The organism is Hymenobacter sp. (genome assembly GCF_031398885.1).
Lineage (GTDB): Bacteria > Bacteroidota > Bacteroidia > Cytophagales > Hymenobacteraceae > Hymenobacter.
Genome location: NZ_JANNOD010000057.1, coordinates 1 through 55,986 on the forward strand (window position 1 = coordinate 1; position 55,986 = coordinate 55,986).

Genomic DNA, 55,986 nt, shown 5'->3' on the forward strand with positions numbered 1-55,986 from the left:
ACAAAGTCGAGCGGTTTTTCAGCCGCCTCAAGCAATTTCGACGCTTGGCTACGCGCTACGACAAGACGGCCAGCAGCTTTTTGGGAATGCTTCATTTTGTCTCGGCCTTGCTTTGGCTTCGCTAATTGTCCGTACAACCTAGCGTAAGCTTTTGCGAATAAGACGCCGCCAGCGTTTTCCACACTTTGCACAAAAAATTAATGGTTCAGCTTATCATTCAATGATTTAAGTCGCGACAGACTGTAACATCTACCCCCAATACGTCCGTACTGCAAGGGGGCTGCGGGCCAGCAATGGTGGCCGTTGCCCCGTGCTCACCGATTCCTTTCCACCCCCCTCTTTCCATTTTATGAAACGTTCCTTCCTTCCTCTCTTGGCTACCGGCCTGCTCGCCCTGGCTTCCTGCGGCGACGCTAACAAGTCTACTTCGGCCGCGGGCGGCAACGCCAGCGACAACAGCATGACCGACTCGGCCACCGGCGGCGACACCGCGTCGGCCACCATGCCGGCCGGGTCTGAAGACCCCGACAACCAAGCCCAGAACGCGGGCTCGGCCAAGGGCGCGAGCGGCAACGGCGCCATGGGCGGCAGCGAGGCCCCCATGGGCGACCCCAACGGCCCCACCGCCCCGCACAAGGACGACAACGAGTTCCTGAAAACGGCCGCCCACAGCGACCAGAACGAAATTCAGCAGAGCAAAATGGCGCTGGCCAGGGGCGTGACCGGCATGGCCAAAGAAATGGCCGACAAGATGATTGCCGACCACACCAAATCAACGGCCGACCTGAAGGTAATCGCGGGCAAAAAAGGCGTGACCCTGCCCACCGACATGGACGCCGAGCACAAGGCCATGGTCCCGGCCATGGAAAAGCTCTCGGGCAAAGACTTCGAAGCCAAGTACATCACCCAGATGGAGGTCGACCACCAGAAAACCGCCAACACCATGCGCGCCCACGAGAAAATGACGCAGGACGCTGACGTGAAAGCCTTCATCGGCAAAACGGTGCCCGTAGTGGAGCAGCACTTGAGCATGGCCAGGATGGACGGCAATATGAAGCTGTAGCTAAGCGGCGTACGCTTTGGCTGATTTATTTGCAAAAGGCCCCGGCTACGTTGGTAGCCGGGGCTTTTTCTTATGGCCTTGGTAGTAAAACTCGCTCAAGAAACCGCCGCGTACTTGCTCACTTTCAGCTCCTCGGCCAGGAAGCGGGCGGTGTGGCCTTTGCCGGACTTGGCCACCTGCTCGGGCGTGCCCTGGGCCACGATGGTGCCGCCGCCGCCGCCGCCCTCGGGGCCGATGTCGATGACGTGGTCGGCTACTTTTATCAGGTCGAGGTTGTGCTCGATGATGAGGACGGTATTGCCCTTGTCAGCCAGTTTCTGGAGCACGTCGGCGAGGTGGCTGATGTCCTCGAAATGCAGGCCGGTGGTGGGCTCGTCGAGGATGTAGAAGGTTTTGCCGGTGTCCTTTTTGCTCAGCTCGGTGGCCAGCTTCACGCGCTGGGCCTCGCCGCCGCTGAGGGTGGTGGCCTGCTGGCCCAGCGTGAGGTAGCCCAGGCCCACCTCATTGAGGGTCTTGATTTTGCGCAGGATGCGGGGCTGAAACTCGAAGAACTCCACGGCTTTTTCCACGGTCATGTCCAGGATGTCGGTGATGGACTTGCCTTTGAACCGGACTTCCAGCGTTTCGCGGTTGTAGCGGCGGCCCTTGCAGGTTTCGCAGGGCACGTGCACATCGGGCAGGAAATTCATCTCGATGGTGCGGATGCCGGCGCCCTCGCAGGTTTCGCAGCGCCCGCCCTTCACGTTGAACGAGAACCGGCCGGGGCCGTAGCCGCGGATTTTGGCCTCCGCCATCTCCCCAAACAGTTGCCTGATTTCGGTGAACACGCCGGTGTATGTGGCCGGGTTCGAGCGCGGCGTGCGGCCAATCGGCGACTGGTCCACCTCAATCACCTTGTCCACCAAGTCCAGCCCGTCCAGGCTGGCGTAGGCCAGCGGCTCCTTCTTGGCGTTGAAAAAGTGCTGGTTCAAAATCGGGTACAGCGTGTCGTGGATGAGCGTGGACTTGCCCGACCCGCTCACCCCGGTCACGGCCACCAGCTTGCCCAGCGGCACGCGCAGGGTCACGTTTTTGAGGTTGTTGCCGGTGGCCCCTTTCAGCACCAGCTCGGCGCCCTCGCCCTTGCGCTTCTTCTTGCGCATCTCGATGTGCTTCTGCCCGCTCAAGTACTGCGAGGTGAGCGAGCCGGAGCTGAGAATCTCCTGCGGCGTACCCGAGGCCACGATGTGGCCGCCGTGAATGCCCGCGCCCGGCCCAATGTCGAGCACGTGGTCGGCGTGCAGAATCATGTCCTTGTCGTGCTCCACCACAATGACGGAGTTGCCGATGTCGCGCAGGTGCTGCAGGGCCTTGATGAGCCGCTCGTTGTCGCGCTGGTGCAGGCCAATGCTGGGCTCGTCCATGATATAGAGCACGCCCACGAGCTGGGTACCAATCTGGGTGGCGAGGCGGATGCGCTGGCTTTCGCCGCCGCTCAGCGTGCGCACCGGGCGGTGCAGGTTCAGGTAGTCGAGCCCCACTTCGAGCAGGAAGCCAATGCGCTTGCGGATTTCCTTAAGCAGCTCGCGGGCAATGACGTTCTGGCGCTCCGTCAGGCGGCTTTCCAGCCCTTCAAACCAACCGGCCAGCTCGTTCAAATCCATCACCGACAGCTCACCGATGTTCTTGCCGTCCATCTTAAAGTGCAGGCTCTCCTTCTTGAGGCGGTAGCCCTGGCACTCGGGACAGGGCTGGGCCTGGGCGTACTGCGCAATCCACTCGCGGATGTTGTCCGACTCGGAATCCATCTGCCGGCGCAGGAAGGGAATGATGCCCTCGAACGGCTCAGAATAGGCGCTTTTGTTGTCGTCAGCCTCATCCTCCGTGATGCCGTGGAGCAGGCGCTTGAGCAGCTCGGCGGGCAGCTTGTCGAGCGGCGTGTTGAGCGTGGCCTTGTGCTTTTTGAGGATGAGCTGCAGCTGCTGAAAAATCCAGATGTCGCGGTAGTCGCCCAGCGGCGCGATGCCGCCGCGCGCGATGCTCAGCTTGCGGTCGGGCAGCACGCTGTCTTCCGTGATTTCCTGGACCTCGCCCAAGCCGTTGCACGTCGGGCAGGCACCGTAGGGTGAGTTGAAGCTGAACGTGTTGGGCGCCGGGTCGTCGTAGGCAATGCCGGTGGCCGGGTCCATCAGAAAGCGCGAGAAAAACTGCGGCTTGGCCTTTTCGCCCTTTCCATCTGGGTCCAGCACCAGCATGGTGCCCTTGCCGTGGACCAGCGCGTTCTGCACCGAGCCCGAGAGGCGGAACCGGTCCTCCTCCTTCACCACGAGCCGGTCAATCACGATTTCGATGTCGTGAATTTTGTAGCGGTCCACCTGCATCTTGGGCACGAGGTCGAGCAGCTCGCCATCCACGCGCACCTTGGCGAAGCCCAGCTTGGCAATCTTCTGGAAATCTTCGCGGTAGTGGCCCTTGCGGCCCTTCACCACCGGCGCCAGCACCACCAGCTTGCGGCCGTCGAAGTGCCGCAGGATGTAGTTGATAATCTGGTCGTCGCTCTGCCGAATCATCTTCTTGCCCGTAGCGTAGCTGAAGGCCTCGGCCGTGCGGGCGTAGAGCAAGCGGAGGAAGTCGTAAATTTCCGTGATGGTGCCCACCGTGGAGCGCGGGTTGCGCGAGGTCGTCTTCTGCTCGATGCTGATGACCGGCGAGAGGCCCTCAATCTTGTCCACGTCGGGCCGCTCCAGCCCGCCCATGAAGCTGCGGGCGTAGGCCGAAAACGTCTCCATGTAGCGCCGCTGCCCCTCGGCGTAAATCGTGTCGAAGGCCAGGCTCGACTTGCCCGAGCCCGAAATGCCCGTGAACACCACCAGCCGGTTACGCGGAATTTTCACCGTGACGTTCTTCAGGTTGTGCTCACGGGCGCCGTACACCTCAATGAACGGGGCTTCGAGGTGCGGCGGGGCGGGGCTGTAGCCGTTGAGCTGGCCGTGGGTGTGCGCCGTGGTGGGGCCGGCGGCCGGCAATTCGGTCATCGTGCGCACGGTGGCCGCGGTTTCGGCGGTGGCCACGGCAGCGGCGCGGTTTTCGGCGGGGTCTTTCGCCGCGGCGGCCTTGGCTTTAGCGGGCGCAGACCTTTGGTTGGGGGCTTTGGCAACCGGGGTGTCGGTGGATTTTTTGGCCATTCAGGAAGGCGGCGAATAAGGGCGCAAAGGTACGAAACGGGGAGCCCGAAGGCTAATGCAAACCGCATGTTTGCCAGCTGCACGGGCAACTGCCCGGTCCGGGGCGTTGGGGCACAACAGCCAGCCGGCCGCGTTTGTGCCCGCCCAAGCAAATGACTGCGCAAACCACCGCCCCGCTCATCTGCTACTGCCCCGCGCTTACTGGCACTGTCCTTGCCAAAGAACGAGCTTCCCCCCTTATTTTTAGTCCGTGCTTATGAAATCCCTCCTCAACTCGTTGTGCTTTGCGCTGCTGAGCGTGTTTGCGCTGGCTACCGCGCCGGCCGCGCAGGCCCAGGTCACTATCAACATCGGCCCGCCCAGCTGGGGCCCCGCCGTGCCGGCCGGCGCGCAGTACTACTACATCCCCGAAACCAACGGTTTCTACGACGTGCCCGCCCGCCAGTACGTGGTGTCGCGCAACGGCCGCTGGGTTCGCACCGCCACGCTCAGCGGCTACAACCCCGCCACCTTCCGCCCCGTGGTGATTGACTACGTGGGCGCCCAGCCCTGGATACGGTACAACGAGTACAAGGTGAAGTATCCGAAGAAAGGCCACCCCCACGGCCTGCCGCCCGGCCAGGCCAAAAAACTGTACAAGAACGGCTACCGGGACGGTCGCCACGACGACGACGACCGCGACGATGACCACGGTCATAAGCACAAGAACAAGGGCAAGGATAAAGATTAATCCCGGCGGCCCTTAAACTTTCCGGCTAATCAGTTGCTCTAAAATTTGGCTTTTCGGCCGGGCAGTGCCAACGCGTGGTTAGCCGCTTTGCTTACGCTCTATTCTCTTCCCCAAAAACAATGAATTTCCTCCTCAAAATAGTGTGCACGGGCTTGTTGGGCGCCTTCGTGCTGCTGGCGGTGGCGGCGCCGGCCCGGGCGCAGGTCAACGTGAACATCAACACGGCTCCGCCCGCCTGGGGCCCGTCCGTGCCGGCCGGCACGCAATTCTACTACATCCCCGAAATCGACGGCTACTACGACCTCTACGCCCGCCGGTACATCGTATTTCGCAAGGGCCGGTGGGTGCCCGTAGTGGCACTCAGCGGCTACGACCCCTACGCCTTCCACCCCGTGGTACTCACCACCTACCGGGGCCGCCAGCCGTGGGCCTACGTGCGCGAGCACCGCGTGCGCTACCCGCGCCCCGTGGTGGTGGTGCGGCCTCGGCCCGTGGTGGTGGTCCGGCCCCGCCCCGTGGTGGTGCGGCCCGTGGTGGTACACCGCCACTCGCCCCCCGGCCAAGTCAAGAAAGCTTACCGCGCCGGCTACCGCGAGGGTCGGCACGACGACCATGGCCACGGCCACAAGCGCGATTAGTCGCCCAACGCCCACCCCTAGTTACCAAAAAAGGCAGCCCCGTGCGGGGCTGCCTTTTTTCACACCAAGCCTTCCTGATTCTCGCCTTAAAACGCCGCGTTCTTCGGGTAGCGCGGGAAGGGAATCACGTCGCGGATGTTGGCCATGCCGGTCACGAACAGCACGAGGCGCTCGAAGCCCAGGCCGAAGCCGGCGTGGGGCGCGGTGCCGAAGCGGCGGGTGTCGAGGTACCAGTCTAGCTCGTCGGCGGGCACGTGCATCTCGGCCATGCGGGTGGTGAGCTTGGCGTAGTCCTCCTCGCGCTGCGAGCCGCCGATGATTTCGCCGATGCCGGGGAATAGCACGTCCATGGCGCGCACGGTGCGGCCGTCGTCGTCCAGCTTCATATAGAAGGCCTTGATTTCCCTCGGGTAGTTGGTCAGGATGACGGGCTTCTTAAAGTGCTTCTCCACCAAGTACCGCTCGTGCTCGCTCTGCAGGTCGGTGCCCCAGTCCACGGGAAACTCAAACTTTTGCTTGGCCAATTTCAGGATTTCCACGGCCTCGGTGTAGGTCAGGCGCTGGAAAGCATTATCGACCACCGATTGCAAGCGGGCCAGCAGCTCCTTGTCGTACTGGTCGTTGAGGAACTGCAAGTCGTCGGCGCAATGGGCCAGGGCGTACTTGACGAGGCTTTGCAGGAAATCCTCGGCCAGGTCCATGTTGTCTTCCAGCTCGTTGAAAGCCACTTCGGGCTCTATCATCCAGAACTCGGCCAGGTGGCGGGCGGTGTTAGAATTTTCGGCCCGGAAGGTGGGGCCGAACGTGTAGATGCTGCCCAGCGCCATGGCCGCCAACTCGCCTTCGAGCTGGCCCGAAACCGTCAGGTTGGTTTGCTTGCCGAAAAAGTCCTCCGCGAAGTCCACCGAGCCGTCGGCGGTGCGGGGCGGGTGCTCGGGCGGCAGCGTGGTCACGCGAAACATCTGGCCCGCGCCCTCGGCGTCGGAGCCGGTGATGATGGGCGTGTGGACATAGAAAAAGCCGTGGTCGTTGAAGTACTGATGCACGGCGAAGGCCAGCGCGTGGCGCACGCGCAGCACCGCCCCGAAGGTGTTGGTGCGGGGCCGCAGATGGGCAATTTCGCGCAGGGCCTCCAGCGAGATGCCTTTTTGATCGCTGCCTCGACGTTGTATCGGGTAAGTTTCGGGGTTGGCGGTGCCCAGCACGGTGATTTCGGTGGCCTGCACTTCCACGGCCTGGCCCTTGCCCTGCGAGGCCACCAGTTGGCCGCGCACGGCCACGCAGGCCCCGGTCGTGATTTCCTTCAGGCTTTCCTCCGGGAACTGCTCGGCCGCCGCCACCACTTGCAGGGTGTGGATGGTGGAGCCGTCGTTGAGGGCAATGAACTGCACGTACTTGTTGCCGCGGCGGGTGCGCACCCAGGCTTTGACGAGGACTTCGCGGTCGAGCTCCTGGCTCGAAAGCAGTTCTTTGACAGTGGTGCGACGCAGGGTGGTTGTGGCCATATAAAGCAGGATTTAAGCGGGCAAAGGTAGCTTTTTTACGCAAGGCCCCACCCCTATTTGCGCCACAGCCGCTGCCACAGGCTGCGGGGCGGGGCCGCGGCGGGCGCGGGCGGCGCAACCGGGGGGTGCATTTCGACGAGCAGGCCGCGCACTTCGGCCGCGGGCAATCGCCGCCGCAGCCGCACGGCCGGCCGGTGGGCGTCGTGCAGGCTGGCCAGGAAGCCGGCGTCCCAGCTGCGCTGCAGGTACTTTTCGCGCTCGGTGGCCAGCAGCAGCACGTTGCCCCGCACCCGGGGCTGCGACGACACCGACGCGTCGCCCGCGGCGAACTGCGCCGGGTTGAGGGGGCCGCCCTCGTAGGCCAGCGCATTAAGCCACTCCCACAGGTTGCGGTCGGTACCCTCGGGCGAGGCCGTGTGGTCGCCCTGTGCGAAGCGCAACAGCTCGGCCGAAGCCAGCGCGGGGCGCTTTTTCAGCTTGAGGGCGGCGGCCTGCGCCAGCACCAGGGGCTGCAGCAGCGTCAGCAGGTGAAACGTGTTGTTGACTTGCGACACCGAAACTTCCAACCCGGTTTCCTGGTCCGGGAACAGCACCCAGAGCACCTCTTCGTCGCTGGTTTCCGCGAGTCGCAGCAGGTAGTCGAAATGGCCCGATAGGTCTTCGTTCGCCCCCAGCCAAGCCAGGGTTTCGGCCTGCTGCTTGAATAAGGCCCGGCCCGGGGCCGAGCGGCACAGCAGGGCCATGAGCCCGATGACGGTGAAGCGCCAGACGGCTTCCGCCGGGGGCGGGCCGGCGTCCTGCAGTTGCCGCAGGCGCGTGAGATGCTCCAGCCCGCTTGCCAGCAAAATAACGGGGCTCGCGCCGTCCTCCACCAGGCTCCCGCCGAATACCAGCAGGGCCGAGGCTTTGGCGGCATCAAGGCTTGGCAAGCGGGCGCTGAGCGAGGTCAGCACGTCGTTTTTTTCGGGCAGGGGCAATGTTTTGGCCCACGCCAACGCGTCGTTTACTTCGGGCTCGTCGAAGAGTTCATCGGCGTTATTGGAAGGAAGCACCGCCCAATCCAATAAAGTGGTCAACTCGATTTGCGTGAACATGGCGGCAGTGGAAAAAACGGCTGAATGGCGCGCAGTCAAAAGTAAAGCCGCCCCACAAGATGCCCCGCCAATCACCCCCTGAGCCGCCCGGTTTTGCTCATCGTTGCGAAAGCCTGACGGCGCGCCCTCAACTTTTCGTGCCAAATTTTAGCAAAAACGGCCGCGGCCCCGCGCTTTCCGTAATTTCGCTATTATGCAACGCCTCGACCTCAAACAGCTCCTCTCCCAAAAGCTTAGCCCGCAGCAGATTCAGTTTATTAAGCTGCTGCAAATTCCGACGGCGGAGCTGGAGACGCGCATCAAGGAGGAGATGGAGGTGAACCCGGCCCTGGAAGAGGACGAGGCCGACGACGAGCCCGAGGAGCCGGACCGCGACGATGAGAGCGACGACTCGGACGACCCCGACGCCAGCCTCGACAACGACGAAAACACCCTGGACGAGGACTTCGACGACCGCGGCGCCCAGGACCAGGCCGACGAAATGCCCGAGCCCGAAATTCAACCCAAGGACGACGGCCCCGCCGACACCGAGGCCAACGCCGACAACACCGACCTCGACCTGAGCGACTACCTCAACGACGACGAAATAGCCGGCTACAAGATGCAGGGCGACGGCCCCGGCGAGGAAGAGGAGCGCGACACGCCCCTGGCCGACACCAGCGGCTCGCTCCTGGATTCGCTGCTGGACCAGCTCCACTTTGCCGACCTCGACGAGCGCCAGGAGGCCATCGGCCAGCAGCTCATCGGCTCGATTGACGGCGACGGCTACATCCGGCGCGACCTCTCGGCCATAGCCAACGACCTGGCGTTTTCGCAGAATCTGGAAGTGAGCGTGCCCGAAATTGAGGCCGTGCTGCGCGTGGTGCAGCAGTTCGACCCGCCCGGCATCGCGGCGCGCGACCTGCCCGAGTGCCTGCTGCTGCAGCTGGAGCGCCGGCCCCAGGACGAGGCCACCACCAACGCCAAGCGGATATTGACCGACACGTTCGAGGAGTTCAGCAAGAAGCACTACCCGCGCATTCAGCAGAAGCTGGGCCTGGAGGACGACGAGCTGAAGGAGGCCATCAACGTCATCCTCAAGCTGAACCCCAAGCCCGGCGGCAGCGGCCCCAGCGGCCTGGGTAAGACCCAGTACCTGATGCCGGACTTCATCCTGACCAACGACAACGGCGTCTTCAACCTGACCCTGAACGCCCGCAACGCCCCCGAGCTGCGCGTGAGCCCGGCCTACACCGAGATGTTTCGGACCTACGACAAGGCGGCCAAGAAGGACCAGAAGATGAAGGAGGCCGTGACCTTCGTGAAGCAGAAGCTGGACTCGGCCAAGTGGTTCATCGACGCCATCCGGCAGCGGCAGAATACGCTGCTGCGCACCATGAACGCCATTGTGGAGCTGCAGCGCGATTTTTTTGCCGAGGGCGACGAGGGCAAGCTCCGGCCCATGATTCTCAAGGACATTGCCCAGCGCATCAGCATGGACATCTCGACGGTGAGCCGGGTGGCCAACTCGAAGTCCATCCAAACGGAATTCGGCATTTATCCGCTCAAGTATTTTTTCTCCGAAGGCATTGCCACCGACTCGGGCGAGGACGCCAGCAGCCGCGAGGTGAAAAGCATTCTGCGCGAGCTGATTGGCAAGGAGAGCAAAGAGCGGCCGCTGAGCGACGACAAGCTGGAAAAGATGCTCAACGCCCGCGGCTACAACATTGCCCGCCGCACGGTGGCCAAGTACCGCGAGCAGCTCAACATTCCGGTGGCCCGGCTGCGCAAGGAGCTTTGAGGTCAGTCAACAGTGAGCAATGAACAGTGAGCAGTTGCACGGATGCCCAGTATGGGAGAATTTATTATTTTACCTAACCGCCGCAGCCGCTAACTTGCTGTTAATTACCCACTGCTAACTGTTCATTGCTAACCGCTCACTGCTCATTGAAAACTGCCCTTCCTACCGACCCCGCCGAGCTACGGGACCTCTACCTGAGCGAGCGCGCCCGCCGCAAGCACGCCGAAGCCGAGCTGACGCAACTGCACATAGCCAGTCGCATTCCCCACCTCAACCCCAACCCCGTGCTGCGCCTGAACGCGGCCGGCGAACTGCTGTTTGCCAACCCGGCGGCCGAAATGCTGGCGCAGGAGCTGCAGGCCACGGGCCCCTCGCGGGTGCGGCCGCAACTGATGCAGGCCGCCACCCAGGCCCTGCGCACGGGCGAAGTGGCCCAGCGCGAGCTGCTGGCCAACGGCCAGCACTTCCTGCTCTTTACGGTGCCCGTGGTGGAGGAAGGGTACGCCATGATGTACCTCACCGACGTGACGGCGCGGCGCCAAGCCGAACAGGAAACCCGCGAGCAGCGCGAGTTTTACGAAGCCATTCTGGCCCACTTGCCGGCCGTGGTGGCGGTGCTCGACGCCGACCAGCGCTACCGCTACCTCAACCCCTACGCCCAGCCCGACCCGGCCAAGCGCATATCCCACCTGGGCAACACCTTCGCCGACCGCTGCGCCAACCTGGGCCTGCCCCAGTCGCTGGCCGCGCGCCGCCGCCGCCTGTTCGACCGCGCCGTGAAGGCCCGGCAGATGGTGAGCTGGGAGGAGCGCTGGCCCGGCTCCGACGGCGAGCCGGCCGTGTACTGGCTGTGCTACTACCAGCCGGTGTTTGGGCCCGATGACGAGCTGCGCATGATGATGGGCTACTGCCTCGACATCACCATCCGGCGCCAGGCCGAGGCCCGCACCCGCGAGAGCGAAGCCCAGGTGCTGGCCCAGCAGTCGTTCACCACCCTGGTGCTCGACCTCAACCCCAACCTCATTTGGGTGCGCGACGCCGCGGGCAACACCATGTTCGAGAACGCCGGCATGGCGGCCCTGCGCCAGCGCATCAGCGAGCTGGCCAGCACCAGCACCATCGAAGAAGCTCTCGAACCGGAGGAGGTGAAGCGCTCCTTCCGCGCCGACTTGGAGGTGCTGCGCACCGGTCAGGAGCTGACCACCGAAACCTCGGCGCAACTGGCCACCGGCGAGGTGCGCTGGTACCAGACGGTGCGCTGCCCGCTGGTGCTGGCCGACGGCACGGCCCAGGTGCTGGGCGTGCGCACCGACATCACCGTGCTCAAGGCCGCCCAGCACGCGGCCGAAGCCGCCGCCACCGCCCGCGAGCACTTCCTGGCCAACATGAGCCACGAAATTCGCACGCCCCTCAACGGCGTGCTGGGCATGACCAGCCTGCTGGCCAAAACCGGCCTCAACGAGCAGCAGAGCAACTACACGGCCATCATTCAGCACTCGGGCCGCCACTTGCTGAACGTGGTGAACGACGTGCTCGACATGGCCAAAATCACCTCCGGCAAGCTGGAGCTGGACCAGGCGGCGTTTAACCTGTGCGACTCGATGGCCAACGCGGCCGAGCCGCTGGTGCTGCAGGCCCAGGAAAAGGGCATCCGGGTGGTGGGCACGCGGCTGCGCGAGTCCTGCCCGCTGCCGTGGGTGCTCGGCGACTCGTACCGGCTGAGCCAGATTTTGATTAACCTGCTCTCGAACGCCATCAAGTTTACCCCGGCGGGCGGCACCGTGACGGTGGCCGGCCACTACGTGAGCGAAACCGAGGACACCCTCACCACCGAGTTCCGGGTGACGGACACCGGCATCGGCATCGCGGCCGACAAGCTGGAGAGCATCTTCCAGGAATTCACCCAGGCCTACGCCGACACCACCCGGCAGTTCGGCGGCACCGGCCTGGGCCTGAGCATCAGCCGGGCGCTGGTGACGCAGATGGGCGGGCGCCTCACGGTGCAGAGCGAATCCGGCCGGGGCAGCTCGTTCTCGTTCATCACCACCCTGCCCAAGGCCAGCCCCGAGGAACGACGGGCCGCCCTGGCGCCCGTGGTGCCGGTGCAGGAAGCCGCCGTGCGCGGCCGGCGGGTGCTGCTGGTGGAAGACAACCCCGTGAACCGCGAAGTGGCCCAGCTGCTGCTCGAAGGCCACGGCGTGGTGGTGGACGAAGCCGCCAGCGGCCTCGAAGCCCTCGACCTGTTCGAGCGGCACCGCTACGACGCCGTGCTCATGGACATCCAGATGCCCGGCATGAACGGCCTGGAAGCCACCGCCCGCATCCGCGCGCACGCCGACGCCGGGCGGGCCAGCACGCCCATCCTGGCCCTCACCGCCAACGCCTTCCGGGCCGATGCCGAGAAGTACCACGCCGCGGGCATGAACGACACCCTGCCCAAGCCCTTCGACGAAGCCGAGCTGATGAGCAAGCTGGCCTCACTCATCGCGGGGGTACAAGGCCCCCTGGTGGAGCTGAAAGCACCGGTAGCGGCCGCCGCGGCCCTGGCTCCCGCGGCCCCCGTATCCGTTGGCGCTGCCAAACCGGTGGTTGCACCGCTTGCTTCGGAGGCGCCGCCGTGCTTCGACCTGACCTTGCTGCGCCAGACGGCCCGCGGCAGCACCATTTTCATGAACCGCATTCTGGCCTCTTTCCACGCCAACACCCCCGGCAGCGTGGCCGACCTGCGCGCCGCCCACGCCGCCGCCGACTGGCCCGCCGCCGCCGCCGTGGCCCACAAGCTGCGCCCCTCCCTGCGCCTGCTCGGCGCGGCGGGCGCGGCGCCCTGGCTGGAAACCCTGGAAGCGGAAGCCACTACCGAACCCGAGCGGCAAGCCGCCGCGCAGGCGCTGGCAGCCGGCTTGGATGAGTTACTGGTGCTGCTGCCGGCCAACCTCGCCCCCTGACTCCCTCTCCCGAAAAGAGAAAGCACCGGCCGTGCCCATCCTGGCCTTGCCCAGTAACTACTGGTGAAGGCCGCAGAAAGGGGGGCAGTCTTCACGCAACACGTTGGTGCCTGGTGCGGCAGTGAACACCTCCGGCGCAACGGCGGCAGCCAACAAGTTGTCGGTTGCTCGTTGTTCGTCAGGTATTTATCAAGAGGGCTAACAGCTGACAACTGCTGCCTGGCAACTTAGTTGTTGCCGTGAGCTGGCCCCGGCCCCCGCAAAGGGGCGGCCCCCTTCCGTTTGAACATAACGGCGGCAGCCTAGCCTACCAGACAGTGAAGAAATCGAGCCGCAGGCGCTATGGTCCGTAGCGGGTGGCACGCGCACCCGCGGCGAGCGTCCGGCGCGGGCAGTGGCGCCCACAAAAAAACAGCCGACCCACGGCCGGCTGCTTCCCTTGTTTTCAACCGACAAAGCGGCTTACTTGAACAAGGCCAGCGCCTTGATGAAGGTTTGCGACACGCCCCAGGCCAGGGGAATGCCCACGAACAGCCAGGCCAGGACCAGCGACCCGCCCGAGTTGGGTCCGGTGGCGGCGGAAGAATTAGGTTGTGGGTTCATATCAACGTCAGGTTAGAAGGGGAAAGACAGCGGCTTAGCGGGCGCCGACGGGCACCGGCGCGGGCGCGGGCGTGGTGGCCACGTGGTAGCGGGAGTTCACGGCCGACACCAGCAGGTTGGCTACGAAGCCGACCACCAGCACCCCGGCCATGGTGTAGAACACCGTCTGGTAAGCGGCCGCGCCGGTCAGGCCCTTGGCCTTCTGCTGGTCGTGCAGGTAGTTCACCAGCAACGGCCCCAGCACGCCGGCCGTGGACCACGCCGTGAGCAGGCGGCCGTGAATGGCGCCCACCTGCATGGTACCGAACATGTCGCGCAGGTAGGCCGGAATGGTGGCGAAGCCGCCGCCGTACATGCTCATAATCACGCAGCACACGATGACGAACAAGGTGAGCGAGGCGCTGGCCGCCAGCGAGGGCACCAGGGCGTAGAGCGCCACGCCCAGGCCCAGGTAAATCATGTACGTGGGCTTGCGGCCAATCTTGTCCGAAGCCGACGACCAGAAGAAGCGGCCCAGCAGGTTGAACAAGCTGAGCAGGCCCACAAAGCCGGCGGCCGCCGCGGCGGTTACGCCCCGGCCCGCGCCCATGCTCGCGTCCGAAAACGACTCCTGAATGAGCGGCGAGGCCGATTCCAGCACGCCGATGCCGGCGGTCACGTTCATGCAAAGCACCACCCACAGCATCCAGAACTGCGGCGTCTTGATGGCGTTGTCGGCGTCCACGTTGGCCGTGGTGATGAGGGCGCTGGACTGCGTGGGGGCCACGTAGCCTTCCGGCTTCCAGCCCTCGGCCGGTACCCGGATGTTGAACACGCCGTACATCATGAAGGCCAGGTAAATCAGGCCCATGGCGATGAACGTGGGCGCGACGCCCATCGGGGCAAAGTCCTTGAACTGCGCCATGAGGGCCACGGCCAGCGGCGAGCCAATCATGGCGCCGCCGCCGAAACCCATGATGGCCATGCCCGTGGCCACGCCTGGGCGGTCGGGGAACCACTTAATCAGCGTGCTCACCGGCGAGATGTAGCCGATGCCCAGCCCGCAGCCGCCCACGAAGCCGTAGCCGAAGTACACCAGCCAGAGCTGGTGCAAATGCACGCCCAGCGAGGCAATGAGGAAGCCGCCGCCAAAGCAGAGCGCCGAGGCCAGCATGGCCTTGCGCGGCCCCACGCGCTCCAGCCACTTGCCAAACACCGCCGCCGAAAGGCCCAGCAGCACGAAGGCAATGGTGAAGATGACGGCGAGCTGGCCCGCCGTCCAGTCCAGGGCGTCGGGCTTGTCCACGTTGCCGCTGATGAGGGCGCCCATGGGCTTCTTGAACACGCTGAACGCGTAGGCCTGCCCGATGGCGAGGTGAATGGCCAGGGCCGCCGGCGGCACCAGCCAGCGGTTGTAGCCGGGGCCCGCCACGGTGCGGCTCCGGTCGAGCCACGAAGAGGAAGTGTCTGCCATGAAAGAGTGGGAATTGAGGTGAGAGAAGTCGAACCCGGCGAAAATCAAAGCACGCTCGCCACCGCGCCCACGTGCCTCGAATTGTTGGGAACGAAAGGTAGCCGGCTTTTTAACAGATTGATTACTTGCGATTCAAAAATTTTGCTAAACAGTTATAGCTGGGGAAATCAATGGGGAATGAAGAATGAGGAATGAGGAATTGGCCATTGGCTCCTAAATTCTTCATTCTTCATTCTTCATTAAGCCGCAGGCGTCACTCGTCGCTGCTGAGCTTGCCGCCGGTCACGTGCACGAGCGAGCCGGTCATGAATGAGCCGTCCTGGCTGGCTAGCAGCACGTAGGCGGGGGCGAGTTCTTCGGGCTGGCCGGGGCGCTTGAGGGCGACTTCGTGGCCGAACTTCTCGATTTCGGCCAGCGGCATGGTGGCGGGGATGTTGGGCGTCCAGACCGGGCCGGGCACCACGCAGTTCACCCGAATGCCCTTCTCGCCCAAATACAGGGCCAACGACTTGGTCAGGGCGTGGATGCTGGCCTTGCTGGCCGCGTAGTCCACCAGAATTGGGATGCCCGTGATGCCCACGATGCTGCCCGTGTTGATGATGCAGTCGTCTTTTTGCAAGTGCGGAATGGCGGCCTGCGCCATCCAGATGTAGCCCAGAATGTTGGTGTCGAAGGTGCGCCGGATTTGCGCTTCCGGGATGTCCTCGAACTTCTCCTGGCTTTGCTGGTAGGCGGCGTTGTTCACCAGAATATTGAGCCCACCCAGCTCGGCCAGGGTGCGGCGCACGGCCTGCTTGCACTGCTCGGGGTCGCGCACGTCGAGCTGAAGCAGCAGGCACTTGCGCTTCTCCTTTTCGACCAGCCGTTGGGTTTCTTCGGCATCCTGCAGGTTCTCGTTGAACACCACGGCCACGTGGGCGCCTTCCTTGGCAAAAGCCAGGGCCACGGCCCGCCCGATGCCCGAGTCGGCGCCGGTGATGAGGGCGACTTTGTCGCGGAGTTTGCCCGCGGCCCGGTAGTTGGCCAGGTCCGAGTCGGGCTGCAGGCGCATGTCGGCTTGCTTGGCCGGGTAGGGCAGCTTTTGGGCCGCGGCCTTCATGTCCTTGGCGGTGGGCCGGCGCTCGGCTCTGGTTTTGGGCGCAGCGGGCGCGGCCTTTTTGGCGGGCGCCGAGGGGGTGGGTTTCTTGGTAGCCATCGACAGCGAATGAGGTGGGCCTTGCTCTACGCAAAAGCCCCGGTACAGGGTACGGCCGGGGCTCGCAAGCAGTTTGGCCGCCGTGCAAAGGCGGCTAGCCGCGGGCCACGCCGGCCGCGCCGACGGTGCCGTAGCCGCCATCGACCAATAGCTCTTCGCCCACCACGTAGCTCGAATCGTCGGAAGCAAGGAAAAGCACGGCCTTGGCAATTTCCTCGGGCCGGCCGGCGCGGCGCAGCGGCACCTCGCCCGACGCGTGGCCGTAGAAGCCTTCGACTTGCTCGTCGTCGTAGCCCGCGCGGCCGATGATGGGCGTGCGGGTGTAGCCGGGGCTGACCACGTTCACGCGGATGTTGCGGCCGGCCAGCTCGTTGCTCAGGTTGCGGGCCAGCTGGCGCACGGCGGCCTTGGACGCGGCGTAGAGCGAAGCCCCGGGCATGCCCGCGTGGATGACCGTGCTGGCGTTGATGACCACCGCGGCGCCGTCGCGCAGCAGCGGCTCGGCCTTTTGAATGGTGAAAAAGACGCCCTTCACGTTGATGTCGAAGGTTTCGGCGTAGAGGGCCTCGGTGCTGTCTTGCAGCGCGCCGCCCTTGAAAATGCCGGCGTTGGCAAACACCACGTCGAGGCCACCGAACTGGGTGTTGATTTGGGCGAAGAGCTGGTCCAGCTCGGCCAACTGGCTCACGTCGCTGCGCACGGCCAGCGTGCCGGGACCGACGAGCCGCGCGGCCTCGTCCAGCGTGGCCTGGTCGCGGCCGGTGATGATGACCTGGGCGCCCTCCTGGGCAAAAAGTTGGGCGGTGGCCAGGCCAATGCCCGAGTTGCCGCCCGTGACGAGGGCGACTTTTCCTTGCAGCTTGTTCATGAGAATCACCTAAAAATGAAGGATAGCGCCGGCAATATGCCGGCGGCCCCGTACTGACATTTTCAGGATGTATTTGTTGGGCAGCCACCAAAAAGTAACGTTAGTACCTTTAGGAAACTGTTGTTGATAATCAGGCTGAAAATTTTTATGAAAAAAGAACGGACGGCGCCCGTGTGCGCCATCACGGCGGCCCTCGACGTGCTGGGGGGCAAGTGGAAAGTGTTTGCGCTATCGCAGTTGGCTCAGCACGGCACCCTGCGGTTTGGCAAGCTGCAAAAGCTCATCCCCAACGTGACCCAGAAAATGCTGACCCAGCAGCTGCGCGAGCTGGAAGAAGCCGGCCTGGTAGCCCGCGAAATTTTCGCCGAGGTGCCGCCCCGCGTCGAGTACCGCCTCACTGCCCACGGCCTCACCCTGCACCCGGTGCTGGGCGCGCTGCGCAACTGGGGCGAGCTGCACCGCGAGGTGCTGGGCCAGGCCGCGCCGCCCACCGCCTGCGAGCTGGCCGAAAAACTGGCCCGGTCGGAGGCGGGTGCCGAAACCCGGCGGGCGGTGGCGCCCTAGCCTACCCTGTTGCGAAGCGGCGCCGGGCATTGGGCTACAGCCGCCGCAGCACCACGCGGCGGTTGCGGGGGCGCTGGGCGGGGTCGGCGTTGTCGGCCACGGGCTGGGCGCCGCCGTAGCCCACGGGGCGCAGCTGTCCGGCCGCCACCCCGTGGGCCGTGAGGTAGAGGCATACGGTTTCGGCCCGCTGCTGCGAGAGCTGGCGGTTCAGTTCAGCGCTGCCCACGTTGTCGGTGTGGCCCTGCACCTCCAGCCGCAGGTCGGGGCGGGCCGTTAGGGCGCGGGCCAGGCTGTCGAGGCCGGCGCGGGCGGCGGGCAGCAGCCGGGCCTGGCCCTGGTCGAAGTACACTTCGGGTAAGGTCACCTCCTGGCCTTCTGCCAGGGCCGCGACCCGCTCCGTGGCCGTGGGAGCGGGCCCCGAAACCGACGCCGGTGCTGCTGGTGCTGCTGGCGGAGGCGCCGGCAGAGAAGCGGCCGCCCGCCCGCGGGGCCCCGAAACCAGTGCCGCGCGGGCGGGCGGGATGACTGCGGGCCGAGGCTTCGCCACCGCAGCCGGTTTTGCCGGGGCCGCCACCGGGCGAGCTTCGGCGGGCAGCTTGGGTTTTTCGGTGAATAGGTAACGGGTGGCAACGGGAACCGGGCCAGCCGCGCCGCCGGGCAGCGCCCACCTCAGTCGGGCGCGGGTGTCCAGAATGTCCTGGTAATAGTCAACCCGCAGCCGGTAGGCCACGCCGGCCGTGAGCGGGACGCTGACGGTGTACTCGCGCCGGGACTGGTCGCGCCACTCGTTCAGCAGCACCCGGTCGTTGAGCCACACGCGCATCCCGTCGTCCACGCTCATTTGAAAGCGGTAGAGGCCCGTGGTGGGCACCACCAGCCAGCCGAGCCAGCGCACCGAAAAATGCTCGGTGGGCAGGCCCGGCGCGGGCTCGCCGTGGCCCCAATCGAAGTCCACGGTCGGGTCGCGCCGCACCAGCATTAGGCGCTCAAACTGCTCGCCGTCGTAGTACTGCCCGCGCAAGCCGTCGCCCACCGGCCCCGGCGCCTGGGCCCCGGCAGACGCAGCCAGCAACCACAGCATCAACAGTAGCAGTAGCCGCCCCCGCAGGTTAGAATAAACGAACCGAGTCATGCGGCCAAAACGCACCCGAAGCACCCGGCAGTATAGACTCCCTCAACTCCAGCTATTTCTGCTTACTTGAACTCGTTGCCGCAATGAAAACAATGGTGCCGCTTGCCCCGCACCGGGAAGCGCAGCAGCACCGAGAGCAGGCCCGACCACAGCCCGTAAGTATTGCGCGTGGCCGGCCCGTAGGCCACGTCCGACGACCCGCAGCGGGGGCAGCGCGGGGCCACAGGGTCGGGCGCGTCGGCAGCAAACGAGGCTTCGTCGGGTCCGGTGGCCAGGGGCACGGGCTCGGCGCGCAGAATTTCCAGGGCCGCTGCCGCGTCGCGCTGGCGCACGTGCAGCCGCACCCCGCCGGTAATGGGGCTGTAGAGCGGCATGAGGGCCACCAAGTTCTCGTTGCTCAAGAAGCACGGAATGCCCGCCGCCTCCAGCCGGGTACGGGCCAGGTTGGCCGCCATCGGCTCGTAGTATGATTCCAGGAAAACGACGGAGTCGGAAGTGGACATGCCGCGTAAGATAGGGCGGAGCGCGTAAAATTACCGCACGGGCTGCGTGGTAATCTGCTCGATTTCCTTGGCCGTGTGGCTGGCTTGCAGGGAAACGAATTCGGCCTGCCGCGCACGAATGCGCACTTCGTCGCGGGCCGGCAGGTCAAGGTGAATCTGCTTCACCTGGTCGTTTAGCCGCCGGTACACGGCCCGCGTGTAGTCCCACTGCCGGTCGGTCCAGGTGGCGCGCTGGGCGCGCACCGACCGCACGAACTGGGCGTAGGCGGCGGGCAGGTCGGCGGGGGTGAGGTTGTCCAACTGGCCGGAATAGGGCCCCATCAGCTCCTTTTCCATGGCAATTTCCTGGCGCGGGTCGAGGGGCCGGGCGCGGCGGGCGCGGTTGGCGGCGTCGTAGCGGGCCGTGGCCTTGCCCACGCGGGCCACCTTGCGGGCCGCGGCCCGGGCCAGGGTGTCCAGTTCGCGGACGCTTTCGCGGGCCACTTCCTGCCGCTCGCGGGGCGTCGAGTCGCAGCCGCCGAGCAGCAGGGCGGCGAGCAGCCACGGGCCGCAAGGGCTTTTCAATTTTGCTCCGAAAAGGTTAAGTCGTTGGCTCATGGCGTAAAGGCTGTTTGGTAATTCAGAAACCCCTGGGTAAACGTCCTGCCGAACGCCGCCGGGGCATCGGGCCAGTGTCGCCCCAGCCGTTCAACGAGGCGGGCGGGAGGCCCCGGCGGCGCTCGGCGCGACCGGCCGCTGAATTCCTGAACAGCTTCGGCAGAGAGGAGCCCCTAAAACCCGCCCCGGAGCGCCTTCTACGGCTGCGCCAGCCGAAAGGTCAGCGTCAGCTCGTATTCGACGGGCACGGCCTTGGCACCCAACTGGGCCGGTATCCACTCGTTGGGAACGGTCTTGGCCACGCGCAGCGCTTCCTGGTCGCAGCCGCCCCCAATGCCGCGCAGCACCCGGTGGGCCGCCGTGTGCCCCAGGGTGTCAACGACGAACCCCACGGTGACCTGGCCTTGAATCCGGCGTTCCTGCGCCTGTTCCGGGTACTGCAACTGCGTGGTGTAGGCCGCCAGCGCCGCATCGCCGCCGATGAACAGCGGCGGGCGGTCCACGGCGCGGCGCGTCCATTGGCCGGGGCTCACTTCAATGCTGTAGATGCTGTTGCTGACGGGCCGGTAGTACAGCAGCTCCTTCACCGAGTGGTCGTAGCGCTGCACCACTACTTTTTCCTGCGAAGGCGTAACGCCGTAGTATTCCCACACGCCCACCTTGGTGCGGCGGTCAAGCATGCCGCTTTCCCACTTGGTGGTGTGCATTTTTTGGGCGTTGGCGGTAAAAGCTAGCACCAGCAGCAAAAGCTGCCAACAGGTGTAGATGGTACTTTTCATGGGCGGGTGGGGTGTAGAAGACGGAAGGACAAGGGTTCGTTCGCTTTCGGACGGCTAATGTCGGGAAAGGTAATAAAATGTTCCTTTTCCTTCCTCTCATCACTCCAGCAGGCCGCCGTCTTCCAGCTGCTCGCGCAGGCTGAACTGCCGCTCCTGCAGGCCGGGCAGGTGCGGGCAAATTGCTGACAGCCGGCCCACTACCCGGAGCGCCCGCCGGTACTCGCCCAGTTGTTGGAAGATGCCCGCCTGGCCCCAAAGCGCCCCAAAATGGCGGGGTTCCCGGCGCAGAGTTTCTGCAATGTCGGCCAGGGAGGCCCGGTACTCGCCCCGCAGGTACCGGGCCGTGGCCCGCTTGTTCCACGCCTCGGTGACGTCGGGGTTAAGTAGAATTATTTGAGTAAAATGGGCGATGGCCAGCGTGTGGTCGCCGGCCTGCATGGCGCGCATGCCGGCTTCCAGCTCCTTGTCGAGGGCCGCGTCGCCGGTGCTGAGCCACAGCTGCCAGATGCCGTTTTGCAGGGCCTCAATTTCGGCCGGCGCGGTGGCCGTGCGCAACTGGGCAAACAGGTCGTCGAGCATTTTCAGTGAACAGTTAGCAGTGAACAGTGAGCAGTTGTGCGCGGAGCAAACACCAGCAGGGCGGGGCTGCTCATTGCTAACTGTTCACTGTACACTGATTTTAAAATAGCTCCTTGGCCACTTTGCGGATGCTCTCGGCCTTGCCCATGGAGTAGTAGTGCAGGCAGGGCACGCCGTGGGCCATGAGCTCGCGGCTCTGGTTCAAGCACCATTCGATGCCGATGGTGCGCACGGCGTCATTGTCGCGGCACTGGCTCACGGCTTCCACCAGCGTTTCGGGCAGGTTGAGGTAGAACGTGCGGGGCAGCATGGTGAGCTGGGCCTTGGTAGTGAGCGGCTTGAGGCCCGGAATGATGGGCACCGTGATGCCGGCGTCGCGGCACTGCTGCTCGAAGCGGAAGAATTCCTCGTTGTCGAAGAACATCTGGGTCACGATGTAATCGGCGCCGCGGTCCACCTTGTGGCGCAGGTAGCGGATGTCGGCGTTGTAGTTGGGCGCCTCGAAGTGCTTTTCGGGGTAGCCGGCCGTGCCGATGCAGAAGCTGGTGGCCCAGCTGTCGTCCTGCTCCTGGTCGAGGTACTCGCCCTTGTTGAGGTCGGCCACCTGCCCGATGAGGTCGCAGGCGTAGGCGTGGCCGTCGGGCTCGGCCTTGAACACGCCCTCCGATTTGATGGGGTCACCGCGCAGGGCCAGCACCGAGTCGATGCCCAGGAAGTGCAGGTCAATGAGGGCGTTTTCGGTTTCCTCCTTCGTGAAGCCGCCGCAGATGAGGTGGGGCACGGTGTCCACGTCGAAGCGGTTTTTGATGGCCGCGCAGATGCCCACCGTGCCGGGCCGGCGGCGCACGGTTTTCTTCTCCAGCAGCCCGTTGGGGTGGTGGCGGTACACGTACTCCTCGCGGTGGTAGGTCACGTCGATAAACGGCGGCTTGAATTCCATCAGCGGCTCAATGTTCGAAAAGAGCGTGTGGATGTTCTCGCCCTTTTTCGGCGGCAGCACTTCGAAGGAAAACAGGGTTTTGCCGGCGGCGCGGTCCAGGTGGTCGGTAACTTTCATGTAGTGAGCTGTGAGCTGATAGCTGCTGGCTATTTAGCTTTTGACAGTGTTTGGCTGGTGGTGGTGATAGATGGAACAGGCGCTGACAGCCAACAGCTATAGGCTAACAGCCGAAGCCACCGGTTCGTAGTTCAAATTTGGCATCAGCCAGCGCTCCAGCTCGGCGGTTTCCACGCCCTTGCGCCGGGCCATGTCGGCCACCTGGTCGAGGCCGATGCGGCCCAGGCCGAAGTAGCGCGAGTCGGGGTGGGCGTAGTACATGCCGCTCACCGACGAGGCCGGGTACATGGCCAGGTTTTCGGTGAGGACGATGCCGACTTTATTTTCCGCGTCGAGCAGCTGAAACAAGGTGATTTTCTCGGTGTGGTCGGGGCAGCCGGGGTAGCCAGGCGCCGGGCGCACGCCGCGGTACTTCTCCTGGATGAGGTCGTCGCCGGTGAGGTGCTCGTCGGGCGCGTAGCCCCAGAACTCGCGGCGCACCCGCTCGTGCAGGCGCTCGGCAAAGGCCTCGGCCAGGCGGTCGGCCAGGGCCTTCACCAGGATGCTGGAGTAGTCGTCGTGGTCGGCGTCGAACTGCTCCAGCAGTTTCTCAATGCCGATGCCGGCCGTCACGGCAAACCCGCCCAGGTAGTCGGCACGGCCGGTTTCTTTCGGGGCCAGGTAGTCCGAGAAGGCCACGTTGCGGATGCCCGGCCCTTTTTCGCCCTGCTGCCGCAGCGTGAAAAACTCGGTGGCCACCGTCTCGCGCGAGTCGTCCTCGTAGATTTCGATGGTGTCGTAATCCACGGTGTTCGCCGGCCAGAAGCCCAGCACGGCGCGGGCCGTAAGCAGCTTTTCGTCGATAATCTTTCGGAGCATGGCCTGAGCGTCCTCGAACAGCTTGGTGGCCGCCTCGCCCAGGGTTTCGTCGGTGAGGATGCGCGGGTAGCGGCCCTTCAGCTCCCAGGTGTGGAAGAACGGCGTCCAGTCGATGTATTCGGCCAGCTCGGCGAGGTCGTAGTTGTCCAGCACTTTGGTGCCGAGGAAGGTGGGCTTGGTGATGCTCGTCGTTTCCCAATCAGCTTGGAAGCCGTTGGCGCGGGCGGCCTCGATGGGCAGGTAGCTTTTGTCGCGCTGGCGGCTGGCATAATCGGCGCGCAGGGCAGCGTAGTCGGCGGCCACGGTTTCTGCGTAGGCGGCCTCGCCCGAGCCGAGCAGGCCGGCGGCCACGCCCACCGAGCGGGAGGCGTCGTTGACGTGGACCACGGCCCCGCCGGGGTAGGCGGGCGCAATTTTCACGGCCGTGTGCAGGCGCGAGGTGGTGGCCCCGCCGATGAGCAGCGGCACCTTCATGCCGCGCTTCTGCATGGCCTGGGCCACGTACACCATCTCGTCCAGGCTCGGCGTGATGAGCCCGGAGAGTCCGATAACGTCCACCTGCTGGCGCTGGGCTTCGTCCAGAATCCGCTCCAGCGGCACCATCACGCCCAGGTCCACGATGTCGAAGTTGTTGCAGGCCAGCACCACGCCCACGATGTTCTTGCCGATGTCGTGCACGTCGCCCTTCACGGTGGCCATCAGGATTTTGCCGGCCGTCTGGCGGTCGGCGCCGCGCTTGTCGGCCAGCAGGTACGGTTCGAGGTAGGCCACGGCCTTCTTCATCACGCGGGCCGATTTCACCACCTGCGGCAGGAACATTTTGCCGGCCCCGAACAGGTCGCCCACCACGTTCATGCCGGCCATCAGCGGGCCCTCAATCACGTCGAGCGGGCGGGCCAGCTCCTGGCGGGCGGCTTCGGTGTCCTCGTCGATGAATTCGGTGATGCCCTTCACCAGCGCGTGGGCCAGGCGCTCCTGCACCGGCAGGCTGCGCCAGGCGTCGGCCACCACGGCCACCTTGCCTTTTTGCTGCACGGTGTCGGCAAATTCGAGCAGGCGCTCGGTGGCGTCGGCGCGGCGGTTGAGCAGCACGTCTTCCACCAGGCCGAGCAGGTCCTTGGGCACTTCGTCGTACACCGCGAGCTGGTTGGGGTTCACGATGCCCATGTCCAGCCCCGCCCGAATGGCGTGGTAGAGGAAGGCCGCGTGCATGGTCTCGCGCACCGCCTCGTTGCCCCGGAACGAGAAGCTGATGTTCGAGACGCCGCCGCTGGTGAGCGCGCCCGGCAGCGTGGCCTTAATCCAGCGCACCGCCTCGATGAAGTCGACGGCGTAGTTGCGGTGCTCCTCCATGCCGGTGCCGACGATGAGGATGTTGGGGTCGAAGATGATGTCCGTCGGCGGGAAGTCGATGCTCATGAGCAGGTCGTAGCTGCGCTGGCAGATTTCCTGGCGGCGCGCCAGCGTGTCGGCCTGGCCGTCCTCGTCAAACGCCATCACCACCACGGCGGCGCCGTACTGGCGCACGGTGCGGGCCCGCTGCAAAAACAGCTCCGGCCCTTCCTTCAGCGAAATCGAGTTGACGATGCTCTTGCCCTGCACGCACTTCAGGCCGGCTTCCAGCACGCTCCACTTCGAGGAGTCTATCATCACCGGCACCCGCGCGATGTCGGGCTCCGAGGCGATGAGGTGCAGAAACGTCGTCATGGCCTGCTCCGAGTCGAGCATCCCCTCGTCCATGTTGATGTCGAGGACCTGGGCGCCCTCTTCCACCTGGGTGCGGGCCACGGCCAGGGCTTCCTCGTAGGCGCCCGTGCGGATGAGTCGGGCGAAGGCGCGCGAGCCGGTCACGTTGCAGCGCTCCCCCACGTTCACAAAGAGCGTGTCGGGGCCTATGTTGAATGGTTCGAGGCCGGACAGGCGCGTGGTGTGGGCCGGGGGGATGAGGCCAACTTCCTAGGCTTGTAACGCCGCGCCAGCTTACTCAATTCCGCAATGTGCTGGGGCGTGGTGCCGCAGCAGCCGCCCACCACCGTCACGATGCCCTCCTGCAGGTATTCTTCCACCAGCGCCGCGAACTCCTCGGCCGACTCGTCGTAGCCGCCGAAGGCGTTGGGCAGGCCGGCGTTGGGGTAGGCCGAGATGTGCACGTTGGAAATGCGGCTCAGCTCCTCCACGTACGGCTTGAGCTGGTTGGCCCCGAGGGCGCAGTTCAGGCCCACGCTCAGCAGCGGCAGGTGGCTGATGGAGTTCCAGAACGCCCCCACCGTCTGGCCCGAGAGCGTGCGGCCCGAGGCGTCGGTGATGGTGCCCGAAATCATGAGCGGCACCTGCCGGCCGCCTTCGTCGAAGAACTTCTGCACCGCGTAAATCGCGGCCTTGGCGTTCAGCGTGTCGAAGATGGTTTCGATGAGCAGGGTATCCACGCCGCCGTCCACCAGGCCGCGGACCTGCTCCAGGTAGGCGGTGGCCAACTCGTCGAAGGTCACGGCGCGGTAGCCGGGCCGGTTCACGTCGGGCGAGAGCGAGGCGGTGCGGTTGGTGGGCCCCACGGCGCCGGCCACGAAGCGCGGCTGCTCGGGCGTGGAGTACTCGTCGGCCGCCTCGCGGGCCAGGCGCGCCGACTCGTAGTTCAGCTCGTACGCCACGTGCTCCAGGCCGTAGTCGGCCTGCGCGATGGTGGTGCCCGAAAAAGTATTGGTTTCCACCATGTCGGCCCCGGCCGCGAAGTACTCGGCGTGGATGCCCTTGATGAGGTCGGGCCGCGTGAGGCTCAGCAGGTCGTTGTTGCCGCGCAGGGGCTTGGGGTGGTCGGCGAAGCGGGCACCGCGGAAGTCTTCCTCGGTCAGCGGGTGGCGCTGAATCATGGTGCCCATCGCGCCGTCGAGTATCAGCAGGCGCTGGCGCAGGATTTCGGGAAGGGGAGACGGGGCGGCGAGGGTGGCTGTGGACATTTCTTTCGGGGGGGTTAACGGGCCAATAAGCGCGTATCCAGAAAGAAACCCGTACGGCGAGGTACGGTTCCGGCTGACATCTTCTTTCACCAATAAATGCGGTGAAACGGGAGGTGGCACCTACTCGCGGTAGGTTGCCAAGACGTCTTCGGGCCCGGTCCCTCGGTCTTTCTGGATAGCAGCGCAGGGCGAAGATACGACGCAACGGCAAAAAGTGTTTCCGCGGTTCAACCGGGCCGCAAAAACGAAGCCCTGGCCCGCGTTCCATTTGGTGCGGGCCGGGGCCGGTTCATTTTTAACTGAAGCAATGGCTAGTCCTTCTTTTTGGTGCCTGCCTGCTCGTAGCCTTTCCAGCAGGGGTCTTTCTTGGCGGAGCTGCTTGCTTTTTTCGTCGGCATGATTTCAAGAAACAACGTAAGAAAGTAACCGGCGGCCCACGCGCCGGGACTATCTTCGGCCTCCAGCCACTGGCACCGCGGCCCGATAACCTGTACGCCGCCCAAAAGGAGGGGTTTTAGCAACCCCACGAAATCACGCGTAACTACGGCTTCTCCGCCGGGCGCAGAAGTGCCGCGCCGCCACCTGGCGCAACCCGCGGGCCAGCTCACTCGGCATCGAAGAGCAGGACGGGCGACTTGACCAGCTCGACTTGCTGGCGGTCGTTCTTGAGGAAGAGGCGGGCCTTTTCCACGCGCTCGTCCGTCTCGACGTAAAGCGTAAGCGGCAGGGCCGGGTTCGCCGCGTGCAGGCTTTGGAAGGCGGCCAGCGTCTCGGCCTCGTCGAAGGCCCGCACCTGGATTTGGCGCCGGCGCCCGTAGCCAGCATCGACCAGTAGGAGCAGGTTGCTTGGCGCGGGCCGGAGGGCCGGGTGGAGCAGGGCCTGGGCGCGGGCCGGGGCCGCCTCCGGGGCGAGCGGGTGGTTGTCGACCTGGGCGTCGACGCCGCGCAGGCCGTAGTCGTAGAGCTTCAGGGGCCGGCTGAAAGCCACTTGCCAGGGGTAGGTTTTCAGGTAGGCGTCCCACTGGCGGGTATTGAGCGCGCCGGTGCGGATTTGTTCCTGCACGGCGGGCGGCAGCTTGGCTCGTTCTTGCTGAATCATGCGCGGGCGGTTGGCCGCGGAGTTGAAGCGCTTGAAGTCAAAGTCGATTTCGCGCCCTTCGTAGCGGCCAATCAGGACTTGGTTGCGGCCCGAGAGCCAGACGACGACCACGCCCTTGGGCAGCAGGCACACGGTGAGTTCGTTGTAAGTGTCGTGTTTTTTTTCAAAGGTGTTCCAGAAGCCTTGTTTGAGCAGGTCGTAAATGCGCCGCTGGGGCAGCAGGAAGTGGCCCTCGTAGAACTTGTCCTCGGGGTAGGAGAACCAGCGCACCTCCAAGCTGTCCGGGGCCGGGGACATGCCGTCGCCGCTCACGTAGGTGGTGGAAGAACTGCCCCAGTCGCCCTCCAGGAAGCTGGGCGAGACAACAAAGCTCTTGCCGTCGGAGGTGAGGAAGCGGCCCTCGACCACTTCCATGGGATAGCCCTCGGCGGCGGCGGGGCCGGCCGTGAGGGCAAATTGCTCGGTTTGGTAAGGCTCCACGGGGCGGCAAGTGGAAAAGGTGAGCAGGCAGAGTCCGGTCGCAAGTGAACCAATGAGGGAAGGCCGGAACAAGCGGCGGAAAGGCAGGGGCATGGGCGGGGAGGAAAAAGAAACGTTAGCCGGGCAGCACCAGCCGGTGGGGCAGGCCGTCCTGGAGGCGGTACTCCATGCCGAGCCGGTCGCTCCACGACAGGTGCAGATAGCGCTGGCGCAGCCACTGGTAGGCGGCCGCGGGCAGGGCCGGCAGCACCGGCTCGGCGGGCCGCTGGGCAAACTGGGCCAGGGCGTGGGCTTCGAGCTGGGCCTTGGCGGCGAAGAGCGGGTGGGCGGCGTCGATGATGTAGCGGATGCCGCGCTCGTCGTCCTGGTTGGGGCTGCCGAACTGCAGCCCGCTCTGGGCCGCCGCGGCCAGCTTGAGCATGATGGACAAGGCCACGTACTGGTACGTGTTGGGCACCCGGCGGGTGCCGATGGGGTAGGCCGGGGCGTCGCCCTGGCGCCAGTGGCGCAGGTGCTCGGGGGCGTACCAGCCGCGGGCGTGGAAGAAGGCAAACACGCGGGGCCGCTTCGCGTAGCTGTGCTCCTCGGGCACCGTCTGGGCGTAGCCGCCGCCGACGTCGGAGTGGGCGCCGGGCAGGCGCAGCTCGAAACCTTTCTTGCGCTGCAGGGCGCTGGCGATGGTGGTGCCGGAGAAGTTCATCCGGTACTCGTCGGCGGCGGCCAGGTGCACGACTTGGCCCAGGGTGGGGTCGTCCAGGGTCAAGTGCAGTTCGGGCACGTCGTTGCGGAACTCCTTATCGCCGTTCTGATAATGGTGTATGGCCTTGACCTTGTAAGTGTCATCGACGGGGTCGCTCGGAACGTATTCGCCCGTCTCGTCAAAGGAAGATACGGAGTCGAAGAGTCCCACGAACTTGATGTTGACAACGTCGGGCTTAACGCCTAACGCCTGGCACAGACTGTTGAGCCGCCCCCGTGAGTCCGCCCGTCGGGCGCAGAAATGCCGCGCCGCTGCTGCGCCCCGACTAAAGCCAAACGCGTAAACCGTCAGTTCTTCTAAATATTCGAATCTATTTTCTTGGCCGTATTTTCCTTTTATTTTTTCGGTGAGTCTACTAATACCTTCATTTACCCGTTTCACTACCCCAGTGGTTCCTGCCCCAAAGGCCCCTCCCGCCGTGTTGTCAGGGCCATCATCGCTGGTGCCAATGCCCTCCATATATAGAGATACTATACGTTCGCCGGGCACCTTCTTCTTGTGCATGAAGTAGAGGATGGCCACGTTGGAGTAGTACTGCTCATAGCTGGCCCAGTCGTCGGCGTTGAAGCGGTGCCGTTGGTACGAGGAGTCCTTGAGCCGCTTGGTGATGTTGTTCTGGTTGTTACCCGTGCCGTCGAAAAAGATGGCGGCTTTAACTTTGACGCCCACTTTGCCGGGGCCGGGTTCGGGCTCCTTGCCCACCACAGCCTTGCCGATGCCCGGCGGCGAGCTTTGCGCCATGCGGTGGAAGGGAGTGTTCATGGCTAGTCGTTGGGGGTGGTCGTATCGGTGGCGGTTTCGTCGTCCTCGTCCTCGTCGGGCAGGCCCAGCAGGGGGGCTGTGCCCAGCAGGGTGGTGCGGCTTTGCTCCAGCCCAGCGGGCGGCGGCGGGCCGGGCGCGGCAATTTGCAGCGTACTCAAGAGGCTCACCACCCCGCCCACGGCGCAGCGGATGGTGCTTTTTTCGAGCAGCGGGTGGCAGCCGTCGGCCATCACCGTCACCAGCTCGAACGGCTTTTCCCAGACCAGCAGGGCCGGCACGCAGGGCTGGTTGTTTTTGAGGGCGCAGGTGCCGAAGGGCGCGAACGTTTTGTCGAGGGTGGTGGCGACGAGCTTGCTTTGCAGCCACACGCTCTGGTTGCTGGTCACTTGCAGCGGCACCGGCAGCGTGCCCTTGTCGCAGCGGCAGGGCGCGCCGCCGCACACGAATTCCTGGCCTTCCTGGCTCATAGCGGTAGAATGGGCGTAACAGTGAGGTGATATTCTTTGCAATATAGGTCCCGGTAGGCGCAGCGCACCGTCAATTCCACGGCGGTTGGCAGGCCGGTGCTCAGGGCAAAATCGTGGGTGGCCGCGTAGGTGCGGCGCACCTCGGCGGGGGCCACGGCGATGCCCAGCGCGGCGGCCACGCGGGCGGCCGCGGCCGCCCCGTCGGCGTCGGGGCCGGCCGGGTCGGGCGCGCCGGTCAGGTGCAGCCGGGCGCGGTCGGGGGCCGCCGGGTCGGGGGGCGCCAGGCGCAGGGTTTCGAGAAAGCACAGCCCCAGCCCGTCGAAGAACTGCGGAAACGCCCGGGGGGCCGTGTACGGCTGCCCGGCGTCGAACGCCTGCGCGTAGAAGTTGCCCGGCAGAGCGGCGTAGAGGTAGTCGAGGGCCAGCGAGGGCCACAGGCCGGCGGGCCGGGCCAGCCGCCGGGCCACGGCGGTTTCCAGCCCGTCGAGCAGCGCGCTCGGGGTTGGGTAGCGCTGCCGCAGCGCCTGCCGCAGGCGCGGCCACCCCGCCCGGATGTCGGCGTGGTTCACCAAGGCCAGCAGCGCGCCGGTCGGGGCCAGGTCGAACACCAAATCAGCGTAAAGCCCCCCCACCAACAGACCGATTTCGTCGAATGCCGTGGGGTCGGGCGTGTCCAGGCCCAAGGCTTCGGTGCGCAGGGCCAGCCGCCAGCCGCCCGGGTGGGCGGCCACCCGCAGGCCCACGGTACGAGCCAGCCGGCTGCGCTGCCGGTCGCCGGCCACGAATTCGGTCCATTCCGTGCAAACGGCGTAGCGCGCTTCGGCGGGGATGGGCCGCAGCGCCAGCGTCAGGCGGTGGGAAAGGCCGGCGGCCGGTCGGGGGTGGGGCGCGGCGGCCCACAAGGGGGCGCCGGCACGGGGTGTGTGGAGCACAGAGGCAAGCGGGTAGATGCGCGGAAGAGAAGAAGGGCGGCCCCGGGGGCTAGGCCTGCGGCAGCCGGTCACGTCGCGCGCACACTGGCGGGCCTGCTTGGCCTCGAAGCGCTGGAACAGGATTTCGGTTGGTGGGCGGGAGCGCACGCTTGCCCAGGTCGGCAGCCAAGGGCAGAGCTTCTTGGAGCAGGGCCGTGACAATGCTGGCGTCGCCGGCTTTGTTAAAGCTGGTGCGGTTGAAGCCGACGCGGCCGGCCAGGTTCGGGTCGGGGTTGGTGGCGCTGGCGGCGTGGGCCTGCCGGGCGGCCAGGCGGGCGCCCAAGGCCTTGAGCTGCGTTTTGGCGCCGGCTTTCTGCCGGGTGGCGTCGTCCTGGGTTTCGGCCAGCACGGCGTCGTCCCGGTTGGCGGCGTGCTCGGTGCGTGGGGGCGCGGTTTCGGCCTCCAGGGGCTGGTAATTGTTCTGGTCGGTCAGCAGGCTGGCCGCGGTGGCGGTGCCGCGCGCGCGCAGCGCGTTGCAACGATTGTTGTCCATATTGCAGTGGGTAGATAGTAGCCTTCAAACATAAACATTTTTCCACGCCCGGCCGGGCTGACCACCGGCCGGCTTTAGGCAAAGGCCGGCTTCACGCCGGCCACGTTGTCGAGGTGGGCCGCCGCAAGCGCGTGCGTGGTTCCGAACAAGTAGGATTTCCGGGGCAGGCCCTGGCCCGATACCTCCCAGAGCAAGGCGTTGTTGGCGGAGGTCAGGACGGGGCAACGAGGCGGCGGTTGAGAAGCATGCGCCTGGGCCGGTGCGGGAAGGCCAGCACCGGACCGCCCCAGCAGGGCGAGCAGAAACCAAAGAATTTTCACGGGAATGGGGGGCAAGGGTGAAAGACAAAAGGCAAAGCGGTGCCCGGCACCAGCAACGAGCCGGCGGTGGAGGCAGGAAACACGATTTTGAGGAAGGAATTCGGAGGGGCAGTATCCATGCGGGCGTGGACCTTGGGCTCAGGCGAGCGGCCATTCAGGGCTCACCAGTCAGGTCGCGCTGGCTGGCTTCGAGCCGGGCCATGAGGGCCCCGCACTGGCGGCTCACCACGAACCGCCGCAGGCGCCGGCCCAGCAGCAGCACCCCGAGCGTGCAGGCCCCGATGATGCCCAGCACCTGCGGGTCGCCCAGCAGCCGGGCGGCGCTCCAGCCATAGTAGGAGAGCGTGGCGAGCAGGCTGCCCAGGAACACCACCGGCGCAGCATACGCCACCAGCGCCACCTGAAACGCGTTGATGGCCCGCACCAGCCCCAGCGTAGCGCCAATGGCCTCGGCGGTTTGCCGCGACAGGTCGGGCGGACGGAAGCGGCGAAACTGCACGGTCAAGTACCCCAGCTGCACCGCGCAGTAGAGCAGAATCAACCCCACCGAAAACAGGTACTGCGGGTTGCCCGGCTGCAGGAACAGGAAGGCCACTGTCGCCGCCGTCAGGCCCACCACGAAGCCGTACTGGCGGCGGTAGGCCCGCAGCAGCCGGGCCACGTCGTGCTGCGAGCGGCGGCGCAGCTCGGCGCGCAGGTCGGGCGCGGCGTACGAAAACTCGGACGCATCCCAGTTTTTGGCGTTCCAGGCGTCGGTCAGTGCCATAGTTGTTCTACGCGGTGGCGGAGGCGGTGGAGGCGGGTGCGCAGGGCGCCGGGGCGCAGGCCCAGCGCCGCGCCGATTTCTTCGGGGCTGTAGCCGTCCATGGTCATCACCAGCAGGGTGCGGTCCACGGCGCTGAAGCGCCGCAGCACGTATTGCAGCCGGTCGTCGGCTTCGAACGGGGCGGTGGGGGCGGGCGGGCCGTCGGCGTCGGGGGGCAGGTCGGCAGCGGCGTGCTTTTTGGTGCGCTGCAGCGAGGTCAGGGCCACGTTCAGGCCGATGCGGTAGAGCCAGGTGGAGAAGCGGGCCGCGCCCTGGAAGCGCGGGTACGCCCGCCAGGCCTGCAGCAGGATTTCCTGGCGCAGGTCCTGGCGGTCCTCGGCCACGTCGGCGTACAGGTACACCAGCTTGTTTAGCAGGCCCTGGTGCGCCTGGACCCGCCGGATAAATTCCCGTTCCTGCTCCTGTGCCTGCATCGGCCCGAATATCGGCTACGCCAGCCCGCGGCGGGCCAGCTCCTGGCCGGTGGCGCGGGTCTTTTTTAGGTAGTCGTCGAGGGTGGTGATGATGCCGGCGGTGGTCAGGGCAATGGGGTAGAGCCCCGAGACGCCGGCCATTACGATGACGAGCAGCATCAGGCCGGCCACCACGGCCACCATTTCGCGGGCCTTGCGCCGCCGCCGCCGCAGCTGCTCGTCAGAAAGGGCATCAAGGGAAAGGGCGGCCTCGGCGCGGCACGCGGCGGAAGGAGTGAGCCAGGTTTTCATGGGCTTGCTGATTTTTGCCTCGTTAGTCAGCTGCGCCGCCGATTTGTTACAGCACCCGGCGCTTTTTTAAGTTGTCAGGCAGTAGTTGTCAGTTGTTAGTTCCTTGGTAAATACCTGACGAAAACGAAAGACTAACAACTGACAACTCGTTTACTTTTGGACGACTACTTAGAACCTATCCGAAAAATACTTGTGCTGCTGAAAGCCCGTCATGCTGAGCGCAGCCGAAGCATCTCGCCCGCTTCGTCCGAATTGCCGCAACAAAGCGGGCGAGATGCTTCAGCTGCGCTCAGCATGACGTTCAATTCATTTTTCGGAGAAGTTCTTAACCCCCGTTGCAGCCTACCAAACGGTAGCCCCCGCGGGGCGACATGCCGGTAGTACTGGCCGGAAAAACGGGTTTCTGAGCCCCCGTGGGGCGACACTTATTGGCGCAAGTGTCGTCCCACGGGGGCGTAACAAACCCGCACATATTGGTTTTATTGCCCACATGCCGCCCCGCGGGGGCTACCGTTCGGTAGGCCGCAACGGGGGTTGCTTGGCAAGTGCCCCAATCTGCCGCCCTCGATTCCGTCGCCTTTGCCAGCGCCCCCGGCTCGGGCCCTTTAAGCACCCGGTCGTTAGTGCCAGATTCCGCACCTGGCGCCCGTCCGATTTCCGTAATTTTGCGCCGGCAGCCCTCACAGCCCCCACGCCGGCCACACGCCGCCCGCCGCGAACACCGGCGGCTCCGGCGGCAGCTCCAGAAACGCGTCAGCCCCCAGCAGCGCGGCCAAATCGCCGGAGCCGCCCACGCGCAGCGGCGTGGCCAGGCGGCGCCCTTCCGCGTCCACCGTCAGGCGCACGGGCACGAAATGGGTCAGTTGCGGCTTGAAATGGATGTCGACGGTGAGCATGGCCGGCAGCGGGGTTTCTGGCGTGGCGGCAGAAGCTTCGGCTGCGGCGGGCTGCTGCACGGCGCGCAGCCAGGGCCGCACGTAGCGGCAAGCCGTGAGGAACGTCGACACCGGGTTGCCGGGCAGCCCAAACACCACCGGCCCTTCCGCCCGCGCGCCGAACCACAGGGGCTTGCCGGGGCGCTGGTTTACCTCGTGGAAAATTTCCTGCACGTGCAGCTCGCGCAGCAGGCCGGGCAGGTGGTCGGCGCGGCCCTTGCTCACGGCCCCGCTCAGCACCACCGCATCGAAGCCCGCGCCGAGGATGTTCGTCAGGCCCCGGCGCAGGGCGTCCACGTCGTCGGTGAGGTGAAACAGCGACCCGTCGGCCCCGGCCTGGGCAAATAAGGCTTGGAGCGCGTACGCATTGGAGCGCCGAATCTGGTGCGGCAGGGGCGTTTCGTTGATGCCCACCAACTCGTCGCCGGTGCTGACCACGGCCACCCGGGCGGCGCGGACCACTGCGATTTCGGCGGCGCCCACGGTGGCGGCCACGGCCAGCTCGGCGGGGCCCAGGCGGGTGCCGGGGCGCAGCAGCACGTCGCCCCGGCGGCGGTCGGCGGCCTGGCGGTGGACGTTGGCGCCGGGCGCGGCGGGCGGCGGAATCTGCATGGTGGCGCAGTTGTCGGCCAGCACAATATCCTCGTAGCGCACCACCACGTCGGCGCCGGGGGGCAGCACGGCGCCGGTCATCACCTCCACGGCGGCCAGGGGGTTTCGCAGCGGCCGGGGCGGGGCGCCGGCGTACTGCGTGTGCTCAACGACGAATGCCGTTTGGCCGGCGGCCCAGGCGGCGTGGGCCACCGCGATGCCGTCCATGGCCACCCGGTCGAAGGGCGGAAAGTCGCGGTCGGCGGTGAGGGTTTCGGCCAAAATACGGCCGGCAGCTTGGGGCAGCGGCACGGTTTCGGGCGGGAGCGGGCGGGCGGTGGCCAGCACGCGGGCGAAAGCTTCGGCGACGGAGAGCATGGGGGTAGTTGTCAGTTGCTAGTTGTCAGTTGACAGGCGGAAATTGCGCACGAATGCGGTTGCAACCGCCCGGAAGGTAACGCACGTCCACCGCGGACGCCGTAATTTCAACCAAACATGGCCTGTTGCCACCTGTTCACCGACAACTAACAACTAACAACTGACAACTGACAACTGACAACTAAAATGGCTTTCACCCACGTCAACGCCGCCAACGAGCCCACCATGGTGGACGTGGGCGCCAAAGCCCCCACCCGCCGCCTGGCCCGCGCCCGGTGCCGCGTGGTGCTGGGCCCCGAGCTGCTGGGCCGCGTGCAGGCCGGCGAGATGCCCTCGCACAAGGGCCCGGTCATTCACACGGCCATTTTGGCGGGCATCATGGGGGCCAAGCGCACGGCGGAGCTCATTCCGCTCTGCCACCCGCTGGGGCTCGATGATTGCCGGGTCTCCATCGTCCCCGACGGCCCCGACGCCCTGCGCGTGGAGTGCACCGCCGTGGTCACGGGCCGCACCGGCGTGGAAATGGAGGCCCTGACCGGCGCCACCGTGGCCGCCCTCACCATCTACGACATGTGCAAGGCCTTCTCGCACGACATCACCATCGAAGGCGTGCAACTGGTAGAGAAAACCGGCGGCAAGCGCGACTTTCTGCGCGCGTAAGGGTTTACACAATGCCAACAGGTGCTTGCGGCTCGTGTCGGCGGCATTGGCCATATTTCACAACTGCATTTTGAAAGCAACTACTTTCCTTGTGTGGGGCGCCGGCCTGCTGGCGGGTGCCTGCACCGGCAGCGAGGGACCGGCCCGCCAACAGGTGAGCGCCGCGCCGCTGAGCACGGCAGTCCGGGTCGACAGTATGCGCTACGTCGACGCCGCCCGCTCCCGCCCCATTCCCGTGGTGACCTACGCCCCGGCGGCGAGGGGCGCCGCGAAGCCGACTCCCGGCGCTAGCCTGAAAGTGGCGCTGCTCAACCACGGCTACGGGGAGCGCAACACGGCGTATTCGTTTTTGGCGCGCAACCTGGTGGCGCACGGCTATTTCGTGGTCAGCTTGCAGCACGAACTGCCCGGCGACGCGCCCATCGCCACGACGGGCAACCTGGCCGAGGCCCGCCGCCCGAGCTGGGAGCAAGGGGTGAAGAGCATGGTGTTCGTGCTGCAACAGCTGCGCCAGGCCCACCCGGAGTTTGACTACCGCCGAACGCTGCTCGTGGGCCACTCCCACGGGGGCGACATGGTGATGCTCTGCGCCCGCGAGCACCCCGACCTGGCCTGGCGGGTTATCTCCCTGGACAACCGCCGGATGCCGCTGCCGCGGGTGCGCCGCCCGCGGCTGCTCTCGCTGCGGTCGAGCGACCAGCGGGCCGACGACGGGGTCCTGCCCACGCTGGTCGAGCAAACGAAGTACCGAATACGAATTGTCCAGCTCACGACCACCCGGCACAACGACATGTGGGACGGAGCCACCGCGGAGCAAAAGCGGGAAATGAACACCGTCATTTCCCGATTCATCGCCGAGTAACCGGCCGGCCGGCCGCCGCGGTGCCGCGCGGCCCGTTGGTGCGTTCCGGGCTTGGCGCATTCCGAGCCGGCCGCGCAATCATTCATGCTGCCTTCAGCCCCAAACGTATGCCCGCTACTAATTCCGAGCCGCTGAAAACCAAGCACGCCGCCCTGGCCCGTCCCGACATCGGCGAGTTCGGCCGGCACGAGCTGGCCATCCTCGGCGCGCCCTGCGCCGACATTCAGGCGCTGGTGGCCCGGCTGCTGCCCCACCTGGCGCCCGCCCTGCGCGTGGCCTACGTCGACGCCGACCACGGGGCGGGCGACGCGGCGGAAACCGCCGAAACGCCAGGGTCGGCGGTGCCTCAAGTGGCCGAAAACGGCCTTGCGGCGGAGCTGGTTGACAAAATCACCCACCGCCAGCTCAGCCTGACGCGGGCGCTGGACAAGTTCTCGCAGCCCGAGCTGCTGGCCCACGAGAGCGTGGTGCTGGTGAACGGCAACCACTTCCGCGCCCGCCAGCAAGTCGTCATCGTGGACCCGCGCAAGCCGCTGGACCGCAAGCTCGACCGCCTCACCGACGTGCGCTTGATTCTGCTGGCCGACGGCCAGACCGACCTGCCCGCCGTGCTCATTGAGCACCTCGGCGCCGCCCCGCGGCCACCCGTGCTGCGGCTGGCCGACACGGCCGGCACGGCCGCCTTCATCCGGCAATGGTACCTGCTGGCCGCCCCGGTGCTGCGCGGCCTGGTGCTGGCCGGGGGCCGCAGCGAGCGAATGCAGACCGACAAGGGCGCCCTGCACTACCACGCCCTCGACCAGCGCCAGCACACGGCCGCGCTGCTCGGCGAATTCTGTCCCGACGTGCGGGTGTCCGTCCGCCCCGACCAGGCCGCCGACCTGCCCGCCGGCCTCACCGCCCTGCCCGACACCTTCCTGAACCTGGGCCCGCTGGGCGGCGTGCTCTCCGCGTTCCAGGCCGACCCCAACACCGCGTGGCTGGTGCTGGCCTGCGACCTGCCCTTCCTCACCCGCACCACGCTGGCGTTTCTGGTAGCGCACCGGCAAGCCGGCCGCCTGGCCACGGCCCTGCGCAGCCCCTGGAACGGGTTTCCCGAGCCGCTGGTCACCATCTGGGAGCCGCGCAGCTACGGGCAGCTGCTGCGCTTTTTGGGGCTGGGGTATTCCTGCCCCCGCAAGGCGTTGATTAATTCCGACATCGAGCTGCTGAACCCGCCCGTGCCCGCGGAGCTGCGCAACGTAAACACGCCCGAGGAGCGGGCCGCCGCTGAGCGGGAGCTGACCCGGTAAGGCCCGTTTGTTCGGGGCACCATCATGCTACAAGCGCCGGCGGCCAGCCGTTGCACCGGAGCAAAGTTTCGAATTCTTAACTGTTTGAGAGCCTGGCTTCCTTGCGGATAGTCGGGCTTTTTATTGGGTTGGGGGCACACTTTTCAGCAACGAGAGGGCGTTTGTGGCGCAGGTTGGCACACTTTTCGAAAGCGGCCGGCCCGAGTGTTTTATGTTTTATTCAAACCCTATTACTGACATGAAAAAATCTGCATTGCTAATCGGCGCTTTGCTCGCTACTGCGGCCATCTCTTCGGCCCAGGCCCAGGATATTCGCCTGGGTTTGCGCGCCGGCGCCAACTACTCCAACCTGGCCGGCAACGTCAAAAACCAGGATACCTACAACAACAAAGCCGGTTTCCTGGGCGGCGTGCTGCTCAACGTGCCGGTGACCAGCGACGGCTTCTTCTCGGTGCAGCCCGAGGTGCTTTATTCGCAGAAAGGCTTCGAGAACAAACCCACCGAATTTACCGGCCTGCTGGGCGCCAAGCAGAAGCGCGAGGGCAACGTGAACTACAACTACCTCGACGTGCCGGTGCTGCTGAAAGTCAATGCCGGCGGCTTCGTCGCCGAAGCCGGCCCGCAGTACTCCTACTTGCTGGGCGCCAACGACGAAACCCGCACCACCACCACGCCGGCTCTGGGCGGCGCCCCCACCACCACCGAGGCCCAGAACAAACGCGACCTGAGCGGCCTCAACCGCAGCGAGCTGGGCTATCTGGCCGGCATTGGCTACGAGGCCAGCAACGGCCTGAGCCTGAGCCTGCGCTACACCGGCGCCCTCAGCGACTTTGTGAAGAGCGACGACAACACCTACTTCAACGGCGACCTGAAAAACGCCCGTCACTCGGCGTTTCAGCTCTCGCTGGGCTACCTGCTTGCGGGCAAGTAGCCCAGCGTCTGGCTCTCATGCTGAGCGCCGGTTAATTTAAGTTTCAAAAAACCCGGTTCCTGCGCAGGAACCGGGTTTTTTGGTGAAACGATGCAAGCTTACGGGTGCGCCGCCACCCACGCGGTGCCGTCCTCGTATTCCTCGCGCTTCCAGATGGTGACCACCTGCTTGAGCGTGTCGATGATGAACTGACAGGCGGCGAAGCTCTCGGCCCGGTGCGGCGTGGCCACGGCCACCACCACGGCCACGTCGCCCAGCGCCAGCGTGCCTTTGCGGTGCACCACGGCTACGGCCTGTAGCATGGGCCACCGCTCCGCGGCTTGCGCCACCACGTGGCCGAGCTGGGTCAGGGCCATGCTGTCGTAGGATTCGTAGTGCAGCCGGCGCACGGCCCGCCCGCCCGACTGGTTGCGCACCGTGCCCACGAAGGCGTTGACGGCGCCGGCCGCCTCGGTTTGCACGGCGGCCAGGGCGGCGGCCACGTCAATGGGCTGGTCAGTAATGGCGAGGTGGGGCGTCATTTTTCAGTGAGCAGTGAGCAGTGAGCAGTGAGCAGGGCGTGCTTTTTATTGCTCACTGCCCACTGATAACTGCTCACTGACTTTCTATCCGCCGGCCACGGGTGGGATGAGGGCAATTTCGTCTACCGGCTGCAGGGGCTGGTCGGGGGCGGCGTACTCGTTGTTCACGGCCACGGCGCAGCTGCGCAGCTCCCCCAGCGCGGGGTACTGCCGGCGCAGCTCGTCCAGCAGCGCGCCCACGGTGGCGGGCGCGGGCGCCGGCAGCTCGATGACGGACGCACCCACAATGTCGCGGGTTATGCCGTACAGGGCGATTTTTAAAGACATATCTTCGGCGTAAATTTTGGATGGGAAACCAGCGCCGGGCCGCTTCCGGGGCCGGCGCCGCGGCTGGGCACTGAACACCTTTTGTTCGGCGGGGGTTTAGCGCAAGCCGGCCGTTCTACGTACAGCCCGACAAATTTGGTGATAAACGTGCTTCCCGCTGCTCCTGCTTTGGCTACTCCGGTGGTTTCGCCCCTCTTCGACCAGCACGGCCGGCCGCTGGAGTACCTGCGCCTGGCCGTGACGGACCGCTGCAACCTGCGCTGCTTCTACTGCATGCCCGCAGAAGGCATCCAGTACCTGCCCAAGCACGAGCTGCTGAGCTACGAGGAAATGCTGCGCCTGACCGGCCTGCTGGCCACGCTGGGCGTGCGCAAAGTGCGCCTCACCGGCGGCGAGCCCTTCGTGCGGCGCGACCTGGTGCCGTTTATGGAGCGCCTGGCGGATTTGCCGGGCATCGAGGACCTCAGCCTGACCACCAACGGCGTGCTCACCGCGCCCCACGTGCCGGCCCTGGTCCGCCTGGGCGTGCGGGCCGTGAACCTCAGCCTCGACACCCTGGACCGCGCCCGCTTCGCCGGCATCACGCGGCGCGACGAGCTGCCGCGCGTGCTGGACACGTTTTACGCCCTGCTCGACGCCGGCATCCGGGTTAAAATCAACGCCGTGGTGATGGACGGGCAGAACATCGACGACCTGGTGCCGCTGGCCGACCTGAGCCGCACGCTGCCCGTGGACGTGCGCTTCATCGAGGAAATGCCCTTCAACGGCGGCAGCCACGCCGCTGGTCCCGCCTCGCTGCCGTGGCACCACGTGCGCATCCGCCAGCATTTGGAGCAGCACTTTGGCGAACTCACGCCAGTGGCCACGCCCGCCGGGGCCACGGCTTCGGACTACGCCATTGCCGGCCACGCGGGCCGCGTGGGCATCATCGCCGCGTATTCGCGCACTTTCTGCGGCACCTGCAACCGCCTGCGCCTCACGGCCGAAGGCGGCCTCAAAACCTGCCTCTACGACCAAGGCGGGCTCGACACCCGCGCCCTGCTGCGCGGCGGCAACACCGACGCCGAAATCACGGCCGCGCTGGCCGCGGCCTTCCGCTTCCGGGCGGCCAATGGCTTTGAGGCGGAGCGGCAGCGGCCCCTGCACCAGCTCAGCTTCGAGAGCATGGCCACCATCGGCGGGTAGCGGCGGCGGGCGGGCGCAGTGAGGGCACGCTTGCTCAGGCACGAATATTTAGAAGCTGTTTGAGTTATTTTTTGGTGGCATGAGGACGATGTAGAGACGCATCCTGGCGTCTCGTCGTGCGTGCAGGTCGGCCAATTGCGTACAACGACGAGACGCCAGGATGCGTCTCTACATCGACCAACGGCTAGTCCAAACAGCCTCTTGAGAGTTAAAAGTTGACTGCTCAATGCTATGACTTTTAACTTTTAACTCTCAACTTTTAACTTTTCTAGCGGTGGCGGTACACGGCGGCTTCAAAGTCGACGAAGCCGGGGTAGGAGGCGGTGTCCATAAAAGGCAGGATTTGCGTGCCCTAGAAGCCGCCAATGCCGTTTTTGCGGTCAATCCAGTAGAAGAGGTTGGCCAGGCCGGCCCAGCTCAGCGAGCCGGCGGGGCGGCCGGTGGCGGCGGGCTCCTCGTTGCGCTGGAAGGTGTAGGCCCAGGTTTTGGTGATGCCGGGGTCGAACTCGCCGTCGTTGGCCAGCGAGGGAATGGACGTTTTCCAGCCGCCGCTGGTCAGGTTATTTGGCAGGCCGTTCTGGGCCATCTGCTCCACGGTTTCGGCTTTCAGCACGCGGCCGTGGGGGCCGGCGCCGTCGTTGAGGAACATGCGGATGAACTTCATGTACTCGCCCACGCTGGCGTAGAGGGCGTGGCCGCCCATGTCCATCTCGGGAGGCTGCGGCAGAATCAGGTCGGGCAGGGGCGTGAGCTGGCCGTCCTGGGCGCGGTCGTGCAGCAGGGCCCGGCGTTCCTTCATCGGCTCGGTCAGCGTGAAGCCGATGTCGGCCATGCCCAGCGGGGCCCAGATGCGCTCGGCCATCACCGCGCCCAGGCGCTGGCCGCGCTGCTGCTCCACGACGCGGCCCAGCCAGTCGATGCCCACGCCGTAGGTCCAGGCCTCGCCGGGGTCGTGCAGCAGCACGGTGCGCACCGAGGCGAAGGTACTCGATACCACGGTCGGGATGCCGTGGGCGGTGCGGTAGCGCAGGTCGTCGGCGCTGAAAAACTCGTAGCAGAGCCCGGACGTGTGCAAAATCAGGTCCCGCACCGTGATGTCGCGCTTGGGCGCCCGGGTGCGGGGCCGGCCGTCGGCGTCGAAGCCGTCGAGCACCTGCAGCTCGGCAATCTCGGGCACGTACTGCTTGGCCGCGTCGTCGAGCCGGACCCGGCCTTCCTCCACCAGCTGCATGAGGCAGACGCCGGTCATGGCCTTAGTGGTCGAGAACAGGGCCATCACCGAATCGAGCGTCATCGGCTGCTCGTGGCCCAGGGCGCGCTTGCCCGCGCAGCCCTCGTAGAAATTGGCGTGGCGGTCGGTGGCCATGGCCACCACGCCGGGGGCCCCGCCGGCCCGGTGCACCGAGTAGTGAAGAACGGTGTCGGCGGCTTGCTGCATGGTTTGTGGCATCTGCGGTAGTTGGGGGGTTAGTGCGTCGGCTGACGCGGTGAACCGGCAGCGGTGACTCCGCCCTCGGCAAAAGTTGATGGCAATTCAAATGGAGCGGCCCCCGGACATTGGCGGGAACAATCGGTTTCCCGCGGGCCCCGGGCATCTTCGGCTCTGCTCGCAACTCCGGTACGGCGGCTGGGCCGCCGGTGCGGGCCCCGGCGGGCAGCAAAGTTTCCAACGGGCCAAGCATCGGGCTGATGCGGTTGCAATGTATTTTTTTGCTTCCGCTAATCCAACACTTGCACATAATTTTATTTGTCCCAAACTACTTGAGAGACAATGAACAACCGCCACCCGCATGGTTGACCCTGCGGCTGCCGGAAAGGGAAGGCGGGACCGGGCAAAAATTCAGGTGGGAAGGGCCGCGTTCGCGGGCCGCCGCGGACGCAAGCAGTTGCGCCTGCTGCACCCGGCGGCGGCTGGCAGTGAGTGAGCGTGGCGGCGTTTAAGTTTTTATTTAAGAGGCTGTTGCGTCTGGTTTAGCTCCTGTGTTTGGAGCGGAAACGTTTGCTGGAACGCGAGCAGCTCTTTGGCGAAGCTGGCAACTCCGGGGCGCGGGCCGGCGTTGGGGAAGCTTGTACTTTGCGAAAAAGCGGAGCGCGCAGCAGGACAGTAAACATGATTTCGCTGACATATCCCCCCGGGCCTATTTCCAGAAAAGCGCACCGGCTGGCGGTGGGGGCCTTGTTTTTCCTGCTGGGGCTGTGCTTTGCCAGCTGGGCCTCGCGCATTCCGAGCGTGCAGCAGCGCATGGGCATTTCGGAAGCCGGGCTGGGCGCCGTGCTGCTGGCCGTGCCGCTGGGCCAGCTGCTCTCGCTGCCGCTGGCCGGATGGCTGGTGGCCCGAGAAGGCAGCCGCAAGGTGGTGCTGGGGGGCGTGCTGCTCTACGCGGCGGCCCTGGTGGCCCTGGGCTGGGCCGGTAGCCTCTACCAACTGGTGCCGGGCCTGGTGCTGTTCGGCGTGGGCGGCAACCTGACCAACATCGCGGTGAACACCCAGGCCGTGGGCGTGGAGCGGCTCTACCCGCACAAGCCCATCATGGCCGCGTTTCACGGGCTGTGGAGCCTGGCGGGGTTTGTGGCGGCGGCCATTGGCTCGTTCATGATTGGCCACGCCATCGCGCCGGGCGTGCATTTTGCGCTCATCGGGTTATTTATTCTCGCCGGCCTGGCCGTCAGCGCCGGCTACACCGTGCGCGAGGACCGCGGCGTGGACCCCGACCAGCCCATTTTCGTGCGGCCCGACCGGGAGCTGCTGGGCCTGGGCGCCATTGCCTTCTGCGCGCTCATCTGCGAGGGGGCCATGTTCGACTGGAGCGGCGTGTACTTCAAGAAGGTCATCCGGGCCGACAAGGACTGGGTGGGGGCAGGCTACACCGCCTTCATGAGCACCATGGCGCTGGGCCGCTTCGGGGCCGACAAGCTGGCCGGGCGCCTGGGCGCCCGGCGCGTCATTCAGCTCAGCGGGCTGCTCACGGCCACTGGTCTGCTGGTGGCGGTGCTGCTGCCCACGCTGGGCACGGCGCTGCTGGGCTTTTTGCTGGTGGGGTTCGGCACGTCGGCGGTGGTGCCGCTGGTGTACAGCGCGGCGGGCCGCTCGCAGCGCATGTCGGCGGGTATGGCGCTGGCGGCGGTGTCTACGATTGGCTTTTTCGGCTTTCTGCTGGGGCCGCCGGTCATTGGCTTCGTGGCCGGGGCCACCAGCCTGCGGGTGTCGTTCGCGCTCATTGCCGGCATGGGCCTGTGCGTGTCGGCAGTGGCGAGCAAGGTGCGGGTGTAGGGCGGAGCTGGCTCCGCCCGTCGTTGAGTGGCACTGGTGATGGGACAGAAAATCAGCCCGTCATGCCGAGCGCAACCGAGACATCTCGCTCGCATCGTTCACCGATTGAAGTAGTATTGCACGCGAGATGCCTCGGCTCCGCTCGGCATGACGTTCTTTTGAATCTGCTTTACTGCCCCAACCCATCCAGTCCCAACCCATGGAAACGACTTCATCCGTCACCAAATACACCTGGGACGCCATGCCCCGGGAGCAGCTGTCGGACCAGCTCTCGCGCCGCCTCATCACGGGCCAGGACGTGATGCTGGCCCACGTTTACCTCAAGCAAGGCTGCATCGTGCCGCTGCACCACCACATCAACGAGCAGATAACCTACATTCTGGAGGGCGCCCTGCGCTTCCACATCGGGGCGGCAGACGGCGAGGAAATCATCGTGCGGGCCGGCGAGGTGCTGCACATCCCGTCCAACGTGCCGCACATGGCCGAGGCCCTGGAGGACACCCTCGACGTGGACATCTTCAGCCCGCCCCGCCAGGACTGGCTGGACAAGTCGGACGATTACCTGCGTAAGAAATAAGCGCATGGACCTCGGACTGCACGGAAAAGTGGCTTTGGTGGCCGCCGCCAGCAAGGGCCTGGGGCGCGCCGTGGCCGAAGAACTCGCGGCCGAAGGCGCCGCGCTGGTGCTCTGCGCCCGCGGCGACGAGGCCCTGCAGGCGACCTGCGCCGCCATCGCGCAAGCCAGCGGCGGGCCCGTGCTGGGCGTGGCCGCCGATGTTTCGAACCCCGCCGACGTGGCCCGCGTGGTGCAGGCCGCGCTGGCCCGGTTCGGCCGCGTCGATATTCTGGTAACCAATGCCGGGGGCCCGCCCGCCGGCACCTTCGACGCGCTGGACGCCGGCGCCTGGGAGGCCGCTACGCGCCTGCTCCTGACCAGCGCGGTGGAGCTGACCCGCGCCGTGCTGCCCGGCATGAAGGCCCGGGGCTGGGGCCGCATCCTGAACGTGACTTCCATCTCGGTGAAGCAGCCGGTGGCCAACCTCATGCTCTCCAACAGCCTGCGCGCGGCCGTGACGGGCATGGCCCGCACGCTGGCCACCGAAGTGGCGGCCTCGGGCATCACGGTCAACAACATCCTGCCGGGCTACACGCGCACCGAACGGGTGATGGAGCTGGCGGCGGCCACGGCCGCGAAAGAGGGCATATCGGCCGACGCGGCCACCGCCCGCTGGGAAGCCGAAATTCCGATGCGGCGGCTGGGCGAGCCGCGCGAGTTTGCCGCGCTGGCAGCGTTCCTGTGCTCGGAGCGGGCCAGCTACATCACCGGCACCTCCGTTCCGGTGGACGGCGGCTGGATTCGCTCGCTGCTGTAAGCGGCTGTTTGCGTTGCTGGGACTGTGGCAGAGACGCATATTTGCGTCTTATCGTCCGCGCCGCCCGCATCGTTTGGGCGGTATCGGGCAACGATAAGACGCAAAATATTGCGTCTCTTCGTCCGCACCGAACGCCTGTCTCCGCACCTCCTCGTTCAACGCCGAGACGCAAGTATGCGTCTCTACCTCGTCCCAGCAACCGGAAGTTAACTCCAACAGCTTCCAAAGGCGGCGCCGTACCTGTCCCCGTGTGCAGCGCGTAAATCGTCCGCCGGCTGTAGAGACGGGTATTCGCGTCTCGGCGGTCCCGATTCCGCCCGGACGATGCCCGGTGGCGCGGGCGCCGAGACGCGAATACGCGTCTCTACCTCGTTCTCGCGCGGCAGGGCAAACGGGGCGGTAGGGGCGCCCGGCCTGTGCGGTGCCCGCTGGTCAAGTAAAATGCGGGCGAGTCCGTTGTGGAGGATGGTCAGGTCCCAACAAGCCCGTGGCCATCCGGTTGTCGATGCTACTTATGCCCCCCGGGGTCCGCCATGAAACAAGAAAAATTGCTGCTGTTCCTGCTCGCGGCCGTGCAGTTCACCAATATCCTGGACTTCGTCATCATGATGCCGCTGGGGCCGCAGTTGATGCCGGCGCTGGGCATCGAGCCCCAGCAGTTCGGGCTGGTTATCTCGGCGTACACGTTCAGCGCCGGGGCCACGGGCCTGGCGGCGGCCTTTTTCCTCGACCGCTTCAACCGCAAAACGGCGCTGCTGGCCCTCTACCTCGGCTTTGGGCTGGGCACGGTGGCCTGCGCCCTGGCGCCGGGCTACGGCTGGCTGGTGGCGGCGCGGGTGCTCACCGGCGCGTTTGGCGGGGTGCTGGGCTCGCTGGTGCTGGCCACCGTGGGCGACGCCGTGCCCGAAAGCCGCCGCGGGCAGGCCATTGGCATCGTGATGGGGGCGTTTTCGGTGGCCTCGGTGGTGGGCGTGCCGCTGGGCCTGTACCTGGCCAGCCACTTTTCCTGGCACCTGCCGTTCATCGTGTTGGGCGGGCTGAGCCTGGCCATCTGGGCGCTCATCTACTTCGTGATGCCCGACATGCGCGGGCACATCGGGCCCCGGGCGGTGCCGTTCGGCGAGCGGGCCGCGGCGGTGTTCGGGCTGTTTGGCAACCCGTCGGTGCGCTTCGCCCTGCTGCTCACGGCCGTGATGATGCTGGGGCACTTCAGCGTGATATCCTTCATGAGCCCCTACTTGGTGAGCAACGTGGGCTTCACCAACGCCCAACTGAGCTACGTGTACCTGGTGGGCGGGGCCGTCACGCTCGTGACCTCGCCGCTGGCGGGGCGGCTGGCCGACCGCTACGGCAAGGTGCCGGTGTACACGCTGTTTACGCTGGCCACCGTGCCGGTGATGCTGGTAATTACCCGGCTGGGGCCCGCGCCGCTGCCGCTGGTGCTGCTGCTGGCGGCGGCGCTGTTTGCGGTCAGCGGGCGGTTTGTGCCGGCCACGGCCCTGGCCACGGGCGTGGTGCCGCCCCAGCAGCGCGGCTCTTTCATGAGCCTGAACACGTCGGTGCAGCAGCTGGCGGCCGGCACGGCGGCCTACCTGGCCGGGCTCATCGTGGTGAAAACCGCCACCGGCAACCTGCTGCACTTCGAGTGGGTGGGCTACCTGGCCGTGGCCGCCAACCTGCTGAGCCTGCTGGTGGTGCGGCGCATCGGCGCGGCTGAGCCCGTGGTGGTAGCGCCCGCGGCCGGCGTGCCCGTGGCGGCGGTAAGCGCCGAATGAACGGCAAGAAACTGTTGGAGTTAGTTTGCAGACCGCCAGCACAGTGTAGCATCGCATCCTTGCTTCTTGCCGTTCGCGCCGGTTGGACCGTTTGAACCGGTTGCCGTTCAACGACGAGACGCGGGGATGCGGCGCTACCTCCATCTTCGCAGCTCAAAAGAATAAACTCCAACAGCTTTTAAAACTCCAACAGCTTTTAAAGGAACGGTCGTGCACAGCGCCCAAGCACCGCGCGTATCGTTCAACGGTTGGATTGGTGACCGGCGCGAGCTGCTTGGCTACGCCAGCCTTCGGTTCGCTGCGCTCTGCACGACGTTCTGCCTGCCCCTTTCATCTCCTACCCCCTCCCCCACCGCCAGCGGATGCCCACGTTTGCCGGCGTGCTGCCGGCCATGTTTTTGGGCGCTCTTGACCAGACCCATTGTGCCCACGCTTTGCCGCGCATCGGGGCCGGCTTGAATGGCCTGGAACGATTCGCGTGGGTGGCCTGGGCGCTCGGCGCAGTGCTCACGCTTACGGTGGCGCGCGCTGCTGGTGCCGGAGCTGCCGCTGCGCAAGCGCAACGAGGGGCCGGTGGGTAACCCCACAGGACCCCCGCGCCGCGCACAAACCCGATAACCACTCCATGTCGTTCGCGAAACTGCCCTAACAACGGACAACGAACAACTGACAACTAATAGCTAGTGCTGCCCCAGCCCCGCCCAGCCGCGCCGCATGGCGTAGTGCACGGCCGTGCCCACCACCAGCCCCACCAGGTAGCCGTAGGGCAGCCCGGCGCAGAGCAGGCCCACCAGCAGCGCCACCAGCAGCTCGGCGCGGCTGCCGCTGATGTCGCGCAGCAGGGCGGCCAGCGTCAGGGCCTCGAAGAGCAGCAACGTGCCGAGAATGGGCAGCGGAAAAATCTGCACCACCTGCGCAAAGCCTTGGCTGAAAAACAGGCCCAGCGTGAGAAATAAGCCGCCGTAGATGACCACCGAGCCGCCCGTGCGCGCCCCAAACGCGTAGTGCCCCGCCATGCCACCCGAGCCGTGGCACACCGGAAAGCCGCCCAAAAAGGGGTTTACCAGGTTCATCAGCGCGTAGGTGAGGCTGATTTGGCGCACCGTGAGGCGGCGCTCGGGGTAGTAGTCGGCGGCAATCTGGCGGGTGGCCAGGATGGAATTGCCCAGCGAAAGTGGAATCTGGGGCAGCGCCAGCAGCAGCGCGCCGGTGAGAATGTCGGCCGCTTCGGGCCGGTGCCAGGTGGGCAGGCGCAGCCCAATGGCGCGCTGGGCCGTGGCCAGGTCCAGCTTGAACACCAGCGCATACGCCACGCCCAGGCCCACCACCAGCAGCGCCGCCGGCCAGCGCCGGTTGCCCAGCAGCACCACGATGATGCCGAACGCCGCCGCCGCCAGCGCGTAGCCGGCCGGCCCGTCGGCCGGCACGTACTGCTTCAGGGCCAGCGTGGCCAGTTGCAGGGCCAGCCCGAACTGGATGCCGCGCACCACGGGCTTGGGCACCAACCGCGCCAGCGCATCAATCAGCCCCGTCACCGACAGCAAAAACATGCTGACCCCGATGGCCAGCCCACCCCCGAAGATGACCCGCCCCGGGATTTTCTGAGCAATAACCAGCGCCGCAAACGCCTTGAGCGGCTGCACCGGCATGGGCATCCGGTACCAGAGTCCCGAAAACACCTGCATCAGCCCGAACAGGATGAGCACCCCGGCGCTGTCGACGCCCGAGGCGGCGATGACGCCGATGAGCAGCGGCAGGTCGGTGCCCAGGTCGCCGAACGCGCCGGCCAGCTCGTTGCGGTCGAAGCGCAGGGGCGGGCGGACGGGCGGCGCCGGGCGGGGCGGCGGGGCGGGGGCAGCGGTTACGTCCACGGAGAAGCAGTTGGGGTGGCGGGCGCAAAAGTGGGGCCGAACGCCAATAGAACGTCGTGCTGCTGGAACATCATGCGCAACAAAACGTCATGCCTCGGCTACGCTCGGCATGACGTTTTGATACCTCAAAATTACGCAAGCACACCGCCCGGCAACCCCGCTACTTCTTGTTTTTCAGCAGGCGGGCGGCTTCGCTGGCCTGCTCGGCTACCTGGCCCAGGTACTCGCCGCTGGTGTAGCCCTTGCGGAAGCGCAGCGGCTTCAGGCGCTTGCCCAGCGCCTCCACGGCCTGCTCGTGGTCGAGGGCGCCTTCGTTGTGGGCCAGGAAAATGGTGGCCACGCCGTTGCCGATGAAGTTGGTGATGGACCGCGCCTCGGACATAAACCTATCCACGCCCAGCAGCAGGGCCAGGCCTTCCACCGGAATCACCTTCATGGCCGTGAGCGTGCTGGCCAGCACCACGAAGCCGCTGCCCGCCACGCCCGCCGCGCCCTTGCTCGTCACCATGAGAATGCCCATCATGGTCAAAATCTGGCCCCCGGAAAGGTCCACGTGGAACACCTGGGCCAGGAAAAGCGTGGCCAGCGAGAGGTAGATGGTCGTGCCGTCGAGGTTGAACGAGTAGCCCGTGGGCACCACCAGCCCCACCACCGGCTGGGCGCAGCCCATGCGCTCGAGCTTTTCCATCAGCCCCGGCAGGCCGGCTTCGGACGAGGACGTGCCCAGCACAATCAGCAGCTCGGCCCTGATGTATTTGAGAAACGACCACATGCCGATGTTGCAGTAGCGCAGAATGGCCCCCAGGATGAAGAAAATGAACACGGCCATGGTCAGGTACACCGTCACCATGAGCTTGCCCAGCGGTAGCAGCGTGGCAATGCCGTACTTGCCAATGGTGAAGGCCATGCCGCCGAACGCGCCGATGGGTGCGAAGAGCATCACCAGGTGCAGCCCCCGAAACACGTACTTCGAAGCTTCCTTGAGGAAGTGAATGATGGGCTGGCGGCCAGCGTACTTGCTGAGCGCGATGCCCAGCACGATGGCAATGATGAGGACCTGCAGCGTAAGGTTGTCGGCCAGGAAGTGGCCCCACGAGAACTCGCCGGCCCGCTTGGTGAACTCGCCCACTTTGTCGGTGCCGAGCTTGCCCACGGCCACGCCGTCGCCGGGCCGCACCACCGCCGCCACCGCCACCCCGATGAACAAGGCCAGCGTGGTCACCACCTCGAAGTACAGCAAGGCCTTGCCGCCGATGCGCCCCACCTTCTTGAGGTCGCCCATGGTGCTGATGCCGAGCGTGATGGTGAGGAAGATGATGGGGTTGATGAACAGCTTCACCACGTCGATGAAGCGCTTGCCCAGAAACTCCATCTTCACGGCGGTGGCGGGCGCAAAGTGCCCCAGCAGCGCCCCGGCCACGATGGCCGCCAGGACCAGCAGGGTCAGGTGTTGGGTAATGTTACGAAGTTTCATGGCGGCGTAGTTGTCAGTTACTGGTTGTTGGTTGTCAGCGTTCAGGCGTCAGCAATGGTCAGCACAGCCTGACAACTGACAACGAAAAACCAACAACTACTGCAGCCACCAGCCCAGCGCGGCCAGCAGCGGCAACGAAAGCGGAATGCCCAGGCCCACCATCTGGGCGGCCAGGGGCGGGTCGAGGCCGTAGCGGTCGGCCACGGCGCCGGCCGTGTTCATGGGGCCAATGGCGGCGCCGAGCACGCAGAGGTCCACGGCCGGGCCGTGCTGCCGGGCCAGGCCGTGGTACACGCCCCAGACCAGCAGCGGGGCCAGCAGCAGCTTGTAGCCCAGGCCGAGGCCCAGCAGCCGGGCCCGCGACCGCGGCACGGCCAGTTGCAGTTGCAGGCCCACCGAGAGCAGCGCGACGACCGGAAACGGCGCGCTCAGCTTTTCCAGCACGCCGCGCACCAGGGCCGGGTGGCGGTAGCCCGCCGCGTTGGCCCCCAGCGCCAGCACGAAGGCCAAAAACGGCGGAAACCGCACCACGTTGGCCCCGATGCTGCGCCAGCTCGGCCGGGCCGCCCCGTACCACGCGCCCACCACCACGCCCAAGGTCACGCAAATCAAAATCGAGCCGGCCAAGCTCATCACGATACCCATTTCCAGCCCGGCCCGGCCGTAGAGCAGCTCGAAAATGGGGAACCCCACGAACGAGACGCTGCTGATGCCGCCCGTGAGAATGAGGGCGCCCACCGTGCCGCGGGCCAGCCCCAGCCGCCGCCCCACCGCCGCGAAAAACGCCCAGCCCGCCCCGAATATCAGCCAGGGCATGAGCATGGGCAGCAGAAACCGCTGGTCGAGCCGCGCCTCGGCCAGGTGCAGAAACGTGAGGGCCGGCAGCAGCACCGCCAGCAGCACCTGGTTGAGCACCGCGTGCGAGCCCGGCGGCACCACCCGCCAGTGCCGTAGCGCCGCCCCCGCACCCAGGCAGACAAGCAGCAGGACGAGGTTAGTCATGGGGCGATGGGTTCGTTCTGGTGTTTCGCCTCACGGGACCCCTCCGGGGCCGGCCCCCTCTCCGGTGGAGAGGGGGGAGCCATGGCGGCGCGGGATTTTATCTACAATTGAAGAGTTAAAAGTTAAGAGGCAAGCGGGTCTTTGACTTTCAACCCTTCCCTTGTAACCCTCAACTGTCGACGGGCTCCCCCCCCCCTCTCCATCGGAGAGGGGGCCGGCCCCGGAGGGGTCCCGTGAGGCGAACGCTAAAACGTCAGCGTCAGATTGCCATAGTAGTACGCGCCGTTGAAGCCGAACTGGGCCACGTTGCGCGAATAGGGAATCTCGCCGTTGGAGTAGCTGGCGAAACGGGCGGCGTCCACCCGGTCGGGGTACACATTGGTGAAGTTGTTGGCGCCCACCGTCAAGGCAATGGCACTGGCCGGGGTGTACACCAAGGACAGGTCGAACACGGTTTTGCCACTGAATTCCTGGCTGATGTGGGGCACATAAATCACGCTGGTCACGCCGCCGGTAGTCACGGTGCGGTTGTTCGGCTTCTCGTAGGCCGTCACCGCCCCGAAGTAAGTCGCGCGGGGCGTCAGGCTGAACTTGCCCAGCGAGTACGTTGCCGAGAGCAGCACCTTCCGGCGCGGCTGGGCCCGCTCAATCAGCCCAATACTCACCGTGTCGATGAGCAGCACGCGGTTGGCGGTGCCGGCCTGCAACTCGGCGGGCGTGTCGGCGGTGCGCACGATTTTGGTTTCGTTCAAGGTGCCGGCCAGGCTGACGCTCAGGCGGCTCTGCTCGCCGAAATCGGTCTTGTAAGTCGTCACTAAATCAAGGCCGCGGGTGCGGGTGTCAATGGCGTTGGTGAAGAAGCGAATTTCCTCGACATCGAACGCCGGTGTTTGCAAGGCCACGATATCCCTTTTAATCAGCCGTTCGCTGACGATGATGCGGTCAGTAATGTCAATCTGGTAGGCATCGAGGGTAAAAAGCAAGCTATTGCTGGCCTGGGCGGCCACGCCGACGCTGTAGTTCCAGGAAGTTTCGGCCTTGGGCTCGGCCACGCCCAGCGACTTTATCCGCGGGTCGTCGTTGCGCAGCTGCTTGGTTTGCACGATGGAGCCGGCCTGCACCGTGGAGGTGGTCACGCTGTTGAACGTCTGTTGCAAGGAAGGAGCTCGGAAGCCGCGGTTCACCGAGCCGCGTAGCGAAAGGCCCTCGGTCAGCTTGAGGCGCGAAGCGAATTTGCCCGACACGTTGGAGCCGAAGTCCGAGTAGTTCTCGTAGCGCACGGCCGCCGCCAGCAGCAGGCGCTCGGTCACGTCGCTCTCCAGGTCGACGTACCCGCCCACGTTGGTGCGCGTGGTGTTGGTCTCCTCGTCGGGCGCGATGCCCGGCCGGCCGTTCGAGAACGGGTTCTTGCGCGGCGTTGGCGGCGTGGTCGGCGCGGGGTCCGCCAGCGCCCCGCGCGCGTAGGATTCCGGGCTGCCTTTCACCAGGGTGAACTGGTCGGCCCGGAACTGACCGCCAAAGGCCACGTTGAACGTTTTGGTCCCGAAGAGGCCCTCGTAGTTGCGCGACACGTTCACCTCGCTCGTGCTCTGGCCAAAGGTGCTGCGGCCCACGTAAAAATCGGTGGGCGACTCCGCGCCCAGCGAAGCGTTGGCGGTGTTGTTGGCAAACAAGTCGAGGTAGTTGTAGCCGTAGCCGGAGCTAAAGTCCAGGTTCCAGCCGCCGGCCACCTTGCGGCGCAGCCCCACCACGGCCGAGTAGTCGTCGCTGCGGCCCGGCAGCTTGGGCAGGTAGCCATCGGGAAACAGCGGGCTGTAGTTGCCACCGGCGGTCGCGCCGTTGCGGAAGAACCCGTAGGCCAGAATGTCCTTGCGTGAATACCCGCCGAAGCTATACACCGACCATCCGCCCTCGCCCACTGGCACGCCCAGGTTATAGAAGCCCTGGTAGATATCGGCCTGGTTGCTGCCGTACACGCCTACTTTGAAGGGCGTGCCAACGGGCCCGTACACGCCGCGCTCGGCCCGGATGCGGTTCTCGGTGGCGAGCTGAGGAGCAGTTGGGGCGGCGGGAAGAGTAGAGGGGGCATTGAAGGTGGTGTAAACTCCGCCCACGTAGTTGTCCGTGCGGTTGGTCTGCTCCTGGCGCTGGTACTGCAAGGTCAGGTTGAGGTAGCCGGGGTTGGCGTTGCCCAGCTTCAAGCCGTAGTTGGCGCCGGCCAGGTACTGAGCGCCGTCGCCCTCCTTGGTGATGCCGTACTGCGCTTTGGCGGTGACCACGCCCGTGCTCTTGTTCAGCCCTAGGTTAATCACGCCCGCGATGGCGTCGGAGCCGTACTGGGCCGCCGCGCCGTCGCGCAACACCTCAATCCGCTCGATGGCCAGCGCCGGAATGGCGTTTAAGTCCGTCACCACGGTGCCGGCGCCCACGGTCACGTTCAGGTTCAGGGCGGAGAATTGGTGGCGGCGCTTGCCGTCCAAGAGCACCAGCACCTGGTCGGGCGAGAGGCCGCGCAGGCTGGCCGGGTCGGCGTAGTTGGCCACGCCGTTCACGCCGGTTTTGGCCGAGTTGAACGAGGGCGAGTTGAACTGCACCTGCTGGCCCAAATCGACCTGGCCGGTGGCCTGCAGCTCCTTGGCGCTGAGCACGTCCACCGGCGAGGGGCGCTCCACGTCGGTGCGGGGCAAGCCGCGCGAGCCCACCACCACCACCTCGTTCAGGTCCTGGGCGCTCACCTGCAAGGCTACCTCAAGCGTGGAGCGGTTATCCAGCGGAATCTGTTGGGCCTGGAAGCCGACGGCCGAAAAGATGAGCGTCGCGCTGGGCTCGACGCTGATGGTAAAGAGGCCCTCGCTGTTGGCGGCCGTGCCGTTGTTGGTGCCTTTTTCAAGCACCGTGGCCCCGGGAATAACCTCGCCCCGGCTGCCGAGCACGTGCCCCGAAACCTCTAGCTTTTGCGCGTTTGCCGTCAACCCAAACAGGACGAAGAGCAGTAGTAGTATTTGTTTCATGAAACTGTGGCTGGTAAAAAAGTGGTGAAGAAAAGAGTAGAGAAACGATTCAACCTTGGGCGAAAACCGCCCGGCGCCGGAAGTGTTCGGGCGCCGAACGGGGCTGACCCGCGCCGCGCGCATGCCGCCCAACAAATCGCCCGGCGGCACCCGGTTGTTGGCTAATTAACTGTCAAACTCAGCGTGAAGCAACGCGTGAAACCGCGTTTGGAGGCAACCTCTTATTTTAAGCGAAACGTGAACGGTAATTCGTACAAGACGCTGACGGCGCGGCTACCCAGCCGGCCGGGCACCCAGGCGTCGGGCACGGTGCGGCTCACGCGCAGGGCTTCTTCGTCGCAGCCGCTGCCGATGCCCCGCACCACCCGGCGGGCGCCGACGTGCCCGAGCGTGTCAATGACAAAGCCGATGATGACCTTGCCCTCCACGTTGCGGGCCAGGGCCGCGGCCGGGTAGTTGAGCTTGGCCGTGTACGCGGCCAGCGCCTCGTGCCCGCCAATGAACCAGGGCGCCTGCGTCAGGGCGGTCCGGGTCCAGGTGCCGGGCGTGGTTTCGGCTTCGTAGGTCTGGTCGTCGAGCCGGGAGAAGAGCAGTTTGCCCGTCGTGTGGTCGTAGCGCTGGGACACCACCCGCTCTCCAGTAGCCGAGTAGCTGAAGTATTCCCATTCGCCAACTTTTTTGCCTTTGCTAAGCGCGCCGCTTTCCCATTTGGTGGCACGCTGGTTTTGGGCGGCCGCGCACAACGGTAAACAAGCCATCATGCCGAGGAGTAAATTTCGGAGCACAAGCAAGAAGAATTATGTACTACAGTAATCCCAGTTGGGGTAAGGCTGGTAAATATAGGAGCCTTAGCCTCATTAAAATCAAGGTTTTGAATGTACTCAGCGTCTTTGTTGATATTGCATTATATTTTATTGCTGACATCCAAATAAGTACCAGTCAGCGCCCGGCCCAATAATTTATTGCACATTCTCCAACTGCTGCAAGTTGGCGGCGTGGCGCGCGGCAAAGAAGCACAAGGGGTTACGCGTTACTTTTTGGTTCCGCGAAGGAAGCACCATCCGGCACGATGCTCAGCCAAGCGGGCGCTCATGCCGAACGCAGCGGAACAGCCACACCGCTGCGTCGGGCCGGCCTGGGTTACCGCTGCGGGAACCATGCCGGGCCACGTCAGCCCTTTGGGTTAGCAAGCGTGACGCTGGCTAAGACACAAGGTTTTCGGCCGGCCTCGGCTTCTCCAGTGCGGTTCTCTGGTTCGTGTGCCCGGTGCGCTTGGGCAACCCCATGAAACTTGCGTCGCTGTTTTGCGCTTATACTTGGCCAATTGGTGGGCACGGTTCGTCTCGCCAAAACCGCCGCATTTTTCTCATGGAGCCCGCCATCCTGCTGCCCGCCGCCAGCTACGAGTTTGCCCGCATTGAAAAGGTGAGCGGCGGCGGCCCGCCCGTACCGGCCTCCGACCAGCTCGCCGCCGAGGAGCCGCTGGAAATTCGCGTGGGCTACGAAGTGGACGGCCAGCGCCGGCACCGCACCCTGTCCGTGACCATGCGCACGCCGGGGCACGACGAAGAGCTGGCCGCCGGC

51 protein-coding genes and 1 riboswitch (1 of these 52 only partly in view) are annotated in these 55,986 nt (G+C 65.7%); of the genes, 17 read left to right on the forward strand and 34 right to left on the reverse strand.

Annotation, left to right across the window (positions count from 1 at the left end; translation table 11 throughout):
• Both RMO51_RS11650 and RMO51_RS11655 read left to right on the forward strand, forming a co-directional pair.
• On the forward strand, positions 1 to 125 hold a 125-nt coding region (locus RMO51_RS11650; protein ID WP_310394902.1), incomplete at its 5' end, for a transposase.
• A 224-nt stretch (positions 126 to 349) separates the two neighbouring features.
• A complete protein-coding gene (locus tag RMO51_RS11655) occupies positions 350 to 1,063 on the forward strand; it encodes a DUF4142 domain-containing protein (protein WP_310394814.1) in 714 nt (237 codons plus the stop codon).
• 95 nt (positions 1,064 to 1,158) lie between these two features.
• Here RMO51_RS11655 and uvrA read toward each other — a convergent pair whose 3' ends face one another.
• A complete protein-coding gene (gene uvrA / locus RMO51_RS11660) occupies positions 1,159 to 4,077 on the reverse strand; it encodes an excinuclease ABC subunit UvrA (RefSeq protein WP_409025043.1) in 2,919 nt (972 codons plus the stop codon).
• A 406-nt stretch (positions 4,078 to 4,483) separates the two neighbouring features.
• Between uvrA and RMO51_RS11665 the strand changes: the two genes are divergently transcribed.
• Both RMO51_RS11665 and RMO51_RS11670 read left to right on the forward strand, forming a co-directional pair.
• Positions 4,484 to 4,957, forward strand: coding sequence for a hypothetical protein (locus RMO51_RS11665; RefSeq protein WP_310394817.1), 474 nt, complete (start codon positions 4,484 to 4,486; stop codon positions 4,955 to 4,957).
• Positions 4,958 to 5,076: 119 nt separating this feature from the next.
• Positions 5,077 to 5,595, forward strand: a complete 519-nt coding sequence (locus RMO51_RS11670) for a hypothetical protein (protein ID WP_310394819.1) — start codon at positions 5,077 to 5,079, stop codon at positions 5,593 to 5,595.
• 86 nt (positions 5,596 to 5,681) lie between these two features.
• Here the strand turns inward: RMO51_RS11670 and asnS are convergent, their stop codons facing one another.
• Complete coding sequence (asnS, locus tag RMO51_RS11675; RefSeq protein ID WP_310394904.1) at positions 5,682 to 7,085, reverse strand: asparagine--tRNA ligase; 1,404 nt, start codon at positions 7,083 to 7,085, stop codon at positions 5,682 to 5,684.
• Between the two features lie 68 nt (positions 7,086 to 7,153).
• Positions 7,154 to 8,194: a hypothetical protein gene (locus tag RMO51_RS11680; RefSeq protein ID WP_310394820.1), complete on the reverse strand. Its 1,041-nt coding sequence runs from the start codon at positions 8,192 to 8,194 to the stop codon at positions 7,154 to 7,156.
• A gap of 193 nt (positions 8,195 to 8,387) precedes the next feature.
• On the opposite strand from RMO51_RS11680, the gene rpoN reads away from it, so the two are divergent.
• Both rpoN and RMO51_RS11690 read left to right on the forward strand, forming a co-directional pair.
• Positions 8,388 to 9,974, forward strand: coding sequence for an RNA polymerase factor sigma-54 (gene rpoN / locus RMO51_RS11685; protein WP_310394822.1), 1,587 nt, complete (start codon positions 8,388 to 8,390; stop codon positions 9,972 to 9,974).
• Between the two features lie 146 nt (positions 9,975 to 10,120).
• Positions 10,121 to 12,919: a response regulator gene (locus RMO51_RS11690; protein ID WP_310394823.1), complete on the forward strand. Its 2,799-nt coding sequence runs from the start codon at positions 10,121 to 10,123 to the stop codon at positions 12,917 to 12,919.
• A gap of 462 nt (positions 12,920 to 13,381) precedes the next feature.
• On the opposite strand, the gene RMO51_RS11695 is transcribed toward RMO51_RS11690, so the two are convergent.
• The 4 genes from RMO51_RS11695 to RMO51_RS11710 all read right to left on the reverse strand — a co-directional run bounded on the left by RMO51_RS11695 (position 13,382) and on the right by RMO51_RS11710 (position 17,038).
• A complete protein-coding gene (locus RMO51_RS11695; protein WP_310394824.1) occupies positions 13,382 to 13,522 on the reverse strand; it encodes a hypothetical protein in 141 nt (46 codons plus the stop codon).
• Positions 13,523 to 13,556: 34 nt separating this feature from the next.
• Positions 13,557 to 14,975: an OFA family MFS transporter gene (locus RMO51_RS11700; protein ID WP_310394826.1), complete on the reverse strand. Its 1,419-nt coding sequence runs from the start codon at positions 14,973 to 14,975 to the stop codon at positions 13,557 to 13,559.
• 253 nt (positions 14,976 to 15,228) lie between these two features.
• Entirely contained in the window at positions 15,229 to 16,074 is an 846-nt protein-coding gene (locus tag RMO51_RS11705) for an SDR family oxidoreductase (protein ID WP_310394906.1), read from the reverse strand.
• Positions 16,075 to 16,264: 190 nt separating this feature from the next.
• A complete protein-coding gene (locus tag RMO51_RS11710; protein ID WP_310394828.1) occupies positions 16,265 to 17,038 on the reverse strand; it encodes an SDR family oxidoreductase in 774 nt (257 codons plus the stop codon).
• Between the two features lie 147 nt (positions 17,039 to 17,185).
• Between RMO51_RS11710 and RMO51_RS11715 the strand changes: the two genes are divergently transcribed.
• Entirely contained in the window at positions 17,186 to 17,602 is a 417-nt protein-coding gene (locus RMO51_RS11715; RefSeq protein WP_310394830.1) for a helix-turn-helix domain-containing protein, read from the forward strand.
• A gap of 34 nt (positions 17,603 to 17,636) precedes the next feature.
• Here RMO51_RS11715 and RMO51_RS11720 read toward each other — a convergent pair whose 3' ends face one another.
• The 19 genes from RMO51_RS11720 to RMO51_RS11810 form a co-directional block, all read right to left on the reverse strand.
• Entirely contained in the window at positions 17,637 to 18,683 is a 1,047-nt protein-coding gene (locus RMO51_RS11720; RefSeq protein WP_310394832.1) for a PA14 domain-containing protein, read from the reverse strand.
• Positions 18,684 to 18,796: 113 nt separating this feature from the next.
• The gene (locus RMO51_RS11725) at positions 18,797 to 19,237 is read right to left on the reverse strand and encodes a DUF2007 domain-containing protein (RefSeq protein ID WP_310394833.1); all 441 of its coding nucleotides are present in this window, start codon (positions 19,235 to 19,237) and stop codon (positions 18,797 to 18,799) included.
• Positions 19,238 to 19,267: 30 nt separating this feature from the next.
• A complete protein-coding gene (locus RMO51_RS11730; RefSeq protein WP_310394834.1) occupies positions 19,268 to 19,801 on the reverse strand; it encodes a hypothetical protein in 534 nt (177 codons plus the stop codon).
• A 230-nt stretch (positions 19,802 to 20,031) separates the two neighbouring features.
• The gene (locus tag RMO51_RS11735; protein ID WP_310394836.1) at positions 20,032 to 20,613 is read right to left on the reverse strand and encodes an energy transducer TonB; all 582 of its coding nucleotides are present in this window, start codon (positions 20,611 to 20,613) and stop codon (positions 20,032 to 20,034) included.
• 99 nt (positions 20,614 to 20,712) lie between these two features.
• Complete coding sequence (locus RMO51_RS11740; RefSeq protein ID WP_310394838.1) at positions 20,713 to 21,192, reverse strand: tetratricopeptide repeat protein; 480 nt, start codon at positions 21,190 to 21,192, stop codon at positions 20,713 to 20,715.
• A 100-nt stretch (positions 21,193 to 21,292) separates the two neighbouring features.
• The gene (metF, locus tag RMO51_RS11745) at positions 21,293 to 22,249 is read right to left on the reverse strand and encodes a methylenetetrahydrofolate reductase [NAD(P)H] (RefSeq protein WP_310394839.1); all 957 of its coding nucleotides are present in this window, start codon (positions 22,247 to 22,249) and stop codon (positions 21,293 to 21,295) included.
• A 96-nt stretch (positions 22,250 to 22,345) separates the two neighbouring features.
• Positions 22,346 to 24,982: a methionine synthase gene (gene metH, locus RMO51_RS11750; protein WP_310394840.1), complete on the reverse strand. Its 2,637-nt coding sequence runs from the start codon at positions 24,980 to 24,982 to the stop codon at positions 22,346 to 22,348.
• A gap of 17 nt (positions 24,983 to 24,999) precedes the next feature.
• Positions 25,000 to 26,061 carry a homocysteine S-methyltransferase family protein gene (locus tag RMO51_RS11755; protein WP_310394841.1) on the reverse strand — a complete coding sequence of 354 codons (1,062 nt, stop codon included), beginning with the start codon at positions 26,059 to 26,061 and terminating at the stop codon, positions 25,000 to 25,002.
• A gap of 73 nt (positions 26,062 to 26,134) precedes the next feature.
• Positions 26,135 to 26,243, reverse strand: a riboswitch (SAM riboswitch).
• Positions 26,244 to 26,372: 129 nt separating this feature from the next.
• Positions 26,373 to 26,582 carry a hypothetical protein gene (locus RMO51_RS11760; RefSeq protein WP_310394843.1) on the reverse strand — a complete coding sequence of 70 codons (210 nt, stop codon included), beginning with the start codon at positions 26,580 to 26,582 and terminating at the stop codon, positions 26,373 to 26,375.
• Positions 26,583 to 26,665: 83 nt separating this feature from the next.
• Positions 26,666 to 27,733 carry a DUF2931 family protein gene (locus RMO51_RS11765; RefSeq protein ID WP_310394844.1) on the reverse strand — a complete coding sequence of 356 codons (1,068 nt, stop codon included), beginning with the start codon at positions 27,731 to 27,733 and terminating at the stop codon, positions 26,666 to 26,668.
• Positions 27,734 to 27,755: 22 nt separating this feature from the next.
• Complete coding sequence (locus RMO51_RS11770; protein ID WP_310394846.1) at positions 27,756 to 29,162, reverse strand: phospholipase effector Tle1 domain-containing protein; 1,407 nt, start codon at positions 29,160 to 29,162, stop codon at positions 27,756 to 27,758.
• 2 nt (positions 29,163 to 29,164) lie between these two features.
• Positions 29,165 to 29,629, reverse strand: a complete 465-nt coding sequence (locus tag RMO51_RS11775; RefSeq protein WP_310394848.1) for a DUF4280 domain-containing protein — start codon at positions 29,627 to 29,629, stop codon at positions 29,165 to 29,167.
• Positions 29,626 to 30,561: a hypothetical protein gene (locus RMO51_RS11780; protein ID WP_310394849.1), complete on the reverse strand. Its 936-nt coding sequence runs from the start codon at positions 30,559 to 30,561 to the stop codon at positions 29,626 to 29,628. The genes RMO51_RS11775 and RMO51_RS11780 overlap by 4 nt, the downstream gene beginning before the upstream one ends.
• Positions 30,562 to 30,610: 49 nt before the next feature.
• Positions 30,611 to 31,093 (reverse strand): hypothetical protein, encoded by a 483-nt coding sequence (locus RMO51_RS11785; RefSeq protein WP_310394851.1) that lies wholly within the window; start codon positions 31,091 to 31,093, stop codon positions 30,611 to 30,613.
• A 74-nt stretch (positions 31,094 to 31,167) separates the two neighbouring features.
• Positions 31,168 to 31,413, reverse strand: a complete 246-nt coding sequence (locus RMO51_RS11790) for a hypothetical protein (protein ID WP_310394852.1) — start codon at positions 31,411 to 31,413, stop codon at positions 31,168 to 31,170.
• Positions 31,414 to 31,567: 154 nt separating this feature from the next.
• Positions 31,568 to 32,179: a hypothetical protein gene (locus tag RMO51_RS11795; RefSeq protein WP_310394854.1), complete on the reverse strand. Its 612-nt coding sequence runs from the start codon at positions 32,177 to 32,179 to the stop codon at positions 31,568 to 31,570.
• Positions 32,170 to 32,652 carry an RNA polymerase sigma factor gene (locus RMO51_RS11800; RefSeq protein ID WP_310394856.1) on the reverse strand — a complete coding sequence of 161 codons (483 nt, stop codon included), beginning with the start codon at positions 32,650 to 32,652 and terminating at the stop codon, positions 32,170 to 32,172. The genes RMO51_RS11795 and RMO51_RS11800 overlap by 10 nt, the downstream gene beginning before the upstream one ends.
• Positions 32,653 to 32,667: 15 nt before the next feature.
• A complete protein-coding gene (locus tag RMO51_RS11805) occupies positions 32,668 to 32,943 on the reverse strand; it encodes a hypothetical protein (protein ID WP_310394857.1) in 276 nt (91 codons plus the stop codon).
• A gap of 680 nt (positions 32,944 to 33,623) precedes the next feature.
• Positions 33,624 to 34,847, reverse strand: a complete 1,224-nt coding sequence (locus RMO51_RS11810; protein ID WP_310394859.1) for a molybdopterin molybdotransferase MoeA — start codon at positions 34,845 to 34,847, stop codon at positions 33,624 to 33,626.
• Positions 34,848 to 35,033: 186 nt separating this feature from the next.
• On the opposite strand from RMO51_RS11810, the gene moaC reads away from it, so the two are divergent.
• The 4 genes from moaC to RMO51_RS11830 all read left to right on the forward strand — a co-directional run bounded on the left by moaC (position 35,034) and on the right by RMO51_RS11830 (position 38,592).
• Positions 35,034 to 35,507: a cyclic pyranopterin monophosphate synthase MoaC gene (moaC, locus tag RMO51_RS11815; RefSeq protein ID WP_310394861.1), complete on the forward strand. Its 474-nt coding sequence runs from the start codon at positions 35,034 to 35,036 to the stop codon at positions 35,505 to 35,507.
• 70 nt (positions 35,508 to 35,577) lie between these two features.
• On the forward strand, positions 35,578 to 36,369 hold the full coding sequence (locus tag RMO51_RS11820; RefSeq protein ID WP_310394862.1) for a serine aminopeptidase domain-containing protein: 792 nt from the start codon (positions 35,578 to 35,580) through the stop codon (positions 36,367 to 36,369).
• Between the two features lie 107 nt (positions 36,370 to 36,476).
• A complete protein-coding gene (locus RMO51_RS11825) occupies positions 36,477 to 37,661 on the forward strand; it encodes an NTP transferase domain-containing protein (RefSeq protein WP_310394864.1) in 1,185 nt (394 codons plus the stop codon).
• A 238-nt stretch (positions 37,662 to 37,899) separates the two neighbouring features.
• On the forward strand, positions 37,900 to 38,592 hold the full coding sequence (locus RMO51_RS11830; protein WP_310394866.1) for a porin family protein: 693 nt from the start codon (positions 37,900 to 37,902) through the stop codon (positions 38,590 to 38,592).
• A gap of 98 nt (positions 38,593 to 38,690) precedes the next feature.
• Here RMO51_RS11830 and RMO51_RS11835 read toward each other — a convergent pair whose 3' ends face one another.
• Together RMO51_RS11835 and RMO51_RS11840 are read right to left on the reverse strand one after the other, a co-directional pair.
• A complete protein-coding gene (locus tag RMO51_RS11835) occupies positions 38,691 to 39,113 on the reverse strand; it encodes a molybdenum cofactor biosynthesis protein MoaE (RefSeq protein ID WP_310394867.1) in 423 nt (140 codons plus the stop codon).
• 84 nt (positions 39,114 to 39,197) lie between these two features.
• Complete coding sequence (locus tag RMO51_RS11840) at positions 39,198 to 39,440, reverse strand: MoaD/ThiS family protein (RefSeq protein WP_310394868.1); 243 nt, start codon at positions 39,438 to 39,440, stop codon at positions 39,198 to 39,200.
• 138 nt (positions 39,441 to 39,578) lie between these two features.
• Here RMO51_RS11840 and moaA point away from each other — a divergent pair, with 138 nt between their 5' ends.
• Positions 39,579 to 40,625, forward strand: a complete 1,047-nt coding sequence (gene moaA, locus RMO51_RS11845; RefSeq protein ID WP_409025042.1) for a GTP 3',8-cyclase MoaA — start codon at positions 39,579 to 39,581, stop codon at positions 40,623 to 40,625.
• Positions 40,626 to 40,977: 352 nt separating this feature from the next.
• Here moaA and RMO51_RS11850 read toward each other — a convergent pair whose 3' ends face one another.
• Positions 40,978 to 42,075, reverse strand: a complete 1,098-nt coding sequence (locus RMO51_RS11850; protein ID WP_310394869.1) for a serine hydrolase domain-containing protein — start codon at positions 42,073 to 42,075, stop codon at positions 40,978 to 40,980.
• Positions 42,076 to 42,735: 660 nt separating this feature from the next.
• Between RMO51_RS11850 and RMO51_RS11855 the strand changes: the two genes are divergently transcribed.
• The 4 genes from RMO51_RS11855 (at position 42,736) to RMO51_RS11870 (ending at position 47,044) form a co-directional block, all read left to right on the forward strand.
• Positions 42,736 to 43,896, forward strand: coding sequence for an MFS transporter (locus RMO51_RS11855; RefSeq protein ID WP_310394870.1), 1,161 nt, complete (start codon positions 42,736 to 42,738; stop codon positions 43,894 to 43,896).
• 199 nt (positions 43,897 to 44,095) lie between these two features.
• A complete protein-coding gene (locus RMO51_RS11860; protein ID WP_310394872.1) occupies positions 44,096 to 44,473 on the forward strand; it encodes a cupin domain-containing protein in 378 nt (125 codons plus the stop codon).
• A 4-nt stretch (positions 44,474 to 44,477) separates the two neighbouring features.
• Complete coding sequence (locus RMO51_RS11865; RefSeq protein ID WP_310394875.1) at positions 44,478 to 45,269, forward strand: SDR family oxidoreductase; 792 nt, start codon at positions 44,478 to 44,480, stop codon at positions 45,267 to 45,269.
• Positions 45,270 to 45,802: 533 nt separating this feature from the next.
• The gene (locus tag RMO51_RS11870) at positions 45,803 to 47,044 is read left to right on the forward strand and encodes an MFS transporter (protein ID WP_310394876.1); all 1,242 of its coding nucleotides are present in this window, start codon (positions 45,803 to 45,805) and stop codon (positions 47,042 to 47,044) included.
• A gap of 680 nt (positions 47,045 to 47,724) precedes the next feature.
• On the opposite strand, the gene RMO51_RS11875 is transcribed toward RMO51_RS11870, so the two are convergent.
• From RMO51_RS11875 to RMO51_RS11895, 5 genes are all read right to left on the reverse strand, one after another.
• Complete coding sequence (locus tag RMO51_RS11875; RefSeq protein WP_310394878.1) at positions 47,725 to 48,915, reverse strand: putative sulfate/molybdate transporter; 1,191 nt, start codon at positions 48,913 to 48,915, stop codon at positions 47,725 to 47,727.
• 160 nt (positions 48,916 to 49,075) lie between these two features.
• Positions 49,076 to 50,389: a cation:dicarboxylate symporter family transporter gene (locus tag RMO51_RS11880; RefSeq protein WP_310394880.1), complete on the reverse strand. Its 1,314-nt coding sequence runs from the start codon at positions 50,387 to 50,389 to the stop codon at positions 49,076 to 49,078.
• Positions 50,390 to 50,485: 96 nt separating this feature from the next.
• The gene (locus tag RMO51_RS11885) at positions 50,486 to 51,391 is read right to left on the reverse strand and encodes an AEC family transporter (protein ID WP_310394881.1); all 906 of its coding nucleotides are present in this window, start codon (positions 51,389 to 51,391) and stop codon (positions 50,486 to 50,488) included.
• A 245-nt stretch (positions 51,392 to 51,636) separates the two neighbouring features.
• The gene (locus RMO51_RS11890) at positions 51,637 to 54,402 is read right to left on the reverse strand and encodes a TonB-dependent receptor (protein ID WP_310394882.1); all 2,766 of its coding nucleotides are present in this window, start codon (positions 54,400 to 54,402) and stop codon (positions 51,637 to 51,639) included.
• A gap of 221 nt (positions 54,403 to 54,623) precedes the next feature.
• Positions 54,624 to 55,163: an energy transducer TonB gene (locus RMO51_RS11895; RefSeq protein ID WP_310394883.1), complete on the reverse strand. Its 540-nt coding sequence runs from the start codon at positions 55,161 to 55,163 to the stop codon at positions 54,624 to 54,626.
• 607 nt (positions 55,164 to 55,770) lie between these two features.
• On the opposite strand from RMO51_RS11895, the gene fdhD reads away from it, so the two are divergent.
• Positions 55,771 to 55,986, forward strand: the 5' end (the start) of a protein-coding gene (gene fdhD, locus RMO51_RS11900) for a formate dehydrogenase accessory sulfurtransferase FdhD (protein ID WP_310394885.1). Its footprint extends 654 nt past the window's final position; only the first 216 of its 870 coding nucleotides appear in the window; it begins with the start codon at positions 55,771 to 55,773; its stop codon lies beyond the right edge, outside the window.

What these genes read in the sequence shown, in the direction of transcription:
- RMO51_RS11870 (WP_310394876.1), top strand. Translation starts at nt 45,803, where the DNA reads ATGAAACAAGAAAAATTGCTGCTGTTCCTGCTCGCGGCCGTGCAGTTC.
- RMO51_RS11720 (WP_310394832.1), bottom strand. Translation starts at nt 18,683, where the DNA reads ATGCTGTGGTTGCTGGCTGCGTCTGCCGGGGCCCAGGCGCCGGGGCCG.
- RMO51_RS11670 (WP_310394819.1), top strand. Translation starts at nt 5,077, where the DNA reads ATGAATTTCCTCCTCAAAATAGTGTGCACGGGCTTGTTGGGCGCCTTC.
- RMO51_RS11880 (WP_310394880.1), bottom strand. Translation starts at nt 50,389, where the DNA reads ATGAAACTTCGTAACATTACCCAACACCTGACCCTGCTGGTCCTGGCG.
- RMO51_RS11895 (WP_310394883.1), bottom strand. Translation starts at nt 55,163, where the DNA reads ATGATGGCTTGTTTACCGTTGTGCGCGGCCGCCCAAAACCAGCGTGCC.
- RMO51_RS11890 (WP_310394882.1), bottom strand. Translation starts at nt 54,402, where the DNA reads ATGAAACAAATACTACTACTGCTCTTCGTCCTGTTTGGGTTGACGGCA.
- rpoN (WP_310394822.1), top strand. Translation starts at nt 8,388, where the DNA reads ATGCAACGCCTCGACCTCAAACAGCTCCTCTCCCAAAAGCTTAGCCCG.
- RMO51_RS11770 (WP_310394846.1), bottom strand. Translation starts at nt 29,162, where the DNA reads ATGAACACTCCCTTCCACCGCATGGCGCAAAGCTCGCCGCCGGGCATC.
- RMO51_RS11830 (WP_310394866.1), top strand. Translation starts at nt 37,900, where the DNA reads ATGAAAAAATCTGCATTGCTAATCGGCGCTTTGCTCGCTACTGCGGCC.
- RMO51_RS11835 (WP_310394867.1), bottom strand. Translation starts at nt 39,113, where the DNA reads ATGACGCCCCACCTCGCCATTACTGACCAGCCCATTGACGTGGCCGCC.
- RMO51_RS11705 (WP_310394906.1), bottom strand. Translation starts at nt 16,074, where the DNA reads ATGAAGGCCGCGGCCCAAAAGCTGCCCTACCCGGCCAAGCAAGCCGAC.
- RMO51_RS11710 (WP_310394828.1), bottom strand. Translation starts at nt 17,038, where the DNA reads ATGAACAAGCTGCAAGGAAAAGTCGCCCTCGTCACGGGCGGCAACTCG.
- metF (WP_310394839.1), bottom strand. Translation starts at nt 22,249, where the DNA reads ATGAAAGTTACCGACCACCTGGACCGCGCCGCCGGCAAAACCCTGTTT.
- RMO51_RS11885 (WP_310394881.1), bottom strand. Translation starts at nt 51,391, where the DNA reads ATGACTAACCTCGTCCTGCTGCTTGTCTGCCTGGGTGCGGGGGCGGCG.
- RMO51_RS11795 (WP_310394854.1), bottom strand. Translation starts at nt 32,179, where the DNA reads ATGGCACTGACCGACGCCTGGAACGCCAAAAACTGGGATGCGTCCGAG.
- RMO51_RS11725 (WP_310394833.1), bottom strand. Translation starts at nt 19,237, where the DNA reads ATGTCCACTTCCGACTCCGTCGTTTTCCTGGAATCATACTACGAGCCG.
- moaC (WP_310394861.1), top strand. Translation starts at nt 35,034, where the DNA reads ATGGCTTTCACCCACGTCAACGCCGCCAACGAGCCCACCATGGTGGAC.
- RMO51_RS11810 (WP_310394859.1), bottom strand. Translation starts at nt 34,847, where the DNA reads ATGCTCTCCGTCGCCGAAGCTTTCGCCCGCGTGCTGGCCACCGCCCGC.
- RMO51_RS11740 (WP_310394838.1), bottom strand. Translation starts at nt 21,192, where the DNA reads ATGCTCGACGACCTGTTTGCCCAGTTGCGCACGGCCACCGCGCCGGCC.
- RMO51_RS11855 (WP_310394870.1), top strand. Translation starts at nt 42,736, where the DNA reads ATGATTTCGCTGACATATCCCCCCGGGCCTATTTCCAGAAAAGCGCAC.
- RMO51_RS11785 (WP_310394851.1), bottom strand. Translation starts at nt 31,093, where the DNA reads ATGGACAACAATCGTTGCAACGCGCTGCGCGCGCGCGGCACCGCCACC.
- RMO51_RS11735 (WP_310394836.1), bottom strand. Translation starts at nt 20,613, where the DNA reads ATGAAAAGTACCATCTACACCTGTTGGCAGCTTTTGCTGCTGGTGCTA.
- RMO51_RS11850 (WP_310394869.1), bottom strand. Translation starts at nt 42,075, where the DNA reads ATGCCACAAACCATGCAGCAAGCCGCCGACACCGTTCTTCACTACTCG.
- RMO51_RS11655 (WP_310394814.1), top strand. Translation starts at nt 350, where the DNA reads ATGAAACGTTCCTTCCTTCCTCTCTTGGCTACCGGCCTGCTCGCCCTG.
- RMO51_RS11860 (WP_310394872.1), top strand. Translation starts at nt 44,096, where the DNA reads ATGGAAACGACTTCATCCGTCACCAAATACACCTGGGACGCCATGCCC.
- RMO51_RS11665 (WP_310394817.1), top strand. Translation starts at nt 4,484, where the DNA reads ATGAAATCCCTCCTCAACTCGTTGTGCTTTGCGCTGCTGAGCGTGTTT.
- RMO51_RS11865 (WP_310394875.1), top strand. Translation starts at nt 44,478, where the DNA reads ATGGACCTCGGACTGCACGGAAAAGTGGCTTTGGTGGCCGCCGCCAGC.
- RMO51_RS11695 (WP_310394824.1), bottom strand. Translation starts at nt 13,522, where the DNA reads ATGAACCCACAACCTAATTCTTCCGCCGCCACCGGACCCAACTCGGGC.
- RMO51_RS11700 (WP_310394826.1), bottom strand. Translation starts at nt 14,975, where the DNA reads ATGGCAGACACTTCCTCTTCGTGGCTCGACCGGAGCCGCACCGTGGCG.
- RMO51_RS11765 (WP_310394844.1), bottom strand. Translation starts at nt 27,733, where the DNA reads ATGCCCCTGCCTTTCCGCCGCTTGTTCCGGCCTTCCCTCATTGGTTCA.
- RMO51_RS11680 (WP_310394820.1), bottom strand. Translation starts at nt 8,194, where the DNA reads ATGTTCACGCAAATCGAGTTGACCACTTTATTGGATTGGGCGGTGCTT.
- RMO51_RS11825 (WP_310394864.1), top strand. Translation starts at nt 36,477, where the DNA reads ATGCCCGCTACTAATTCCGAGCCGCTGAAAACCAAGCACGCCGCCCTG.
- RMO51_RS11775 (WP_310394848.1), bottom strand. Translation starts at nt 29,629, where the DNA reads ATGAGCCAGGAAGGCCAGGAATTCGTGTGCGGCGGCGCGCCCTGCCGC.
- RMO51_RS11715 (WP_310394830.1), top strand. Translation starts at nt 17,186, where the DNA reads ATGAAAAAAGAACGGACGGCGCCCGTGTGCGCCATCACGGCGGCCCTC.
- RMO51_RS11755 (WP_310394841.1), bottom strand. Translation starts at nt 26,061, where the DNA reads ATGTCCACAGCCACCCTCGCCGCCCCGTCTCCCCTTCCCGAAATCCTG.
- RMO51_RS11800 (WP_310394856.1), bottom strand. Translation starts at nt 32,652, where the DNA reads ATGCAGGCACAGGAGCAGGAACGGGAATTTATCCGGCGGGTCCAGGCG.
- RMO51_RS11840 (WP_310394868.1), bottom strand. Translation starts at nt 39,440, where the DNA reads ATGTCTTTAAAAATCGCCCTGTACGGCATAACCCGCGACATTGTGGGT.
- uvrA (WP_409025043.1), bottom strand. Translation starts at nt 4,077, where the DNA reads ATGACCGAATTGCCGGCCGCCGGCCCCACCACGGCGCACACCCACGGC.
- RMO51_RS11805 (WP_310394857.1), bottom strand. Translation starts at nt 32,943, where the DNA reads ATGAAAACCTGGCTCACTCCTTCCGCCGCGTGCCGCGCCGAGGCCGCC.